We start from the raw sequence: 57,671 nt of genomic DNA, 5'->3' as shown, positions 1-57,671 counted from the left end.
ATGTCGGCGGCCGTTGGGTCCTGCTTGTCATCGTAATACGCTTTCTTATACTCCGACAGGAACGAGGCCCGCAAGGGCAGATACGTTCCGCCGAACGGGATCGTACCCCGGTCGGTCGGGCTGTTCGGATCGAGCGTGCGGGTTGCCTGCCGGTAGAAGTAGAACGGCAGACGCGGGTCTTTATTCAGCAGCATCTCGCCCATCAGCTGATGGTTGATATAGGTCGGGTCACCTGTACCGGTATACGGACCACGGAACCAGGGATGGCGATCATCCTGCGGAGAGATCTGGGTTGAATAGCGGTAAATAAAATCCTGCGCTGCGGTAGTAATATACCCACCCGCATCGAAAGCCGCTTTCAGTTCGGCATTGCCGTTGGTACGGCCTTTACGCGAATTCAGCAGCAGCCGAAGCTTGACGGTTCTCGCCAGTCGTGTCCAGGTAACGGCACTACCACTGCCGATGAAGTCACCTGACACGGCTACGGCCTGCGGCTTGGCAAACTCGGCCACCGCCTGATCGCATAGTTTCAGCAGGTCTTCGTAGATTGTGGCGTCTTTGTCGAACGGTACCGACTTATCTACGGCCGGATTGTTTCCTTTCCAGGCCTGGGAGTACGGAATGTCCCCAAACATATCCACCATATTGCCCACGGCATAGGCCTTTAATGTCAGGGCAATACCCCGGTATACCGGGTTTTTGCCGTCTTCTGTAGCCTTCAGCAGTTCTTCTACGTTCTGCATATCGCGGTAGAACGCGTTCCAGGTACCGTTATACGAGTTATTGCTGAGGTCATAACTATCGGCACTGCTCATCATACCGGCAAAACCGGAAGCATTATTAATAATGCCCACCGCCGAGTTTACAGCTGCCAGCTCGGCCGTGGGTACCAATAGCCGCAACGAAGCCTGCGCCGGACGGTTTGGATCAGTATTGATATCCAGGTCTGTCATCTGGCAGGAACTCACCAGCAGGACGCATCCGGCTATCAGCATTCTTTTTATTGAAATTGTATGTTTCTTACTCATTGGAAATATCAGTTAAATAGATGGGCTCTGGATTAGAACGAAGCGGTCAGGTTCAGACCAAAACGACGCGTAGACGGAGCAGCGCCCAGATCGAAACCCTGAATGTTGAGGTCCGGGTAGCTGGCCAGCACTTCGGGGTCGAAGTTCAGACCCGGCAGCATGTTGGGTGCTTTGAACCACAAGTTCCGGCCAGAAGCCGATGCCCGCAGGGAGCCAAACACTTTCAGGTACTTTTGCAGAAAAGATCTGGGCACGTTGTACCCTAGTGTTATTTCCCGCAAACGAATCACGGTAGCGTCGTATACGTTGGTTTCGTCGGCACCGTAGGCACCAAATCCGTTGGAGAAGTGGTACTGGAAGGCACTCATCGGAATGGTGTTCCGTACCGGCTTGCCATCATCACCCAGGATCGGCTTATAGGTAGCCGGATCACCGTACACACCTGGGATCACCCGCATGGCTTCGCGGTCTTCCGAGTTCTTTAACTGACCGCGCAGCAGCAGCGAGGCCGCCGTAGCCGAGAAGATCTTGCCTCCCTGCCGGTAATCCATCAGGGCCGACAGCGCAAAGCCTTTCCACGAGAATGTATTGGTCCAGCCGAGGGTAAAGTCCGGGGCCGGGTTCCCCAGCAGTTGCGACTGCGGCAGGGTAAACGGTAAGCCTGAGTTCGGGTTAATCAGCAGCTTACCCTGATCGTCGCGGGCATTGACGGTTCCGAAGATCATACCGTAGGGGTTACCCACCCGGTGCATTGTACCCAGCGACGACAGACCCGTACCGCCCAGGAAGATTTCATTGGACGGGCCGGCATCAACTACATTAGAGCGCAGGCGGGTAAAGGCAGCCGTTGATGACCACTCGAAGCCGTTCGGTAACCGGATCGGAATAATGGTCAAGCCTACTTCAATCCCTTTGTTGTCGATACGACCGGCGTTGGTAATTTCATTAAAGAAACCCGTTGACGCTGGAATCCGGCGCGGCACAATGAGGTTGGTCGACTGACGGTTGAACCAGGCCAGATCCAGATTGATCCGGTTGTTAAAGAACTGCAGTTCTGTACCGATCTCTGTTTCGGTGGTAAACTCCGGCTTCAGGTTCGCATTGTTTAGTGTCGACGGCAGCGTAGCAATTGAGAACGCCGTAGCGTTTACAAAGGTACGACCCAGGTTATAAGCCGTAAATACCGAGTACGGATCGGCATCACGGCCAACGGTAGCGTAGTTGGCCCGGATCTTACCGGAGTTCAGGATATTCTTCGGTATGTTGATCGCATCCGTGAAGACGAACGAGCCCGATACGGCCGGATAGTAGTAGCTGTTGTTCGCTTTCGGCAGCGTCGACGAGTGGTCGTTCCGAATGCTGGCAGTGATGAAGGCGTAGTTGTTGTACGACAGGGTCAATTCGCCGAAGATACCGTACAGCCGGCGCTTCTCATTGTATTCGCCCGCGTTCTGGCTCAGGGTGGCACCCACGGTCGTTACGTTCGGGTCGATGATCTGATCGCCGAACAGGTTGGCTTGCGTATATTTCCGCTCGTTAGCGTTAAAGCCCACCATTAGTTTCGTGGCGAAGCGCTCCCCGAAATCTTTCGATGCTGTTGCCAGGAAGGTCAGGTCCGTTTCGGTTTTCGACAGTTCCGTGCGGGAGGCATTACCCAGCGGAAAGGTAGTACCACCGGGGCGAACACTGTTCCGGCGGGTTTCGCTGTAGGTGTTTACCCCGCCACGCGCCACCAGGTTCAGCCAGGGCGTTACATCGTAGGTCAGCGCCATATTACCGAACACCCGGTTTACATTGGAGGTGTACAGGTTGTACTTCGCAATCCAGAGCGGGTTGTCCAGCGCCCGGTAAAAGACGTTGGAACCATCAACAGGGTTTTCGAAGGGATACCCTGGCAGGTTGTAGTTACGCGGCAGATAGAAAAGACGGTCAAAAATAGACCCGCTGGAGCCGGAGCTGTAATCGGTAAAGTAAGAAGCACCTGACTGTGGGCTCTGCTGCGTGGTATTTACGTAGTTCACATTACCTGAAATACCCAGGCCATTGGCCAGGGTGGCGTTACCGCCAAAGTTCAGGGAGGTCCGCTGGGTATTGGAGTTCGGAATGATACCGTCGTTGCGCATCCGCGACACACCGGCGTTGATCGAGGTCTTATCGCCGGTTGAGCTGATGTTAACCCCGTTTTCGATCACCTTACCCTCCTTGAAGAAGCCACCGATGATGTCGTAGGGAACCAGCGGCTCCGGAATAGCCTTTCCATTTGCGTCCAGAAACTGCGGGAATACTGATTTATACCGCGCTTCGGTATATGGTACGCCAACAATCGGATGAGGAACAGTACCTTCCGGATAGCCGTCTACGATGTTTTTGGTGTATCGGTTGAAACCCAGCGCTGCGTTTACACGATCCACTTCCGACGGGAATACGGTACCCCAGTTTCCGATGAAACCACCATTATAAGTCTGGTTTGAACCCTGAGTATAGGTATTCTGATAGTCCGGGATGGTTGAGATTTTTTCGGTAGAGTAAGACCCATTGTAGGTTACTTCCAGCCCTTTCTTGGCCGATTTACTACCGGATTTGGTCGTGATCACAATTACACCGTTGGCCGCCCGTGAACCGTAGAGAGCAGAAGCAGCCGCCCCTTTCAACACGGTCATCGACTCAATGTTGTTGGGGTCGATGTCGTAAGCCCGGTTGGAGATAACACTGTTGTTGTTGAAGTTAGAACCGGCGCTGTTGGAGGAGTTGTCGAACGGAATACCATCTACGACAAACAGCGGCTGGTTATTACCGGTAAAGGAGTTGTTCCCCCGGATGTTGATCTTGGTTGCCTGACCCGGTGCCCCACCACCGGCAATAATATTAACCCCGGCTACTTTACCGGCTAAGGCCCGCAGGGGGTCGGGCTCGGACCGTTGCTGGAGCAGATCACCTTTAACGTTCGTGATGGCATAGGCCAGTGCCTTCCGGTCGCGCTGAATACCTACAGCCGTCACCACAACTTCGGAGAGCTGCCGGGTGTCGGCCGCCAGCTTCACATCAATAACCGAGCGGTTACCAATTTCTACTTCCTGTGAGGCCATCCCCACAAAACTGTACACCAGTTTGCCGCCGTTGGCCGGTACGTCAATAGAGTAATTACCGCTGGCGTCGGTATTGGCTCCTTTCGTAGTCCCTTTAATGACCACAGACACACCTGGCATTGCGCTTCCGTCCTCAGCCAGTGTTACCCTGCCGGTAACTTTGCGCTCTTGGGCCCATGCAGTCGCCCAGATTGAGCACAGCAAGAGCATGCTCAACAGTAGATTTTTCCTCATTTACGTTTAGTTTTAGGTTAAGAAAACTAATTTCTTACCACAAACATAAACAGAAGAAAAAACTATACAAAAAATTGGTACATTTTTTAATCAGCCAATGATTATTCTGCCGTTTGCGTTTTAACCCATTTTTAATTCTAATTAACCCCTATAAACTACTAGTTATTTATCCGCAAATCCACAAATTAGTAACTAAAGGTGACTTCAAATTTTAAACTTTTCCAAGAAACAGCGACAGCCAAAGCAGAATAGTTGCTTTCCTCTAGCGTAATAGAAGGGTTTAATAGGACTAATCTTTTATTATACAAACCCCTACAAAAGCCGCAGCCCCAAAATGATTACTGCCTGCTTACACTTCCGCCACGGCTCCGGTCAGGCGCACCTCCAGTTTCCGCGTATACTGATACCCAATCCGGAAGATCTCTCTGGCCCGGCGCACATCGAACACATCAAAATTGGCAAGTTCAGGTGGTTCGATCAGCACATTGCATTTGGCAAAACGATCTTTTGTTTTGCTCTGAATGCCCAATATCAGACTCCGCTCGATAACGCCCCGCATCGACGTTATCGGCTTCCGCAGCTGAAAGGGGTTGCAGTGGGAGCCGATGATAAAATCAACCTTGTTCTCCAGTGCTTCGACCGGCAGGTTATTCAATACTCCTCCATCTACATACTGCCGTTTGTTCATGTAAAATGGCTCAAAAAAACCGGGCAGGCAGCACGAAGCCAGTACGGGCCGAATCAGTTCGCCCTGATCAAAGATTTCCAGATCGCCTTCATTGAGGTCGACGGCGGCCACGTGCAACGGAATTTTTAAACCCTCAAAAGAATCGTGGGGCAGGTACTTTTTGTACAATTCGATAGCGGTATCCATCCGGAGCAGTCCCATCCGGCTCCAGGCCGGCCGCAGGTGCCGGAAAAACGAAGAGGTTTCCACAATTTTCAGGATCTCATCCGGCGAATAGCCGTTGGCGAACAAAGCACCAGCAATGGCTCCGGCGCTGGTCCCCGAAATACGGTCAATCTGAATACCCTGCTCCTGCAACGCTTTAATTACGCCCAGATGCGCAATTCCACGGGCTCCTCCGCCCGACAACACTAATCCAACTTTCATAACTCCCTTTCAAAATAAGCGTTCTCCAGCCTTTTGGCCTGTACCAAGTTACTGCCTCTAAAACGAATTAATGAGTGGATAAGTTATAGGGATGCCGGTAAGCACATTGGATTCAGCTAGAGCAGGTCAGCCAGTCGCCCTTTTTCCCTGATCCGGATTCCTTTTTCGGTCGGCATCACCGTAGCGGCTTCGACAACCGGGTCATGCTCAAACACCAGAATCCAGTTTTCTTCCACGGCCCGCTCCAGTACCCAGTTTTTTTCTTCCATCGTTTCCAGCGGCCGGATGTCGTAACTCATAATGTAGGGCATCGGAAGGTGCGCCGACGATGGAATCAGGTCTGCCATAAACACAACCGTCCGATTGCCGATACGGAACTTGGGCAGCGTCATCTTCTCCGTATGGCCGTTGACGAACAGGAGATCGGCGCCCGGAAACGAAAAGCCGCCCTGATCGACGTAGTTCAGTTGGCCGCTATCGTGCAGGGGCAGGATGTTTTCCTTCAGAAACGAGGCTTTCTCGCGGGGGTTGGGCATTACGGCCCAGTTCCAGTGCTGGCTGTGGGTCCAGTAGGTAGCCTTCGGGAAGACCGGCTCCAGGCGGGTGCGCGTAGCATCGTAGCGAACGGCCCCGCCCACATGATCAAAGTGCAGGTGCGTCAGCAATACGTCGGTAATATCGGCTTCGGAGTAGCCGGCTTTCCGGATAGAGCCCAGCAGGCTGGCGTCGCCGTGGAGGTCGTAATGGCCGAAAAACTTTTCGTCCTGCTTGTCGCCGATGCCTGTATCGACCAGCATCAGGCGCTTGCCGGCTTCAACCAGCAGGCAGCGCATAGCCCAGGTGCAGCGGTTCTGCTCGTCGGCCGGGTTGAGCTTATTCCAGAGCGGTTTGGGCACCACGCCGAACATGGCACCGCCGTCTAATTTGAATAATCCGGTATCAATAGTTTGTAGTTGCACAGAGGAGTTGAGTTTAAGAAAATAAGAAATTCCCGCTCGTCCGGCAGGCCGGCGGACGAGCCTCAGAAAAGCAGTTCGTCATTTATCTCGACGGGCAAATATACCGTAAAAGTGGTTCCCTGGTCAGGTTGACTCCGGACAGTTATCCAGCCGCCATGATTTTCGACAATGCGCTTGCAGAGGGCCAGCCCTACGCCGGTACCTGTGTATTTAGTGACGCCATGCAGCCGCTGAAACATCTGAAAAATACGTTCGCTATGCCGCTGATCAAAACCGATACCGTCATCACTTACCTCCACACAGACGTACTGCTGGTGGGCATTCAGCGCCTTTAGATCGGGTAGGTCACGCCCCGAAACAACTGTCCCGCTGATGATTACCTGCGGAGGCTGATCTGGTTTATGAAATTTAAGAGCATTGCTGAGCAAATTGACAAACAACTGCGTCAACTGGGTCAGGCTTCCGCCCACCAACGGCAGCGGAGCCACCTGAATACGGGCCTGCTTTTCCTGGATGATTAGTTCGAGATCGTTCAGGATCTCCGCAAACAGCAGGTTCAGATCAACGGCTGCTGCCGATTTGGGCTGGGTATTCAGCCGGGAATACGCCAGCAGATCTTTGACCAGGGTTTGCATGCGTCCACTAGCCTTTTGCATCCGGCCAATAAGGTCATTGCCGGCTTCGCCAAGTACCGACCCAAATTGCTTCTGCAGGACATCGCCAAAGGCATGAATTTTCCGGAGGGGTTCCTGGAGGTCATGCGAGGCTACATACGCAAACTGCTGGAGGTAGTCGTTGGAGCGCCGGAGTTGCTGCACCATAAATTCGAGCTTCTGCCGGGTCTGGCGGGCTTCGGTTATGTCCACAAACGTTACCACGAAGCCATCACCCTGCTTTACGGCCGACACGGCAATCCAGAAATCCAGCCCGTCGCCCTTATAGTACACCTCCGTGCGGTCAGGAACACCGGTTTCGACAACCTGCACATACATATCGTACAGTCCCAATTCCTTGTTGCCGGGAAACAGTTCCATCATCGTATGCCCCGCCAGGTCGCTGATAGTTCGTCCGATCAGCGTTTCGGCTGCTTTGTTGAGCGACAGAAAGCCAAAATCGACAATCTTCCCGTCGGTATTCCGGATGGCGTTGTGCGAAACGATACCGTTGATGGCTCCATCGAGCAGAGCCTGCTGATAGGCATGTTGCTGCTGCTGCTGTTGAATCGTGGTATTGAGTTTGTCCTGGAGCGTGTGAAGACCGGCAATCCGGTCGGTAATGTCGTGAAGCGTGACGAGCAGGCAGGTATCCGTTCGGGCAGCGGTAAGTTCCAGCCAGTGCCCGGTAGTCTCGTGCGGGTGATGATAAAACAGATCCAGCCGGCTGGTACCGTTTCTGTGCCATACCCGCTGCCAGTCCTGAGCCAGCGTATCAGCCGCATCGGGGAGCAGGCTACGGAGCCGCTGGTCCGGCAAACTTTCTATGGGTATGCCTAACAGATGTCCGGCCACTGGCGTAGCCTCAACACACCGAAAGTCGTGCGGCTCCGCACCCGGCACCGGCTCCCAGCGCATCAGGCCAAACGACAATTGATTGTCAGAAAGATCAAAGGAAAAAGAGATCACTGTACGGTAAATGCCTACGCTTTTGTAACTGGATTACCGTAGCAAGATAAGCAATTAGGCAAAACGCTGTTAAGCCTGACTCACAAAATTGGTCCTATGTGCCTTTATGTCCGGCGCTTACTCACAGCCTCCATCAGTCCACGCATATACCCCAGGGCGTACAACGTGCCGATCGTGCTGTAGCCTGGATTTTGGTTACTGTCGCCGTACATGGTTGGCACGTGGTCGGGGCGTATTGGACCGGTGAAGCCCGTATCGTAATACGCTCTCATGGCCTGGTACATATCAATGATTCCTTCGTCGTGGAAGGTCTCCTCAAAACTGAACTTCCCGCCCCGCACATTGCGGAAGTGGACAAAATGAATGGCCTTGCGCTTCCCGAAGTACTGAATCAGCTTTGGAATATCCTGCCCCATCAGCGCAAAATTTCCCTGGCACATGGTAATGCCGTTATTGGGGCTGGGGTAGATGTCCAGCAAGCGCTTAAACGAGTCGACGGTGTTCATGATGCGGGCAATACCCCGGAGGCTGTCGACCTGCGGATCGTCGGGGTGCATAGCCAGCTTAATGCCCGCTTTTTCCGCTTCCGGCACCACCGCTTTCAGAAAATACGCCAGGTTCGTCCACAGGGTCTCTTTGGAGACTTCGCCGTACTGCGTCAGCGGTAAACCTTTGGCCGCTTCGTAATCAAAAGCCGTCACCAGCGCCCCTCCCCGACCGGGCCGATCGTTCTGCGTCCGAAACCAGCCGATCACCGGCATCCAGTTATAGCAGATCGTATCAATGCCCACCTTCGCCAGGTTGTGCATCAGGGTAATGAAGTTGGCGATCTCCTCATCCCGGCCGGCCAGCCCCAGTTTGGTTTTCTCACCCAGCGCGGGTGGTCCTTCAATCACCCGGAGTTTAAGGCCTACTTTCTCCCAGGCTTCTTTTATGGCAGCTACCGCCTGATACTCCCAGGGCTTCACATCTTTCAGGCCTGCCATGCCGGGGCTGATGCCGCCGACGGCTCCCAGCACATCCATCTGTTTGGTCAGGGCTATTTTCTGCTCGTTCATCCCGCTGAAATACGCTTCGCAGAGTTGCATCCCGGCATCTCTGACGGCCGATGTGACAGTTGCCGGAGAGGCATTGGCGAGCGAGCTATTTGCCTCAGCAAGGCCACTGACCGAGAGAGCGGCCAATGAAGCTGAGGTTCTGATAAATTTTCTTCGTGACGTTTCCATAGGGTCAAGGATTGGGATTATTTGGCGCCCGTCCGCGTCTGTGACGCGGACCTCGCCCATCTGGCGTCACAGACGCAGACGAGCAGCGTAGTCGACACAATTGCGGACGAACAGTGGTAAGTTAGCCATAATCCTGACTTTCTAAAACAGGAGCGTTATTATACACCCCCTACCGGATTATGCGTCCACTGTTGACCTTATTCTTGTTGACTCTCGCCTATTTCCCGCGTCTCTACGCCCAGCCCGACTCGCTGGCACCGGCGCGGGAGTGCACCGTCCGTTCCGGATTGCCTAATTTCTTTCAGAAGCTCAAAAGTGGTCGACCGGTAACGATAGCCTACTTCGGCGGCAGCATCACCGAGGCCGGTAACGGCTGGCGGGAGCAATCGCTGAAAGGGTTGCAGGCAGCCTACCCGAAATCGGTCATCACGCACATCAATGCCGCCATCGGCGGGACCGGCTCTGATCTGGGCGCGTTCCGGCTGCGGCAACATGTGCTGGCACACGCGCCCGACCTGGTGCTGGTCGAGTTTGCCGTCAACGACAACGGCAAACAGCCGGCGTTGATTCATCGGACCCTGGAAGGCATTGTCCGGCAGATCTGGCGGCAGTTTCCCCGCACCGATATTGCCTTTGTGTACACGCTAACGGGCGCTATGGCTCCGGTGCTGGAACAAGGTAAACTGCCGGTATCGGCCACCGCTATGGAGAAAGTAGCCGAGTATTATGGCATTCCGTCTATCCATATGGGACTGGAGGTAGTGAAACTGGCACAGAACGGCAGTCTGGTTTACCGGGGCAAACCCGAAGAATACCCGAACAAGCTGGTCTTCTCAACCGATAATGTACACCCCTACCCGGCTACCGGCCACCGGCTCTACGCCGAAGCTTTTGCCCGCGCCATGCAGTTGCTACAGACCCAGAGCCGTCCACATACCCACCGGCTGGCCAAACCGCTAACTGCCGGGAACTGGGAACGAGCCGCCATGGCGTCCATCCGGGAGGTCCCCCGCAGCATCGAATGGCAGGAAATTACCCCAACTACCGATACCGTTGCCCGGCAGTTGCAAAACCGGTTTGCATACCTGGTGAAAGCCGGCCGGCCGGGCGCGAAACTGATAATCCGGTTCAAAGGCACCCAACTGGGCCTGTACGATGTCATGGGCCCCGGCTGCGGACAGTACGAGGTTAACATTGATGGGCAGCCCGCCCGAATCTACCCCCGCTTCGATGAATACTGCACCTACTACCGGTCCAATTATTTTCTGCTGCCTGAACTCCCGGACGGTATACATACCGTTGAATTGACTTTATCTAATGAACCCCTCGACAAAGCAGCCATTCTGCAAAAGCGGGGCAGCACCATCAATGACCCGCGCCGGTATGCCGAAAATGCCGGCTACGCCAGTCAGGTGTTGTTGATTGGCGAATTGGTTGATTAGTTAACTGGATTACCTCTGAGGATTACAAAACATCATGAAAAAGAACATCTGTTTGTCGCTGCTGCTTTGTGTGCTGGCAGTGACCACCTTTGCACAGTCAAACCGTTTCGGCAAACTGCTGAAAGAAACGCCGGGTATGGTCTCGTACACCATGCGGGCCAGTTTTGCCAAAGATGTGCCCGGCACGCTGGATAAAATAAAAGCGCTGGGTATTACCAACATGGAAATGTCGAGCCTGTTCGGTAAGACGGCCGCCGAGATGCGGAAGTATCTCGATGAGCGGGGTATGCGTTGCTCCAGTTACGGCGTCCGATACAATGCGTTGAAAGACAACATGGACTCCGTTATTCGAGATGCCAAAACCTTAGGCGCTGAGTTTGTACGGTTGTCGGGCGTACCGTATAAAGGAACCTTTACGCTGGAGGATGCGAAGCGGACCGTCGATGATTTTAACCAGTTTGGCCGGAAGCTGAAAGCAAACGGCCTGACGTTCGTGTATCACAACCACGGCTTTGAGTTCCAGCCTTACCAGAACGGCACCCTCTTCGACTACATCGTACAGAATACCAATCCCGACGATGTGAGCTACGAGATGGATATACTCTGGGTATTCCACCCCGGCCACGACCCCGAAACGCTGTTGAAAAAATATCCGAAACGCTTTAAGCTGATGCACGTGAAAGACCTGAAAAAAGGCATTAAAGGCGATTTCTCCGGCTCTACGCCACCAGAGAACGATGTCACGCTGGGCACCGGCCAGCTCAACCTGCCGGCCATTCTGAAAGCCGCTCAAAAGACAGCCATTAAGTACTATTACATTGAGGATGAAAGTCCAATCGTGGAACAGCAGGTACCGCTGAGCATCGCTTACCTGAAAAGTCTGTAAAAGCAGGTTCTTCACGACAGTAGCCTATGCACGCTCTCCGAACCCCGCTCCTGTTACTCATTGGCTGGACGTTATCCATGCTGCCGGTTTTCGCACAGGCGCAACGGCAGCATGCCCCCGTCAAACGCCGGCCGAATGTGCTGCTGATTGCGTCCGATGACCTCAACAACCACATCGGCAGCTACGGCCATCCGCTGGTCAGAACGCCCAACCTCGATCGGCTGGCCAAACGGGGTGTGCGCTTTAATCAGGCTTACTGCCAGTTTCCCTGGTGCAGCCCCAGCCGGAGTTCGATGCTGACGGGTCTGCGGCCGGATTCGGTGAAGATCTATGATTTGCAAAAGCATTTTCGGGAAACAGTGCCCAACGTAGTCACCCTGCCGCAGTTGTTTAAACAGCACGGCTATTTCACCGCCCGGGTTGGTAAGATCTATCACTATTCGGTGCCGGGTGGCATTGGCACCAGCGGTCTGGACGATACCTTGTCTTGGCATACAGTGCGCAACCCGAAAGGCCGGGACAAAGCCGAAGAACATCTGCTGATCAACCTGACACCCAACATCGGACTGGGCTCTGCCCTCGCCTGGCTGGCCGCCGACGGCACCGACGAGGAACAGACCGACGGCATGGTGGCTACCGAAGCCGTGAAGCTGCTGGCGCAGGCCCGGCAGGAGCCCGACCGGCCGTTTTTTCTGGCGGTCGGTTTCTTCCGGCCCCACTGCCCGTATATCGCGCCTAAAAAGTATTTCGACCTCTACCCGCCCGACAAGATTCCGTTGCCGCCCCGTGACCCCGACATGAGCGATGTACCCCAGGACGCCTACATGCCGGGTTTTAACTGGTCGTTTCCCGACTCCACCAAACGAAAAATTCTACAGGCCTACTACGCCAGCATCACCTTCATGGATGCTCAACTGGGCCGCGTACTCGACGCTCTGGAAAAATCCGGCGAAGCCAGCAATACGATCATTGCCTTCTGGAGCGACCACGGTTACCTGCTCAGTGAACACGATCAGTGGGAGAAAAACAGCCTGTTTGAAGAATCGGCCCGAATGCCGCTGCTCATAGCCGCCCCCGGCGAGCGGGGGAACGGGAAAGCGAGTCCGCGTATCGTAGAGCTGCTGGACGTCTACCCCACGCTGGTCGACTGGTGCGGCTTGCCCGCGCCCGGTCACCTGATGGGCCGGAGCCTGCTGCCCTTGCTGCGCAACCCGCAGGCCACCTGGAACCACCCCGCCATCACGCAGATCAACCGCAAAGGCGGCACCATGGGGTACAGCCTCCGCACTGAACGCTACCGCTACACTGTCTGGCAAAACGGGCAGGGTCTGGAGGAACTCTACGACCACCAGACCGACCCCAGGGAATACACCAATCTGGCCAACAATCCGGATTACAAGGCAAAAAAAGGCGAACTCAGGCAGGAACTGTATAAACTGAACCCTTCGCTGTTGAAGCCACAAATCAGCCGGAAGTGAAGCTTATGCGACTCAACACTATTATTGCTATACTCCTTTTCGCTGCGTCAACTTTGGTGCAGGCCCAGTCGGAGGTGCATCCAGACAACCGCTATGCCGAAGCCGAGGTACTGCAAACCAAAGCCAACGGGTTCAAGGGTATCTGGTACATGAACCAGCCTTCCAACGACGAGTACGTGTACAAGTACAGCGGAGGGCTGGCTACCTACCCGGCCAACCATCGCCCGTTTGCCATTTACGCCAAAGAGGTGGATAAGACGTTTTTCTGCTTCGGCGGCACCGATGAGGCTAACGCTACCCTGTACCACAACGTCTCTTACTTTGACCACAAAACCAAACAGGTAGCCAACCCCACCCTCCTCCTCGACAAGCATACCATCGACGCCCACGACAACCCCGTTATCTCGCTGGATGATAACGGGTACATCTGGATTTTTTCGACCTCCCACGGCACCACCCGCCCCTCCTACATTCACCGCAGCCAAAAGCCGTATGACATTTCTCGATTTGAGACGATAAGCGCCACCGAACGGGTAAACGGCCAAGAGAAGCCCTTCACTAACTTCTCCTACTTCCAGGTGTACTACCTCAAAGGCAAAGGCTTTCTGACGCTGTTTACCAAATACAACCCGCAGGGCAACCGGGTAATCGGCTACAACACCAGCAAAGACGGCATCCGCTGGCACGAGTGGACGGTACTGGCCCACATCGGCGAAGGGCACTACCAGATCAGCGCTGAAGCGAACGGTAAAGTCGGCGTAGCGTTTGATTTTCACCCGAAGGGAAAGGGCCTCAACTACCGCACTAACCTGCATTATCTGGAGACCACCGACTTCGGCCAGAGCTGGCATACCGCCACGGGCAAAACCGTTCAGCTACCACTGACCGAAATCAATAACCCGGCTGTAGTCAAAGATTATGTGAGCGAAAAGATGAACTGCTACCTGCTGGACATTGACTTCGACACCAGCGGCAGACCGGCCATTCTGGTCATTTCCAGCAAAGGCTACGAAGCCGGACCCGGCAACAACCCCCGGCACTGGCGACTGTTTCAGTTTCGTAACAATAAATGGACAGACCATATCGTCACCACCTCCGACAGCAATTATGACATGGGCTCTATCTTCCCTGAGTCCGGCAACGTCATTAAAGTCATAGGCCCAACGCAGGATGGACCACAGGCCTATAATCCCGGTGGCGAGGTCGCCATGTGGACCAGCCGCGACGGGGGTACTACCTGGGCAATGGAAAAACAGATCACCCGCAGCAGCGAACGCAACCACAGCTACGTCCGCCGACCCAAAAATGCCCACCCCGACTTCTACGGTCTCTGGGCCGACGGAAACGGCCGTAAGCCGTCGGAATCGTACCTGTATTTCACGAATCAGAAAGGCGAGCTGTACCAGTTGCCACGGAATGCCACGGAAAAGTTAATTACCCCGCGACTACTCCACTAATCCTCTTCACGCATCATTTAGAAGCGATCCCGCTTGCCCGAACGTTTTTTCCTGGTCGCTGGGTAATGTCATCGCCCAGGTCTTCGCGGGCTTCTTCCGCCAGGCGCTGCAGTTCGGTTACCATCGCCGGGAACACATCTTTTACATCGTAGCGCTCGCCAGGATCACGACCCAGGTTGTACAGCGCCAGCGGGAAAGGGTGGTTCTCAGGAGCCTTGCCCGGCATACCGTTGGTGCCGGGCAACTGCCCTTCGTATGAGCGCCCTTCGTGGGGAAGCACCAGCTTCCAGTCCCCTTTCCGGACGGCTTCCAGGCTATTGCGCCGGTAATAGTAGTAGAACTGTTCACGCGGAGCAGCGCTTTCGTCTCCTTTGAGCAAAGCCTCAAAACTCACGCCATCAATCTTTTGCGTGGGTTGTCTGGCTCCGCAGAGAGAAGCTACGGTTGGTAGAATATCGAGGGTCGATAAGAGCTTATTACTGACCCGGCCGACCGGTACTTTTCCAGGCCAGCGGATGATGCATGGTACCCGGTGCCCTCCGTCGAATGTGGTGCCTTTGCCTTCCCGAAAGCCGCCGGTAGATCCGGCATGGTCCCCGTAGTTGAGCCACGGCCCGTTGTCGCTGGTGAAGATGACCAGGGTGTTTTTGTCAAGGCCCTGCTTTTTTACTTCGTCCAGGATCTGACCCACCGACCAGTCCAGTTCCTCTATAACATCCCCAAACAGCCCTCTTGCCGTTTTGCCCCTGAACCGGGTCGAAGCAGCCAGCGGGACATGCGGCAGGGGATGCGGAACGTAGAGAAAAAAAGGCTCTTTTTTATGTTTCCGGATAAACTGAACCGTCCGATGGGTCAGGCTGCTGGTCAGTTCACTGACATCCTCCAGCGTATTGACCGCTTTAACGGGCTTATCGCCTTCAATGAGTTGCAGGGGTGGGTAGTTAGCACTGGCCTGAGCCGGATGCAGGGGCCACATATCGTGGGAATAGGGAACGCCATAGTACTCGTCAAAGCCATGCTGGCGGGGCAGAAACTGCGGCTGACTGCCCAGGTGCCACTTACCAAAAATCCCCGTAGCGTAGCCCTGCTCTTTCAGCAGTTCGGCCAGCGTTTCCTCCGAAGAGTTCAACCCGATGGGCGAGTTCGGGCCAAGTGCGCCATACAGCCCGATGCGGTTTGGGTAGCAGCCCGTAAGCAGCGCAGCCCGGGATGCGGTGCATACCGCCTGTGCTACCAGGAAGTTGGTAAACCGGGTACCCTCAGCGGCCATTTTATCCAGGTGAGGGGTCTGGTAGCCCAGCGCACCATAGCAGGACAAATCACCGTATCCCATATCATCCATAAAAAACAAAATAACGTTGGGATGTCCGGCCTTATCAGGCACCGGCAGTGCCAGGAAGCTGGTGAGTACGATGGCTACCAGTAAAGCAACGACAAGTCTTTTCATGCTGTATGGAACAAGACAGGTACGCTGCCTCGTGATGGTTAGGTTAAAACGGTTTGCTCACCTTTGTTAAGCAAATCAAGGCCGGAATTTACTTTCCCGGCCCGTCAGTTCCTGCTGCGGGATGGGCCACTCCAATTGTAGTTCACTTCCGGACCGGCATGTTTGCCTTCACGTTTTTCTGCCAGCCTTTCAACAGAGCCGCCAGTATCTGCTTTTTTTGGGCATAGATGCAGCCAGGTTTTTCATTTCGCCCAGGTCGTGCCGCAGTTGTAGCGTTCCATTTCGCCGGTTTCGAGCTTTCGGTAAGTTTGCAGGCACCCAGCTTTGGCTATCCATTTCACCAATACGCACACCGCCCTCGTAGATATGGCCATTCCATTTGCGCAGCGGCTCCAGCTATTAGTCAGTTTTTATTGCCGGTCAAACTGTCTATAAAGACAGGCACTAAGCTTTATTGGAAGGGACATCCAGATGGTATAGCTGCATAGACTATATTCCTGTATTTGATATCTTTAGCGCATGAAATTTCCTACTCACGCCGAAACCGTGTTTTCGCGCCGTCAGTGGCTCTGTGGTACCGCATCTTTTCCGGGAAGTTTAGCCTTGCTGTCGGTCGATAAAGGAGGGCAGCGACGGTTGAGCGACGCCCCGTACTTATGCAGACTTTCGGCGGGTTGCCGACCAGGTGATCCGGCACCAGCGCCCCGATGGTCTCTGGAACTGCTTTATGCACCAGCCCGAAACCGGCCCTGAGACCTCCGGCACGGCGGGTATTGCGGCTGCCCTCGCCATCGGCCATAACTGGGGCCGGCTACCCCAATCGTACGAAAAAGTGGTGCATACAGCCTGGAACGGGCTAAAGTCGCATCTAACGCCGGACGGTTATCTGCGCGGCACGGCTCAGGCCAACAAAGGTGGCGAAGACCTACAGCGTAACGGTTTCCGCGTCATTTCGCCGTACACCCTTGGATTCCTGGGTCAGATCCAGGCCGCCATGCCGGGATTGTACACTACCTTACAGATTATCTAATATGATCGGCTTTAGCGTTTATCCACCTCAAAGGCAATCAGCACATTGCCCGGCATGGCACCGAAGAAGGCATAGCCTGAATTGACATACAGGCGGTTGCCATCGGCTACGGGGCCGGGGCCGTCGATCGCGCCCCCCTTACCGGGTAGGCCGTTGAGGGTTGTGAACTCACGAACAGTATCAAAATCCCAGATAATGGCACCGTCGTCGGCGCGGTACCCCCGGATGTGGCCGTCCAGTCCGCCGGCAAAGACTACATCCCGCACCAGTGTCGGCGCGGCCGAATTGGCGACAAGGCAGCCTTTCACCTCACCACAGGGCGGTGCGGGTGTATGCCATACAATCTTTCCGGTGGCTACGTCGAGGGCGAAGAGTCCCGGCCTGGGCTTCGTCGCCGGGTCACGGGGGTCAATAAAACCGGGGTGGTCGGAATTGGCTGCGTACAGGTACTGCCCGTCGGTGGCCATACCCCAGTGAATGCCGCCGTACATACCGCCTTTGCCCACCCGCGTTTGCCAGATAAGGGTACCGGTATCTGGGTTGAGTGCATGGATTACCCCCGACTTCTGACCGGCCAGCAGCATATCTCCTCCCTTCGTATTTCTGACGAGTATGGGCGCCATGCCAAAATCGAGATCCGGTCCTACTTTTTCGGGGCAGTTCGGTCCGCCGGGGCAGGCCAGATTCCAGGTGTCCTGGTGCGTCGCCTGGAAGCTCCAGACCACTTTACCCGTCCGGATGTCCAGGGCCTGAATGGCGTCGCTGGTAGCCGTAGCCGGGTAGGTATAATTTTCGCCGGTGCCGATGTACACCAGCCCCCGCCGGGCATCGATAGTCGGGCTGCTCCATACCGGTGCCCCGGAAGGGCCGTAGAATGGTTGACCGTTCGATTTTTTCCCTTGTTCGGTAGCCTCCTCCGGAACAACCCGGTGCCGCCAGCGTATGTCGCCGTTGGTGGCACTGAGGGCAACAACCTCCCCGGACGATGTGCAGCAGGGATACTTGGGGTCACGGGACAGCGATACCTCCCGCGACGTAAGCGGGACAATAACCACATTGTCGTAGACAACAACGGAGCCGGTATTGGCCGATTGCGCCTGGATACCGGCGCGTTTTTTCCAAAGCAGACTGCCGGTTCTGACGTCCAGGGCATACACATTCGTAACCTGGTCAGCAAAATAAGCCCGTAGCGCCGATCCACGCTGCTCGACAAAGATGGCCCCCCGGATGGCCGCATCGGCAACAAACTGCCAGCCTACTTTTCCGGTTTCCTTCTGAATGGCGAATACATCGCCGAATTGACTACCGACAATCAGCCAATCGCTAACCACGGCCGGCTTACTGCGGATCTGCGAAGACTCCGGAAATGCAAACACCCATTTGACCTTCAGCGAACCGGCATTATCCTTTGTAATGCCTGCCTGTCTGACAAACCCCGTCCCTTCCAGATTGCCACCCCACCCCGACGCAACGGCTACTTTCTTAGGCAGGGAGAAGGGCACGAGGGCATCAGTCGGTAAACGAGTCTCTTGGTAAGGTCGTTTCGTGATCCATTCAGCAACGGCCCTGCGCTGCTCATCGGAGAGCGTGGCCGCCTGGGACTGCATCTTTCCGGTTTTCAGGGTCGCAAAAATGCTCCGGGGCGTCATAGCCGACAGTACCAGCAGGCCCGGTGCAGCCGCGCCAGGGGCATCGTGGCACCATTGGCAGGTGGCTGCGTAAACGGCCTCTCCCATGGCTTTGGCGGCCACCGCCGATTTGTCGGTGAGCAGGGCCGTGGGGGATTGCTGCCCAATCGCAAAATGACTCAGCAGAAAGAAAGCAATACAGAGTAGATGGCGGGAATAGGATCGTTGCATGATTTTGTGTACTTCAGAACCCTGGTTCAACCGAAAGTCAACCCGTCTATTTTGATGCCTGCTGATTGGCCACCGACAGGATATATCCCTGCACATCCTGCACATCCTGTTCGCTCAGGCGACTACCGAAATCGGGCATTCCACTAGCCACCAGTAACCCTTTCCGGACAATAGCCGCAAAGTTTTCGTGGATACTTACCGGCGACCTGCCCAGATCGGGCAAGGCCCCGCCCCCGGCTCCAACAGTACCATGACAGCGCCCGCAGTACTGCATGTATAACAGACTACCATGCTCGATTTGCGTTTTTGTTGCCGGGACGGAAAAGGTAGTCAGCGAACGCTCGGGCGTGGCCGGGAAGACGGGCATAGGCCGGGACTCACCCAGGGCAAAGGTGTATACCGTGCCAGGATTCAACGATGGTGTGTATTTGGCCCCCAACCCCATCACACTACCCCAGCCTACGGCGATTGAGACGTATTGCTTGCCGGCCACCTGATAGGTAACCGGCGGAGCCAGAATACCCGTACCCAGATTTCTCTGCCAAAGTACCTGACCGGTTTGGGCGTCGTAGGCCCGAAAATCGCCCGTGGCCGTACCCTGAAACACCAGACCAGTCGCCGTCGTCAGTAAACCGCCGTTCCACGGAACCGGATGGTCGACGTGCCAGGCTTCGCGCTGGGTAACGGGATTCCAGGCCAGTAGCCTGCCCATCGGCTTGATGGTGGCGGCTTCTGGTTCCGGGCGGGACGGACGACTGGGGTCATAGCCAATGCCCGTATTCCAGCCAATGCCGCTGCCGATACCGCTCGGCTTGTTCATCACCCAGTTTGGATCATGACCATATTGCAGGGACAGGCTCTGCACCGGAATATATACCAGGCCTGTTTTAAGATTATACGCCATCGGGTGCCAGTTATGCCCACCCAAAGGCGACGGAAACACCTGCGCATTGTGTTTAGTGTAGCGACTGAAGTCCGTCTCGACGGGTCGCCCCGTGGTGGAATCGATGTGCGTAGCCCAGTTGACGAAGGTATATGGCTTGGCTGAGATAAACTGCCCGTTGGTTCGGTCAATGACGTAAAAGAAGCCATTCTTGGGAGCCTGCATAATCACTTTTCGGCGTTTGCCGTTCAGTGTCAGATCGGCCAGAATCAGGTGCTGCGTAGCCGTGTAATCCCAGGATTCACCGGGTGTGGTCTGGTAATGCCAGACGAGTTGGCCGGTTTCGGGGTTGAGAGCGAGGATGGACGAAATGTACAGGTTATCACCTCCACCGGGGCTCCGGTGCTGCCGGTTCCAGGGTGAGCCATTGCCCGTACCCACATAAAGCAGGTTTAAATCCGGGTCGTAGGCCATGGCGTCCCAGGCGGTACCTCCCCCGCCGTATTTCCACCATTGGCCCGTCCAGGTTTTGGCTGCTTTCGCCATCGCGTCCGATTCAAACGGCAGCGACGGATCGCCGGGAACCGTATAGGTACGCCAAACCTGTCGGCCCGTTATGGCATCGTAGGCCGATACGTACCCGCGAACCCCGTACTCGGCCCCACCATTACCGATAATTACCTTACCGGTCACCACACGCGGGGCTCCGGTTATGGTGTATGCTTTTGTTGCATCGGTGGTCTGCACCGACCAGAGGGGACGCCCTGTGCGGGCATTCAGCGCGATCAATCGTCCGTCAAGCGTACCCACATACACCCGGTCTCTGTACAAGGCCACGCCCCGGTTCACGACATCGCAACAGGCTTTTTCACCGAAGGCACCCGACACCTTGGGGTCATATTCCCAGCGTAGCTTTCCGGTGAGGGCATCCAGCGCAAATACGCGGCTCCAGGGGCCGGTTACGTACATCACGCCATCGGATACCAACGGGGTAGCCTCTATGCCTCGCGTTGTTCCCAGATTCGTGGCCCAGGCCAGGCCCACTTGCTTTATATTCTCCGGTGTGATCTGATCGAGCCGGCTGTAGCGGTCTTCCGCGTAATTGCCGCCGTAGGTCAGCCAGTCTCCGGGCTGCATTTGGGCGTTGCGCAACCGGGTATCGTCAATGGATTGACCAGGCTTATCAGCCAGGAGGGCCATACAGCCCAGAACGAGCAGGAGGAATAGCTTTTTCATGGATTAGGCGGGCGTCAGTTCTATACCTCAGAAAGTTACGCAAAATATGTATTCACCAGCGACGGAACGTTATTAGCCTCCGCAGGCAGGATAGCGCCTGCCTGCGGGGCTAACTGGATGATTACTTTTTGGCGGTCTGCGGAGGGGCCACCGTCCAGCCTAAACCGATAAGCGGAGACAGTCCGTCATAGTACATTCGCTCCTGAACGATTTTGCCGTTATCCACCTTCACGGTGAGTTGTACGGGTACAGTTACCGGCTTGCCTTCGCTGACAGACAGCGCGGAGTAATCGAACCAGAGCATAACCCAGTCTCCTTTCAGCGGACCTTCTTTCACCCGAGTCGCTAAAGAAGCATAGACAGTTATTTTACGATCCTGCTGCATCTTGTAACGTTCACTCCAGATACCCAGCCACTGGTCTACATTGGCCGAATCCCGCGCACCGGGGCCGTAACTCCTGTAATTAGCTGCCAACTGCCGGCGGGCCTGATCGGTGTTGCCGGCTGTTATGTCTTTGGCATATTGCGTGACCAGGGCAATATCCCGATCGGCATTGGGATTCAGCATAACAATATCACTCTGGCGGGACGCTTTTGGAGTTTGGGCGAATGAAAAACAAGTCAGCAGACAGGTTGCCAGAAGGGCGAATGGAAAAATTCGGTTTTTCATGATTTTGGAGAGGTTTAACTTGTTTGAACTAATACAAACCTCGCCCTTATCCCGTGAACAGACGGTTGATTTCCGGCCAATTGCTGTCACTTTTCGGCCACAGGTCGGCTTTTGAACGCTGACCGTTAGACGTTGGATGTTAGAAGGCAGACCGGCCCCCTAAAAACAGCCGGCTATCTACAGATGCGGTCGGCTCTCCTCCCCTTGAAAAAAAGGGCTGTGGGTGAGGTAACCCCCCAGCCCCTACTCCCCCACAGCACTCAAATACTCCGTCGGCGTTTGCTGATACACCTCCTTGAAAGCCCTGGTAAAGTATGACGGATTCTCGAAGCCAACCATATAGGCCGTCTCAGAAACGGGATGCCCCTGCCGCAGCAAGTCGATGGCCCGCCGGAGCCGGTAGGTGCGGATCAGCCGCGCCGGACTGATGCCCGCCAGCATCGTGAGCTTACGGGTCAGCGTCCGGATACTCATGGCAACCTCGTCGGCCATGGATTCGGCCCGGAAGGTGGAATCGTCCAGGTGGGCTTCGATGCTTTGGTTTAGTTTGGCTATGAATGCATTTTGCGCCGTCGCCGGCGGTATCTCTGCTGCTCCGTTGGTTGGGTCCAGGCTACCGAACTGCCGCTCGAAGTACTCCCGCAGTTTCTGCTGCCGGCTGATGAGGTTTCGCAGGCGCAGACGCAGTTCGTCCAGGTCGAAGGGCTTGGTCAGGTACTCGTCGGCTCCTTCAGCCAGGCCCTCCCGGCGGCTGGTTGCGGCCGACCGGGCGGTGAGCAGCACCACGCAGATGTGGTCGGTGGTGGGGTTGTTTTTAAGGTGGCGCGTCAGTTGGAAGCCGTCCAGTTGGGGCATCATCACGTCGCTGATCACTACATCCGGCAACTCGCGCTGGGCAATGTCCAGCGCGTCGCGCCCGTTGGTGGCCGTCAGCACCCGGTATTGCCCCGCCAGCGATTCGGCAATAAACGCCAGCAGTTCGGCATTGTCTTCCACCAGCAGGATCATCGGTTTGGCCGCATCAGCTTCATCGGCTTCGGCTTGCTCGCGGGTAAACAGCCACGGCTCTGCATCGGCCGAAACCCGTTGCTGCTCCTCTACGCGTTCTTCCTCCGGTAAAGGCCGAACGGGCAATTCTACCGTAAAGGTCGTGCCAACGGCCGGGGTACTCTCCACCGACAGCAGACCGCCCAGTTGCCGGGTCAGCTCATTGGCCAGGGCCAACCCAATACCAGAGCCTTCGTACGACCGGGTCAGCGACGTATCAACCTGGTAAAAGCGGTCGAATATATGGGGCAGGTGTTCGGCCGGAATACCGATGCCGGTATCACTGATGGTCAGCGTAGCGCGTTCCTCCTGCACCTGACAGCTAACCGATACCCGACCACCGGCAGAGGTAAACTTGATGGCGTTCGACAGCAGGTTTTTCAGGATCTTCTCCCACTTATCGCCATCGAAAAGTGCCTCATTGCCGGCGGTGTCAGCCGAGAACAGCAGCGCCAGTTTCTTCTGTTCGGCAATGACGCGGAAGGAATCCACCACCTGCTCTACAAACATCACCACATCGCCCCGCGATTCGATAATGGGCAGGCTACCGGCTTCCAGTTTAGCGAGGTCCAGCAACTGGTTGATCAGGTGCAGCAACTGCCGGCCGTTCCGGCGGATGGTCAGCAGGCTGTGCCGGGTGCGATCGTCGTGCTGCGGATTTTGCAGCAGCGTATCCACCGGGGCCAGAATCAGGGACAAGGGAGTCCGGAACTCGTGGGTGATATTGTCGAAGAAGCGGGCTTTCAGCTCCGCCACGGCCCTGGCGTGGACCGACTCCCGGAGTTGGCTTACGTGCCGGGCCGTTTTGTCGATGGTTACCTCCAGATCCTGGAAGTCGATCGGCTTCGTCACAAAATCAAAAGCTCCCCGGTTCATGGCGACCCGAATGTTGTTCAGGTCACCGTAGGCCGAGACTATCACGGCCCGGCTCAGCGGCAGCAGGTCGGGTAGTTGGGTCAGCAGGACTAGTCCGCTGATGTCGGGCATGTTAATATCAAGCAGCAGCACATCAATGTCGGCATCTTCCCGGATGGCATCTAACGCCTGCCGGCCGCTGGCAGCAAATCGAAATAGATATTCTCCCGCCCGGATCTTATGCCGGAAGCGCTGCTGCATGAGCGGCTGGAGGGGCAGCTCATCGTCGATAACCAGGATTTTGGTGCTCATAGCGGGGACGGCTGATCATCAACGACAAATTCGGTTAATTTCTCCTTCAGCAGTTTAAAGTCGATGGGCTTCGTCAGAAAATCGTCGGCCCCGTAGCGGCTGGCCTGCTGCCGGTTGTTCTGGTCGCCGTAGGCCGTAATCATCACCACGGCGGGCGGCCGGTGCGGGTGAGCCTCCCGAATCCGGCGCAGCAGTTCCAGCCCGCTCATGCCGGGCATGTTGATGTCAGAGAGAATGAGCACCACCCCGGAGCCGGGCATCACGGTGAGGGCCTCCTCGCCCGAGCGGGCAAAGGTCAGGTGTACGTCTCCGCTGCTGATTTCGCGCCGGAACCGCGCTTCAAACAGCGGCTTCATCTGGGCTTCGTCGTCGACTACTAAAATCTTCATGAGCTTTATTTTAGTTAATTAAGCGGTAACTGAATGATAAATTCGGTGCCTGCCCCTTTTGAAAGTAGAGGTAGTAGGCTATTTTTGTTAGTAGTATAATTTAACACGATGAATGTTTCCGAAGCATTTGGTGAAGTAGCCGGTCTGATTGCCGAAATGGCTCCCGAAAAAGTTGTTGCCCTCAAAGCCCCTCCCCAGATGTCGGAGCGCGTTGAGGAGTTGGTAGCACACAAGAAAGCAGGCAATATCACGACGGAAGAAACGGTCGAACTGGAACGGTTGCTAGCGCTCGACCTGTTCATTGGACTTACCAAAGCCCGTGCCCGAATCATATTGGCTTCATGAGGCAGTCCATTCCTGACCGGGATAAACTCCTGGTAGCCCAGCGAGCCAATTATCGGTGCGAATATTGTCGTATTCATTCGGATGACTTGTTTCTGTCCTTCCAGATCGATCACATTATTCCCCTTAAACATGGCGGCACCAATACCATCAACAATTTAGCATATGCTTGCCCGCACTGTAATCAGCACAAAGGCTCAGATTTTGCAACACTGCTAAACGATTTTACTGATATAGTTCTCCTTTACAATCCAAGAACAGACCTTTGGACAACTCACTTTGAGGTTGTTGATGGGAAAATCGTCGCGAAAACACGAACGGGACAAGCCAGCATCAAAATTTTCCAATTTAATCAGCCAGATTTAGTCATACTCAGACGCCTGTTAGGTTTGGCCGGTCGTTATCCATAAGGAACTGGCAAGCGTACTTGAAATACCGTTCCCTCACCCTCGCGGCTCTCCACCTGCATCTCTCCGCCATGGCCCTTCGTTATAATATCATAGCTCAGACTCAGTCCCAATCCTGTACCCTGCCCCGTGGGTTTGGTGGTGAAGAAGGGCTGAAATACCTTGCCGCGAATGCTGTCGGGTATGCCCATCCCGTTGTCCTTTACCCGCAACTCCACCCGGCCCTGCTCCACGTGGGTGCTGACGGTAACCTGCGGCTCAAATCCGTTCGCCTGCTGCTGTTGCTTCTGCCGCACGGCATAAAAGGCATTGTTGTACAGATTCAGCAGCACCCGGCCTATCTCCTGCGGGGCTACTGTCACCGGCTTCAAGTTGTCGTCAAATTGGGTACAGAGCTGTACCTGAAACTCGGGATCCTGCGCCCGCATGCCGTGATAAGCTAACTTCAGGTATTCGTCAGCCAACTCGTTGAGGTTGGTGGGCCGTCGCTCGCCGGTGCTGCTGCGGCTATGCTCCAGCATCGATCGCACGATACCGGCGGCCCGTTTGCCGTTCTCGACAATGTAGCCCATATTTTCCCGCAACTCAGTCGACAGGTCTGCCGCGTTGGTCACCTCACCTTTTTGTAAACTCTCCTGCAGTTCGTCCGCCATCTCCACGCTCACCTCAGCGAAGTTGTTGACGAAGTTGAGCGGGTTCTGGATCTCGTGGGCGATGCCGGCTGTCAGCTCACCCAGTGAGGCCATCTTTTCTTTCTGGATGAGTTGAGCTTGTGTAGTCTTCAATTCTGCAAAGGCAGTTTCTACCTGCTGCTTGGCCTCCTCCAGGCGGGTGAAGTCCTGGTAGCGGGCGTAAGCCGTCGAGAAGGCTTCGGCCAGCGCCTGCACCAGTCCGATCTCCTGAGGGTTCAACGGAGCCACGTTACCCACGTACAACATGCCCTGGAGGAAAGGCACAAAGTGCAGCGACAACTGCTTGGGCGGAGTGGCACTCATATAACTATCGCCGGACTGAATCAGCCCCTGACTGGCCAGGCTCTGGCCCCAGGCCAGGAACTGAGTTTCATCCCAGTGGTCGATGAAGATCTGCCGCTGGTGCCAGTGGGCTACTACGTCAGCCGTGATGCCGGGTGTGTGGTAGGGCAAGTCAAAGGCGGCAATCGCCTGGCCATCGGGCGTGGAGAGGTAAGTGTGAACTTTTTCAGCTTCATCATCCATAATGAACACCCCACAGCGGATGAACGGCACCTTCAGAATTGTTAGCTCCTGCCAGACAAGAGGTGTGATGCGCTGAAGATCATTGGTGGTGCGCATGGAGGCAATTTCGGCGCGAACACGATCGAGGGAAGCCTGGCGAATGGCCTTACGTTCGTTAGCCTCGGAGAGTTGAAGTTCTTTGTAGCGCCGGTAGGTCAGGTTCAGAATAGCGCTAAACCGGCGATACAGTTTTTTCTCTTCTTCCTGCATGGGTTCATGCGTCCAGGTGAATACCCCGCCATCGTCGAAGAAAACAAAATACCCGTATTGGACCGCATCGTCCGGAAAGTCCGGCATGTTAACGTGGGGTCGTATATGCTCATAGTACTGCTTGATTTCATTACCCCGGAGGACTGGATAGTACTCCTCCTTTTGATCTAACCAATGATCAAATACCTCTACCAGCAAAGGATGGTCCTTACAGGTTAATTCGAGTACCTCAAACGCTTCACCTCGATCCGTGGTACTTATCGACAAGATCTCGGCGATTCGTTGAGCCTTATTTACAATCAGACCAACCCCATAGCGCTTAGGCGTCAGCCCAAGTCCACTTAGCTCACTATAGAAGATACTAATGGTGGCGTTCAGGTCATCTGAACTCCGCATCGCCATGGCTTTAGCACGCACCCGCTCCAGCGATGCTTCAATTTGGGATTCGCGGGCCTGGGCTTCGGCTTTTTGCAGATCAAGGAAGCGCGTGTAGGTGAGGCCAAAGACAGCCGCAAAGCGCTCCAGAATACTCAGCAGTTCCGGCGAGATAGGTTCCAGCGACATTATGTCGAGCCAGCCCTGCGAAAAATAAGCCAGATTATGCACCCGGCGTCCGTTGAAGTGATGTTCATTGACCGGTACGCCCAACTCTTCACGGGCATAGCGAATCCATTCGTTCAGGTCTTCTCCCTGCAAGTCAATCACCTGTGATTTTTGGCCCGACTTCCAGCAATCATACATTTTACTTACGGTAGTTCGCTCGTCCAATCGGGCATATACGGCATTTTGAAATTGACGGCCAATCTGGTCGGTAGGCCAAACCTCAGCCACTCCATTCGGCTCGTCGAAAACACCGATGCTGAACCGGTCGGGTATGCCGCCCAGTTGCTGAATCTGCTGGTACAGCAGGGTCGCCACTTCCGCCAGTTCAGTACTTTTGTACATGGCCATGGTCCGGCTGCGGACTCGTTCCAGCGCAGCTTCAATAACCAGCTCCCGGTTTTTTGCTTCCAGTTCAGCGGTGCGCTCAGCTACCTTATCTTCCAGCGTTTCGGCATATTGAACCAGTTTGGCTCTCGACTGCCGCAGCGACTGCGTCATCTGATTGAACTGCTGGGTTAACTCACCCACTTCATCATTGACCTCTACGGGAACCACCGTGGAGAGGTCACCCTGATTTACCCGCTGTACGCCCTGCTGCAGTTGCACCAGCGGCCGTAGCAGGTTAACCCTAAAAAATAAGGGTAATAGCCAGACGGCCAGCAGCGTTGTCAGCGGAATCAGGATAGTCACACCCAGCAGCACCGGTTGGAGGTAATCATCGGCGTTGGGTAATTGACGTAGTAATGGCTCAAAGGCAATTGGCATCAGGCCCAGCAGGATCAGCAGAACGCATAGCACCACGCCCACCACTTTAGCGCGAAAAGCCGTACGTTCCTCCGCATAATTCAGGTAGATGATAGTCGCGTAAGTAGTGGCACTTAAAATTAGCGTGTGATGTACATAATTATGCACATACACCGGGAGCAATATGCCGATTTCTCTCCCCCATAACCCCAGATTTCCATTGATCCAGACAATGAGCATCAAGACCGCCCACAGGCTGAATCCCTTATATAGTCGTAGCTTACGTATACGTTGCCAGGTGTCCTGTTCCGTTTGCTTTACAAACCTGATCTTACGCTCCAATAGGCCAATCACCCACACATAACCAATGGGATAAGCAACCCACGATGAATAGAGTTGGCCATTCGGAATTATGAACAAACTGAGTAAAAACAGCATCAGGAAGCCGGAGAAAGCCCAAGGGAGTTCGCGTCGGAAGGGGTTGCTGCCAATCTGATAAACATTCCACAAATGGACTAGAAAAATGACCAGTAAATACCCCCGTCGCCCTATGTCGATAGTTGCCTGTAAGTCGGATTTTGCTGTTAGGTTATTGAAGGTAGTGACGACGTAATAGACCAGCAGCACCCCGAGATAAACAATAAAGAGCCAGGTATCACGACCTTTGTTTGTAAGACGTGCTACATAGGCCAGCATCACCAAAGTCAGCATAGTCTCGGCCAGCGAAGCGGTAAAATCGAAGGACAAAGCATACCAGGAGCTATTCATCGGAATCCCGCTTTAAAGTTTATATCGTGACGACAACTGTTGTTCCCTGCCCTTCCTGGCTTTCCATAGTCATCTCCCCATTATGACCTTTAGTGACAATATCATAGCTCAGTGACAAGCCTAAGCCTGTCCCCTGACCGGTCGGTTTGGTGGTGAAAAACGGCTGAAAGACCTTGTCACAAATGCTGTCGGGTATACCCACACCGTTATCCTTCACTCGTAGCTCCACATGCCCGTTCACCTGCTGCGTGCAGACCATCACTTGTGGCTGGTAATCCATTTGTTGGCCTTGCTTCTGCCTTACAGCGTAAAAAGCATTGTTGTAGAGGTTGAGCAGCACCCGCCCCATGTCCTGCGGAGCTATCGTCACCGGCTTCAACTCCCCATCGAACTGTGTACAGAGCTGCACCTGAAAGTCGGGGTCCTGTGCCCGCATGCCGTGGTAGGCCAGCTTCAAGTATTCGTCGGCTAACTCGTTGAGGTTAGTAGGCCGGCGCTCGCCGGTGCTGCTGCGGCTATGCTCCAGCATAGAACGCACGATAGAGGCCGCCCGTTTGCCGTTCTCTACGATGTAGCCCATGTTTTCCCGCAGTTCAGTTGACAGGTCTGCTACGTTCGTCACATCGCCTTGCTGAAGACTCTCCTGAAGTTCATCAGCCATTTCCACGCTCACCTCAGCGAAGTTGTTGACAAAGTTCAGGGGGTTTTGAATTTCGTGGGCGATGCCGGCGGTGAGTTCACCTAGGCTGGCCATTTTCTCTTTCTGGATCAGTTGTGCTTGCGTGGTTTTGAGTGTATCGAGAGAATGCTGGAGTTGGGCCGTTCGTTCGGTTACCTTCTGTTCAAGGGTTTCGTTTTGCTGGGTCAGCATGAGTTGTTTTTCCTGCTCCTGGGCTACTGTTTTGGCGGAAAGCTGCTCCACCTCCAGCAGTTTGGCTTCCAGCGAGTGGCTGGTCCGCGCAAAATCCCGTGCCAGATACAAGGTAATTGACAAAGGCAAACTCAATACTCCTAAATTGGAAAAAAGATACTCCAGTATAACCCGTTGCCATGGATCTGTATTAAGAGCGGTATTCAATACATAACCTGTCACAAAAACAACGTAGGCAACACCACCCCAGGCTACTGTCCAGGAACTCCTGCTGCCCCGCATAGCCGATAACAGCGAAATCCGGGTAGATTCCATGTTGGTTAGTAGAGAATAGATTATGCCTAGTGATGCCTGGGTTTTTATGAGGTCTCCCAGAAGTGGTGTGACTGTCAATCCAACACCAACAACCATGAGAACCCAATACAACAGACCTCTTCGGCAGCGAAGCAGTTTAAAAACGGCGATTAGCAGAACAGCGTTGTAAGCAACAAACAGAGAGCTGAGTACTAGTTGGGTATGTACCCGCGCTGACAGATCATGAATATAGTGGAAGCTAGATGCATTAAGCGGATAAAAAACAGCTGTCAGCAAGCAAAAAAAACCAAAATAGAGGTTTGCCTTTTCTTTGCGGTAGGAGAAATAGAAAACCAGATGCAAAAAGCTCAGTATCAAAAACAAACCACCTTTGAAATAATCAATAGGCGTTATATCCACATAACCAAGGCTGACCGAATCGTTTCGGCTCATGCGCCCGTCTTGGTTTAATTGAATTTTGAGTACCGGGTTCAGGGGAGTGAGGTAGGGATAATCAGGAAGATTTGGCTCTACTGCAAACCGTACCGCCAAAACCTGTTCCTCCAGATTGTCGAAGACCACATGGGCTAACTGACTGGCGGCAATTGGTTCGCCAGAGGGATTATAGCCGTCTACTGTTTCCGGCTGGCTACTAACCACCCCAAATCGGCAAATAAGCCGCCCGTTCAGATAGATTTCGGAAGCTCCCTGCTGATTAATCATCAACTCCTGCATGCGGTTCTTTAAAGAGACTGGTATCAGGATATGCAGTCGAAACCAGCCGATACCAGCCTGCCTCACCTGCGGCAAATCCGTCAGGCCTCTGGTTGGATCGATAGCCGCCCAATTCCGATCATTGAGATTTGGAGCAGCCCAATCAACAGCATCCCCGGCATGCCATCTCCAGCCTTGGTTTAGGATTAAACCCTGCCGGGGAATACTATTAATCCGGAAGGCAGGCGAACCCGTATCCTGACCCCAAATCGACAGAGGCAGTATCAGTAGGCTCGTCAGTAACAGTAACGTTCTCATCGTTTCCCCTCGTTATGAGCACTGAGGCAGGCACACAACTAGTGTTGCATACTTACCTTCCTGGCTCTCTATAGCCATCTCTCCCCCATGCCCTTTGGTGATAATATCATAGCTCAGACTCAGCCCTAAGCCCGTACCCTGCCCCGTCGGTTTAGTGGTAAAGAAAGGCTGGAAAACCTTATCGCGGATGCTCTCGGGTATGCCAGTGCCGTTGTCCTTCACCCGCAGTTCAAGCAGTCCATTCACCTGCCGGGTACTCACCCACACTGTCGGCTGATAGTCGCTTTCGGCTTCCTCACCTGTCCCAGCCACCATCTTTGGGATCTGCCGCTGCTTTTGCCGAACGGCATAGAATGCATTGTTGTACAGGTTGAGCAGCACCCGCCCCATGTCCTGCGGAGCTATCGTCACCGGCTTCAACTCCCCATCGAACTGTGTACAGAGCTGCACCTGAAAGTCGGGGTCCTGTGCCCGCATGCCGTGGTAGGCCAGCTTCAAGTATTCGTCGGCTAACTCGTTGAGATTAGTGGGCCGGCGTTCCCCGGTGCTGCTGCGGCTATGCTCCAGCATAGAACGCACTATGGCCGCTGCCCGCTGGCCGTTCTCTGCGATGTAGCTCATGTTCTCCTTTAGCTCCGCCGACAGATCTCTGATGGACGATATATCTTCTTTGTCAACACTCTCCAGGAGTTCGTCGGCCATCTCGACAGAGACCTCGGCGAAGTTGTTAACGAAGTTGAGCGGATTTTGGATCTCGTGGGCAATACCGGCCGTCAGTTCACCCAACGAGGCCATTTTCTCTTTCTGAATGAGTTGCTGCTGGGTACTCTTCAGTTCCTGAAGGGTTTGTTCCAGGTTATCCCGTTGAGCCTCGATCTCTTCCTTCTGGTGCTGAATCTGTTCGGTACGCAGCGCTACCTTCTGCTCCAGCAGGCGGTTTTCACGGCGTAAGGCACGTGACCGGTATTGGATAAATGCCCAAAGCCCCGCGACAAACCCTACTACGTACAGGCTGTACGCCCACCAGGTCCGCCACCAGGGAGGACGAATAGCAATATACAGCGTTGTGCCTTTTTCATTCCATACCCCATCATTGTTGGAGGCCTTTACCCGAAACACATAGTCGCCGGGCCTGAGCTCGGTGTAGCTGATAAACCGGCGAGTGCCGCTGAAGACCCAATCTTTATCCACACCCTCCAGCTTATACGCGTACTGGTTCTTCTCCGGGGCGTTGTAGTTAAGGGCTACAAACTCGAAAGACAGGTAGTTATCTGTATAGGGTAGTTCCAGATGATCCGAAAGAATGGGCCGGGGCTTATCAAGCACCTTTAGGCCAGTGATATAAACCGGCGGGACGGCGGTGTTATGGCGAATACTATCCGGGTTAAACATGACATACCCGTTTAACGTGCCGAACAGCAGCTTATCTTGATACTTCTGGTGTGCCCCCAAAGTAAACTCGTCGTCCGGCAGTCCATCGTGTATACCATATGTATGGAAGGTCCTGGTCTTGGGGTTAAAGCGACAAAGCCCTTTGTCGGTACCAATCCATAGATTACCCCGGTCGTCTCCCGTCAGACTAGCGATGTGATTACTGGGCAGCCCGTCATGCGTGCTAATGAAGGTAATGCGGCCAGTCTGAGGGTCCAGTCGGTGTACCCCACCCTGGTTAGTGCCTACCCAAATGATGCCTGCTGCATCCTCGTACAGGGCTCTCGTGTCCTTATCGTTCAGATACCCAGATTTAAAGGTTGGACTCGCTTCGTAACAGTAGAACTTGCCGGTCTGCTGATTTAGCCGGGCCAATCCTCCGCCTGTAGTGGCCACCCAGATCTCATTTTCCCGGCTGATCATCAAATCATAGATATTGGCATCTTTGAGGCCGCCGGGCTGGCCTGGCTTGTAGAGGTAATAAGAAAAGCTCTGGCTGGCAGGGCTGAACGATCCTATACCTCCCTTATCTCCGGCGGCACCAACACTAAACCATATTTTACCATTGGAGTCCTCCACCATCCTGCATTGTTTGACCGGCTCCTGAGTAGGGAAATGCCTGAACTGACCCGTAGTGCGGTTATACAGGTGCAGACCATCAGGGGTAGCTGCCCATACCTGCCCCTGCCGGTCTTCAAGAAGGCCCCTAACGAGGTTAGCGGCCAGATTGCTGGTATCGGTGGGGTTGATCCAAATCTTCTTCAGGGGTTTGCCTATAGCATCGGCATGGTAGAATCCTTTGGTTCTGCCTACCTGGGCATTTCCGGATGTGGCCAGCCAGAGCGCACCGGTATGATCGGCCAGTAAACTGGTGACCCGGTTGTCCGGCAACTGAACAGAAGGCGGTGTAGGTTTTACCTGATACGCCTGAAAGGCTTTCCGGTGTGCCGTCACTCTATAGACTCCGTTGTAGGTGCTGATCCAAAGGTTACCGGTTTGATCAAACAACATTCCGGTAAACGTCATCTGTCCAAGCTCACCTGTACGCACTGGATCGGGAGCCACGTTGATAGCCTCACCTGTAGTAGGATCGATCCGGAGCACCTTATCCTCGGTAAGGGCCCAAAGAAAACCAGAGGTATCCTCACCGATGAACCCGTAATTAACCTCTTTTCCTACCACTCCTTTCACCAGAAAAGGCGTAAATCGCAGGGAGTCATCTTTGGTGTCAGCCCGAAATAGGCCCTCTCCCTTCGTACCTATCCATAAAATGCCCTTGTGGTCGATATATCCTCGAACGGTTTTTGGCGATGGCAATGGAAAAAAGCGGTACTTTCCGGTAGTTGGATCTAAACAGGCTACTTTCCCATCCCGGCTTCCCGCCCAGATTCTGCCTTGGGGATCGCTTCCTACCTGCCTCAGGAGATCGGATGCAGGAAACAACTTATATTGTTTAGTATCAGGATTAAACCGGGCTAGGCCCTGATTTGATGTCCATATATGGCCCTGCTTATCGGCGTAAACAGAAGATAAAACATTCCACACCACGGTAGAGGTAGGCCTGATGGGGTAAGCAATGACCTCGCCCGTTCGTTTATCCACCTGGTGTAGACCGCCACCAAGAGTGGCTACCCACAGGCGTCCCTTGAGGTCCTCAGTAATGGCGGTGATGATGTTGTGCCTCAGGGTACGGGTAGGGTTACGCGGGTCTGGTTTAAAACCGGTAAACTGATATCCATCATACCGGACAAGGCCGTTAATGGTGCCAAACCACATAAACCCCTCCCGGTCCTGATAAAGACTCCAGACGGATCGCTGCGGCAGTCCCTGCTCTGTGGAAATATGCTCGAAACGAAACTCCGGCTGAGCCTGACTCTCTACGCAGCTACAGACTAGTAGCAAGGTCAGACTTAGGAGCAGAAGCGGTGATAAGGTCTTCATAGAGCGTAAATAGAGTTTAGACAAAACCGAGGACTATTTCTCACCATTGCGAATCAGGGGTTAAATCGTGACGACACATGTCGTTCCCTGCCCCTCCTGACTTTCTATAATCATTTCTCCCCCATGTCCTTTAGTCACAATGTCGTAGCTCAGACTTAAACCTAAGCCCGTGCCTTGCCCTGTTGGCTTTGTGGTAAAAAAGGGTTGAAAGACCTTGCCGCGAATACTGTCGGGTATCCCCACCCCGTTATCCTTCACCCGTAGTTCAACATGACCGTTCACCTGCTGCGTGCAGACCATCACCTGTGGCTGGTAATCCACTTGTTGGCTCTGCTTCTGCCGCACGGCATAGAAAGCGTTGTTGTACAAATTGAGCAGCACCCGGCCCATATCCTGCGGGGCTACTATCACTGGCTGTATCTCCTCATCAAACTGGGTACAAAGCTGCACCTGAAAATCGGGGTCCTTCGCCCGCATGCCATGGTAAGCCAGCTTGAGGTATTCGTCGGCGAGTTCGTTGAGGTTGGTGGGTCTTCGCTCGCCGGTGCTGCTGCGACTATGTTCCAGCATCGAGCGAACGATGGCCGCTGCCCGCTGGCCGTTCTCGACAATGTAGGTCATGTTCTCCCGCAATTCGGTTGACAGGTCTGCCGCATTGGTCACCTCACCTTTTTGCAAACTCTGCTGAAGTTCATCGGCCATTTCGACGGAGACCTCGGCGAAGTTGTTGACGAAGTTCAACGGGTTCTGGATCTCGTGGGCGATGCCGGCGGTGAGTTCACCTAGGCTGGCCATTTTCTCTTTCTGGATCAGTTGTGCTTGCGTGGTTTTGAGCGTATCAAGAGAATGCTGGAGTTGGGCCGTTCGTTCGGTTACCTTCTGTTCAAGGGTTTCGTTTTGCTGGGTCAGCATGAGTTGTTTTTCCTGTTCCTGAGCCAGCGTCTGGGCCGAAAGCTGTTTCACCGCTGCCAACTGAGCCGCTAAACTTTTGCTGGTAAACGCGAACTCGGTGGCGAGGTAAACGGAAAGAGACAGAGGAATGCATAGGGTACCGAACGTCTCGAAAGTATTACTATAGATGTCAGTTGTAGAGAATGGAACCAGGGTAGCAAATATGGGTGTAAACATACTCAGGTACCGTAGGCTAAGCCCAGTGAGTGAACACACCATGCCGACTAACAGGATTGTTGCTCCCCGATGCTTTTGCCGGACGGCCACCACCGTGACGCGCAGGGCTTCGGTGGTCATTACAATGGTTGACCCTATTTCAATCCAGAGCACGCCGTTCTGATAGTCCACCCAGTAGATAACAGCGAGCAACCCGCAGGCAACAAGACTGACCCGGTAATAAACTGACCTGGGAAATGCGTAAGCAGTATAAAGGGCCGTGACCAAAAAAACATAACCAACCGGATAAAGTAAGGCTCTGACCAAACCGAAATACGTTATCGTCGCTGTATCGGTAAGCAGCCCATTTGACCATAATCCCAATCCCAGCCAATGCTGAAAAAAGACCAGCGATGAAATGGCAAAAAACAGATTGGCTCGTTGGCGAGGATAATAAATAAAGAGAAAGAAGTGTAGCAGAGCCAGGATCAGAAAGACCCCTGCCTTCGAGTAGACGTAAATATTGGTGATGTTACGATACAAGAAATAACGATAGAGCCGGCTGACGGTAGTCGCCGATACCACATACAATTGATTCGGTGCATTCGCAAATCGATTGTACGGTAGATTGGGCTGGCAAGCAATCCGTACCGCCAGCACATACGCTGATTCTCGGGTTCCGGGTAAGCTAATCTGCTGGAAGTAGGCATGACTGGCTTTTACCTGATTTGGTGTTGGTGAGAGCTTACCGTACCGTTTACCAAGACAGCCATTGATGTACAGCTCAGAAGCAGCAGTCTGGCGGACAACCAGGGTTAACGTTTCTTGTTGAATGAGGAGACTATCAGCCTTAATATGCAATCGGAGCCAACCTATACCGGCTTTTCTTACCTGGGGTAACTCGATAATGTCTTTTGCAGGGTCAATGGTTTCCCATGCACTATCATCAAAATCTGGCCTGGCCCAGTCGGGATTATCACCGGCCTGCCACTTCCATCCCTGATTAAGGAGGATGCCTTGTGGGGGCAGACTGTCGATGCGCAAAACAGGCTGTGCCTGACCCGCCGAAATCGTCAGCCAGCAGATAAGCATATAAGGAATTATCCGGCGCATAAGGAACAGTCAGGCAATGAGAACAGAATGCGTAGCCACTACTGCCAGGTAAACTTCGACAAAAGGGCTGAATCCGGCTGTCACATTTCAGCCATAAACTAGTGATTTTCGGCCAATCAAATGGTATAGCTTTGTGTAAGCGGTTAAAGAGAAACCAGTAGGCGAACGATCAACCCGGTGAACTTCTCTGCCACAACAAGTCCAGCTATAAATTCTTCACTTCTGTCCACGGAACTGCCGTCAAATGATCGTTGATGAACTCGTTCTGAATACCCCCATGAATGAGTATACCCATACTGGCCGGCTGGTACTTTTGCCAGTAGGTTAGTCCACGCAACATACTATTTTCGATTGTCCGTCCTGCCTTGATCTCCATAGCCACCGTTTCGTCACCACGTTCACAAATCAGATCCACCTCGTTACCCGCACTGTCGCGGAAATAGTACATCCCTTCCACCTGGGCTTCGTTGAACCTATTTTTTCGGATTTCGGCGACTACCCAGTTTTCAAAAACGGCACCATAGCCACTGTATTTTTGAAGCGCGGCTTCGGTTCGGATACCCAGCAGAAAGCACAGCAAGCCTGTATCATAAAAGTAAAGCTTTGGGCTTTTGATAATTCGTTTGTTCAGGTTGTTGTACCAGGGGTGTAACTGGAAGATCAGATAACTGGCTTCCAGCAAGCCTAACCAGGCCAGAATGGTCTTGGTGTCGACACCCGTTTTTTTAGCCAGATCGTCACGGTTCATTAATTGCCCGGCGTAAGTAGCGCACAGATACACAAATCGGTTGAAAGCGGCCAGATTTGTTATGTTTCGGAGCAGCCGTACATCGCGTTGTACGTAGGTCTGCACATAACTGCCAAGCCAGGTGTGGGCATTCAGGTGCTCATGCCATATTTCGGGATAGCCACCGGTCAGAATGTGTTTACGAACATTGTCATGGGCTAAACGGGCCTGTACCAATTCTGCGTAGCTTAATGGGAGCAACGACAAATACCCTGCCCGTCCTGCCAGTGATTGAGCTACCTGTTCCTGCAACAAAAAGTTGTTGGAACCCGTCAGAATGAACTGTCCCCGCGCTGAGTCAGCATCCAGTCTTCCCTGCAAATACCGGAAAATCAATGGGCTACGCTGTACTTCGTCGAGGATTGCTCCCTGTGTGAACTGGTTTAAAAAACCTTCCGGGTTTTGTTCGGCTTCGTATTCGGTACCTGGATTCTCGAAGCTCACATAGGGTTTATCGGAACACAACAGTCGGCTCAGCGTAGTTTTACCACTCTGGCGTGGGCCGGTCAGACAAACAGCCCTGAACTGAGTAAGGGCCCGTTGGGCTTCGGGCATAATCATCCGCTCAATCATTGAATTCCATTTTTACAAATTTTTGTAAATATAGAGTCCAATTCCATTTTTGCAAATTAAGACCAGTTAACCCGGTATTTTTACTGTAAACGTCGAACCCGCGCCCACCTCACTCTCCAGGGCCATCTCTCCCCCATGTCCCTTTGTGACGATGTCATAGCTCAGGCTCAGCCCTAAGCCGGTCCCTTGACCGGTCGGTTTGGTGGTAAAGAACGGCTGATAGATTTTGCTGATAATCTCCTCCGGTATGCCGGTGCCGTTGTCCTTTACGCGTAGTTCGAAATATCCATTCACCTGCTGAGTACTCACCCACACTATCGGTTGATAGTCGCTTTCGGCTTCCTCACCTGTCCCAGCCACCATCTTTGGGATCTGCCGTTGTTTCTGCCGCACGGCATAGAACGCATTGTTGTACAGGTTAAGCAGTACTCGGCCCATGTCCTGGGGAGCCAACGTCACCGGCTTCAGCTCGTCGTCAAACTGGGTACAGAGCCGCACCTGAAAATCCGGGTCCTGCGCCCGCATGCCGTGGTAAGCCAGTTTGAGGTATTCGTCGGCTAGTTCATTGAGGTTAGTAGGTCTTCGCTCGCCACTGCTGCTGCGGGAATGTTCTAGCATGGAGCGCACAATGGCCGCTGCCCGTTTGCCGTTGTCCACAATGTAACTCATGTTTTCCTTCAATTCTGCCGACAAGTCGGTCACGGCAGCCAGGTCTCCCACCTCGACACTCTGCTGAAGTTCATCGGCCATCTCCACACTCACCTCGGCGAAGTTGTTGACAAAGTTCAGCGGATTCTGGATCTCATGAGCAATGCCGGCCGTGAGTTCGCCCAGCGAGGCCATCTTCTCTTTCTGAATGAGTTGGTTTTGGGTGGCTTTAAGCGTGTCGAGCGATTGTTGGAGTTGAGTGGTTCGTTCGGTCACTTTTTGCTCCAGCGTTTCATTCTGCTGCGCGAGTAACTGCTGCTTTTCCTGCTCCTGTACCAGTGTTTTGGCCGAAAGATCCTCCACCTCCTGGAGCTTCAGACTCAACTGGCGATAAGCCCAGGCAAACTCCAACGATAGAAACAGGGACATGGCAACAGGAATAGACAGATAGGCCACATTCATAAATAAGTGAGTGTATACCCGATAAGGCCCCTGAGGCACGTATCCCATATAAGTCAAAGTTCCTAAAGACCTTGAAATGACGTATATAAGCGCCCCGGTTGCAATGAACCAGGCTCCCTGTTTCTTTTTTAGGACTGCTACTAAGGCAACTCTGGCTGAATCTATATGAATAGCGATTGGTAAAAACCAGATAGATACTTCGTAAATAAAAAAGGGCAGTGGCGTGTAAACCAGACAGACGGTGATTACCAGCCAAAAAATCAACCCTTTTGGGATGTTAAATAGAGCGTAAATAGCGGCCAACGAGCAAAGCAATGGAAGCCCGTATAGCGAGAGAACGGTGGCTAACAGATAGAATCTAAGGTCAACAGACGTAGTTAGAAGAGCGATAACATATAGAATTCGGGTGAAAAGCATTGACGCAGCAAACAGCAGAAAGTACAGGTTTGCTTTTCGCTTTGGGGCGTGCCAGTATAGCCCCAGGTGAAGAATGGTTAGCAACAGGAAAAAACCTAATTTTATAAAATCAGCTAACAGCGGTTCGAGCTTACTGGCAAAGAAACTAGCTGTTTCCTGATTGGTTTTATTGAGCCTGATAATAAGCAGGGGATTAGTTCTCTCACCGTACCTAAACTGAGGAAGGCTTTTTTTGAACGAAAATCGCACGGCAAGCACCTGTTCTGTTCCGGTTGACAGCGGTAACGCCATCGGCTGCCCCAACGGGTTATACGTTTGAACCTTGTCCTGATCTGAGCTTACCTGACCAAAGCGATAAATCTGCTTTCCGTTCAGGTAAATTTCAGAGGCTCCCATCTGGCTGACCATCACCACCAAAGGTTCATTCGCCAGCGCCTGGACAACGCTTAACCGTAGCCGAAACCATCCCAACCCGCTTTCCTTAACTTCTGGCAAATCGTAAAAATCTTTAGTAGGGTCAATGCTTTCCCAACTACTGTCGTCAAATTCCGGCGTTGCCCAGGCGGGGTTATCGCCGGCCTGCCACTTCCAGCCTTTGTCCAGCAGAATGCCTTTTGCTGGTAGGCTGTCGATGCGCAAAACAGGCTGTGCCTGACCCGCCGAAATCGTCAGCCAGCAGATGAGCAGAAGAGGAATTATCCGGCGCATAATGAACAGTCAGACGATGAGAACACAACGAGCAGCCACTACTGCCAGGTAAACTTCGACTAAAACGCAGTAACAGGCTGTCACTTTTCTGCCATAAACTAGTGATTTTCGGCCAGATAAGCGCCAGGTTAAACGCTGTTGACGTTTGTACTATGAAATTACTCGTTAGCCTGTTTGAGCACAGAATTAAGGAGAGACTCGGAAACCCAGAATTTTGTCTGTTCGGTCAGGTCGACAAGCACGGGGCGTATCGCTGGAATTAAACCTTCCTCTTTCGCAGCAAGCAGAATACCGAGCGTTCCAATAACGGGAATTCCCAGTTCCTGCGCAATTCGGCGGCCGGCATGATCGTCCATCAGCACCACATCCGCGCTAATTTCCTGAGCAAGAGTAAGTGCTTCGGCTTCACCAGCGTCCATATCAACTAACAGGTGCTCAACCGTTTGAGACCTCTGGACTGGGTGTATGGCCAGCCAGTGCGGGTGGGCAGATGATAACCAGTTAGCCAGGACATCGTCTGCCATCAACTCATCATACACTTTCTGCGGAATTATAACCTTTCCATACAAGGCCGGCAACAGCGCAAGCAGGCGTATTTTGTAGAAGGCATTCAGAATGGAGGTATCACTAATAACAATCATGATACCGAGCGACCAAAACGGAGAGCACCTTGTTTTTCCAGTGTGGCAACATCCTGACGCAAGTCTTCTTCCGTGTAATTAGGCCATAAACCGCGTTGCCCTAATTCTTCTTCAAAAGCAATACGATGGAGGTTGGTCAGTCGCCGGGCCTGTGCCATGGTTAACTTACCTGTGGCGTAAAGCTGAACGGCCAGTTCAAGCCGGAGTTGATCATCAGATAAACCTGTTCTGGTAATTATTTCATCGTTCAATTCAAGCAGCATAGCCGTCTGTTTGTTGGTGTAAGCTAATATAGTAAGAATGCCGATAAACTCCCTAACGTTTCGCTATTGCTTCAATCCCTGGCGGGTCACCTAATAATAACACCTCGCTTCTCTGCTTAAAGAGGCAACTGAACAACGAAGCTGGTGCCTTCACCTTCCCGACTCTCCACCTGCATCTCTCCACCATGCCCTTTGGTGACAATATCGTAGCTCAGGCTCAGACCTAAGCCGGTACCCTGACCCGTCGGCTTGGTGGTAAAGAACGGCTGGTAAATCTTATTCACTATCTCCGGCGGTATGCCCGTGCCGTTGTCTTTTACCCGTAGCTCCACGCTGTCGCCCTCCGTATGTGTGCTGACACTCACCAACGGCTGATACGCCCCTCCGGCCGACCCCTCTCCCGGCCCAACCCGTCGGACCGCGCCTGCCTTTTCCCGCACAGCATAGAAGGCGTTGTTGTACAGATTCAGTAACACCCGGCCAATATCCTGCGGAGCCACCGTGACCGGTTTTAGCTCACCCTCAAACTCGGTACAAAGCTGTACCTCAAAATCAGGGTCTTTGGCCCGCATCCCGTGGTAAGCCAGCTTGAGGTATTCGTCGGCCAGTTCGTTGAGGTCCGTAGGCCGGCGCTCCCCGGTGCTGCTTCGGGAGTGTTCCAGCATCGAGCGCACGATGGAAGCAGCCCGCTGGCCATTTTCGACAATGTAGCCCATATTCTCCCGCAGTTCGGCGGTAAAGCCATGCACAGCAGCTATATCTCCGCGCTGCACACTTTCATCCAACTCCTGTGTCATCTCGATAGAGACTTCGGCGAAGTTATTGACGAAGTTCAGAGGGTTCTGAATCTCATGGGCAATGCCAGCAGTTAGCTCACCCAGTGAGGCCATTTTCTCTTTTTGGATGAGTTGGCTTTGGATGGCTTTGAGGGTGTCGAGGGATTGCTTTAACTCCTGGGTACGTTCGGCTACTTTATTTTCCAGTGTTTCAGCGTACTGCGTCAGTTCTGCTTTCGACTGCCGCAGTGACTCGGTCATCTGGTTGAAGTTCTGTGTTAGGAAGCCGATCTCATCCCGAACCTCAACAGGCACTTCTACTGTCAGGTTACCCTCATTGACCTGTTGTACTCCGGATAATACGGCCTCCAGAGGACGGAGCAGGTTGCGACGAAAGAAAAGGGGAAAGACAAGTACGATCAGCAGGGATGCCAGTGGAATTAGCAGAACCAACATAAACAGAGGCTGCTGGCTGTTGCGGTAGTTTTCACCTACACCATACAGGAGGAACCCTAACAAGCCAAGCAGTATCATCGTCAGACATAGAAACAGGCCTATCACTTTAGCCAGAAAGGAGTTAGTCTCACTGGTAAAGTTCATGTGAATAATAGCCACTGAGGTAGTCTGGACTAAGAGTAACACGAAAAAAACGAAGTGCCACCAGATAGGCAGGTCTGGCAGAAAATGGGCACTAGAAATATGCAGCCAGGTCACAAACAGCAGCAGACTCCAACCCGCCAAATGCCAGTACAGCCGACTTTCGCGAGGTAAAGAATACGGATTCCATCTGAGCAATATAGTAGATGGTGATAGTGTTAAACCCGGTAATGCAGCCCTGGCTGCCCAAAGGGATTTACGTAAATACAGGATAACTACCCAGGCATAAATAAAAATCTGAATACAGTCATTAATCAGTTCTCTTCCCTGGTCCCATCGGCGCGTAGCAAGCAGGGCAGAGATGAGCAATAAGGAACCAACTAAAAGCACCCATGGCATCTCACGCTTAAAGGGATTAGTTCGATAGGCGTAACCAAACCATAGGTGATAAATAGCGATAAGGACAAGCAGAAAATTTTGGCTCAGAAGTATGCTCCCATACCAAGGTACATGAAACGAATAGCGGGCGAAAAAAACAATATAGAATAAAGTCAGGATGATAAACATGCAGGTCATTAACCACCCATCTTTAGACTTATTGGGAGTTCTCAATAAGTAAAACGTTTGAACAGAACACAACGCGAGCTCTGCCATGACAGCTACCGAACCTGGATGAAGAATAAGCCATTTCATAATGTAGTCAATGATGCAAGCTGGTAAAGCTATACGGTGAAAGCGCAGTAATTATCGCTCTACTCCACTGTTACTCAAAAGCTACTACTTACCCAATATACGCAAAGTCACTTCGTGTAACCAACGGTTATTAAACCACCCGTCACTAATTACTGGTGGAGACCCGGCCGCGCTCTTCTTCGGAGCCGGTAGCCCGGCGGTTGGCTCCTTTGACCGTCTGGCTGCCGAAACTGCGGCTGTAGGTCAGGCGTACGGTGCGGGGTTCAGTGCGGTACCCGTAACCCCCGGTGGCTCCTCCGCTGACGTAAGCATCCATGGCCCGGCGGTTGGTCCAAAACAGATCACTGACCGACAAAGCCAGCGAACTCCGCTTATCGATGAATTTTTTCTGGATGCCCACGTTGACGCTGCCAAACGGATGAACCCTGGCGAGCCCCCACAGCATCGCCGACTGATAGTATAGGCTTAATTCACCCGTAAAGCCTTTGGGCAGTTTGACCGAATGAATCTGGTTGACGCTGCCATAGCGATTGTCGTATGCAACCGACCGGCCATTAATCTCGGTACTCGCCATCTGCCAAATGCCAATCAGGTTAGTCTGTACCTGCCACCAGTTGGTGAGCACCAGCGGGAAACTGAACGAAGCCGATGCGGTATGGAACGAGCGTACATTTTCGGGGGTGGTAAGCGACCGGTTGAGCGTCGAGTCGAAACGGACGCGGAATCGGTCCAGCGCGTTGCGGTCATGGCTGTAGCGAACGGTCAGCAGCCAACTGCTCCGGAACCGGTACGTAGCCTGCCCGATGTCGGTGAGCGTAGGTAGCAGCGCCGGATTGCCCGTTACAAATGTCTGCGGGTCCACAAAAATCACCCAGGGGGCCAGCAGAGTGTAATCTGGCCGCTGTATCCGGCGACTGTACGACAGTTGAAGGCTGGACGTCTTGTTTAAGTCGTGCGACAGAAACACGCTCGGAAACAGGTTGCCGTAGTTCCGGGTGACCAGGCTGGGGTTTTCCCGCGTACTGACATACGTACGGGTATGTTCATAACGCAGCCCGGCCTGAAGCTTTGTTTTAGCCGATAAGCTCTGGTTGAGCATGCCATAAACGGCACGGATGTCGTCGCTGAGTGCATAGTTCTGGCTAAAGGCGGGGTCAACCTGCCAGTCAGCGCCAATAAGCCGGTTGATTAACACTTCGTTGGTCAGGCGCGTGCGGGTGCTCTTGGCCCCCAGCTCCAGTTTGGCTTTTGGGCCGAGCGGCTGGCTGTAGTCGGCTTTCAGCACCCACATCCGAATGGGGGTCAGCTTGCTGCTGTTGATGGCCTCCTGCCGTTGCTCGTTCGTCAGCAGGTTATTGAACTGGCTGCGGTAATCGTGCGGATTGGTGTTGAAGTACTGAAGCCGGTCGGCATCCAGGCTCAGCGTGCGGTCTTTGCCGAAGCTATGGCGCAGATTCAGGTTGACCATTCTCTGCGTCCAGCGGTTCACTTCCCGGTCCTCAAATTGATTCTTCTCGGTGAGCAACGAACCTTGCTGAAGGGTAACGCGGCTGTCTTTTTGAGTAGACATCTGGTTGAAAAAACCCGTTACCAATCCACCAACCGTGGTTCGGGCCGACAGCGTATAGTCCACCCCCAGCCGGCCGTTAGCGTTCTGCATCAGCGGTTTGTGCCGGACCAACGACCCATACAGATTCTCGACGCCGTTAAGGGTAAACCGACGGTCGGCCCAGAAATCGTGCTGCTGCTGATCGTACAGCCCTGAGACATCGCCAAAGAGGCTAAGACGCCCGCTACGGTGGTTGAGATTCACCGAACCGGCCGATTTTTCGTGAAAACCATAGCCGGCCGTCAGGTTGTACGAGCCGTTGGTCCCTATCGACACATCTTTTTTGAGGATGATGTTGATGATGCCCGCGTCGCCCTCTGCATCGTATCTAGCTGAAGGACTGGTGATGAGTTCGACCCGTTCAATATTACTGGCGTTCATGCCGGCCAGTTGCTGGATAACGGCATCGAGCGGCAGGCGGCTGATCTTACCGTTGATCATCACCGTTACCCCCGACTTACCAATGAGCGAAAGTGCATTCTGCTGGCGGTTGACCATCACGCCCGGTGAGCGTTCGAGCACATCGAGTGCCGTACTGCCGGCCGCCGATACCATACTACCGACATTAACGACCAGTTTATCCAGGTGCTGCTCAAACAAGGGCTTTTTGGCGGCTACTGTTACTTCGGCCAGTTGTTTGGCTTCGGGAGCCAGCACCAACGCCGGTACCTCATACGGTGTAGCGTCGGACAGGACAACCGGAGTGGAATAAGCTTTTTGATACCCCAGCATCGAAACAGCTACCCGGTACGTACCCTGGCGCACGTTATCGATGGTGAAGTGGCCTGTTTCGGTCGTGACCGCGCCCTTTACCAACGAGGAGTCTTTGCCGCTGAGCAGCAGCACGGACGCAAACGGTACAGCTTTGCCGTTGTTTTCCTGGACGGTTCCGCGAATGGATTGGCCGAAAACGGTCAGGACAGATAATGATAAGCAGAAGAGGAAGGTTATTAAGCGTTTCATGGCAGCGAGAAGTTTGTCTGAAATCGTTGAGACAAACTTCGCCGGCTCCGTAGAGAAAGGCTTTTACTTTTCGGCCATAAAACAGTGATTTTCGGCCAGATGAGGGAACGGTCGGAGCATTGGCGGTCAATATCAGCCCACATAGGGGGTGCCTGGCCGCTTAACCGACCCCCTTGCTCGTCCGCGATTGCATCGCGAGACGGGCGAGAATCGCGTCTGTGACGCGAGTACCGCTATCTACTACTTTACCTATCAATTTTCACAATAGGTGTTGTTCCAAGTCTTGCCTCCTACATGTGCTCGTAATGACTGGTAAAAACCTTCATCAACTGACAATTTGTACTTTAACGGCACTGGATCAATGGTTACCTTTTTACATTGCCGAAGCACCAAACCTGAAAGGGCAACTATACAGCATGTTTACTGCGTTAAGAAGGCACTAATGATGTCGGTAATTTCCTGTTTTTGCCCTGCTATAGCTCTATCCCATGCGGTTCCTATCAATCCTAAGGGTATCGGTACGAACCGTAACCGGCTGTATTGCACGTTGCCCGACCGTTATATCTTTCGTTGGGCAATCCTTTCGGCTACAACTGATTATCAGCAGACTACTAAATAGAAAAGCGAAAAAGGCGTACTTGGATTTAAAGACGGTCATATCGTTCGCAAAATTAGAAAACGGCATCGGCCGGCAGGAACAATTTTCTGAAACCTTTCCTACCTTAGCTACCCAAACAGCCGGCACGTGCCGGCTGCTAAACCCCAATCCATCATGTATACGAACGCTAAACCCATCAAACGCGCCGTGTTAGGTAGCATGGCCGTAGCTTCATTGTCCTTATTAGCCGCTCCTGCCTTTGCTTACACCGCTGGCAACAACCAGTCAACGCAGCAGGAGCAGGCAAAAGGTGAAAAGGTAGCCAATGTAAGCATCAAAGGCATGACCTGTAACGTGTGCGAGAATAAGGTGAAAGAAGGTGTCTCAAAAGTGAAAGGCGTCTCCGACGTAAAGGTATCGCACGAGCAGGGTACGGCCGTGGTCAAGTACGACCCGAAGAAAACGTCGCTGCCTGAAATCCAGAAAGCCATAGCGGCTTCAGGCTTTGAAGTTGTATCGACAAAAGTGAACTAAGTACAGGAGGTCGGAGCCGAATGCCGGCTCCGACCTCCTCAGGTTTCAGCCACGCCAAACGACCGCTCGGGAGCCTGAGCCTCCTGCTGCATAAATTCGTTTGGCGTCATCCGGGTAAACTCCTTAAAGTCACGAACCAGGTGCTGGTAATCGTAATAATCTAGGTCTACGGCGACAGTTAACCAGTCTTTATCCGGATGGGCATTTCTGATCCGGATGGCATTCCCGAATCGGGCAGTTCGGGCGTATAGTTTAGGGCTGATACCCTCCCGCTCCACAAACTGGCGGTAAAACTGCCGCTGACTCAGACAAGCCTGGTCGGCTAGCCAGTCGAGGGATACGCCCGCCGGACTTTGAAGAATGACCTGACTCACCCAGACAATAGGCCGGAACCGTTTCTTTGCTCTCCGCACCAGATACAGCAGGAAATCTTCAACTACCGTAATCATTTCAGTATATTGTCCGCAGTAGCTCAGCCGCTCATTGACCCGGCAGATTTCCGTAGAGAATATAGCTTCGGCATCGACAAAGGTATTGGTCAGTTCGTGCGACGGAATGCCCGTCAGCCGGAACAGCGCACCGGGCTGAAACTGTACCTGAAAGATCAGGATGTAGCTGCGGTAGGCAGTACGGCGGCTGAATCCAGGTCAGGGCTTTGTCGACACCGGCCTGGTCCATGCACCGGAGCAACTCGTCGATGGTAATGCTGTTGCCGCCCGTCGGTTTGGGCGATATATGGGTATCCGCGTCAATAATCATGGTACTAGCCGGCAAGAGTGTAACAGTTCGGGATCAGGGTTAAACGGTATCAGGTGAGCCAGTCTCGGATTCAGCCAGCAAACCGACCGGCGGTTGCGGGTTACCGGAAAATCGGCCGGCTTGGCTCCCCTGGTATCTGCAAAGCGGTCTGCGCGGCCCACTCGCCCTGTTCGCGGGCTACTTTAGTCTGACCGTATACCGCAATGGGCATTATAAAATCATCGCCGGCCACGACCGGCCGACGCAGGGTCCGGGCAACAAACGCTTTCGCTTCGTCATTCTGCCAGCCCCGGATGCTGCCGTTGGCGGTTGGATAATAGCGTCGCATGGTTTCCAGCGTCTCCCGAATCGGCACCACTTCCAGCATCCCGGTCACATTGGCCACCGGCAGGCCGTACCCCTCCGCCGACCAGTTAACGCCACAGAACACCACCGGGGTCGCCGTATGCTTCAGGTACGGTACCACCACCTCGCGCACGGCATCGTCGTCGGACGCCAGCACCAGATCCGGCGGCCGGCGTTTCAGCGTTTCCGCCACTCGGCGGGCGTTCACCTGCATCTGTTCGGGATGGCGCCTGGTATCCATAAACACCACCTGAAGGTCCACACCCCCGGCATGTGCCAGCGTCTGCCGGCCATCACCGAATCGCTGGAACCGTAGCCCTCGTGGTAGGAGTTGATGTACAGCACCCGTTTCTGCCTCTGGGCCAACGAACAGCCCAGCAGTAGAGCCGCAGCCAGATCATCAGACCCAGCAACAAGAAAATACCCGCAATAACAATCAGTAAGGCGTTCCAGGGGTTATTTAGCAAAAAACGTAGTAACAGACCCGGCCGGCGCATCGTACAGCAGCGTTCCTTCACTGGTCAGGCTGTAGTCGCCCACGGGCTGGTATTGCTCATAGGCGACGTTCTGGTAGCGGTTGGCCTTCTCGGTGGTGCGGAACGCGGCAAACCGGCGGGCATTGGTGCCTTTGACGGCCACCACGATTTTCCGGTTGTACGCCGACGGATATTGGTCACCACAAAGGCATCGGGATGCCGGGTACCGTTGGCGGCAAAGGCAATGATGGGCATTTCGGAATCCATGGAACTGGTGCGGGCCACGGCCATGCCGGGTTGTCCGGCGCGGGTCAACACCGGCGACCTGACCATTGCCAACGGCCACCGCCTTACCCGGGATTTGCTGCAACTGGACACCCCACCCGACGCCATTTTTGCCATTTGTGATTCAGCCGCCTTCGGAGCCATGCAGGCTATCAAAAGCCGGGGCCTCTGCATACCCAACGACATGGCGCTGGCCGGCTTCACCGACGAGCCCGTAGCCGCCCTTGTCGAACCGGCACTGGCCACCGTAGCGCAGCCCACCTTTGCCATCGGGCAGATTGCCGCCCAGCTGTTTCTGGCCCAGATCCGGGGTGGAGCGAGTTACCAGCCGACGACTCAGGTGCTGAAGACCCGGCTGGTTATCCGGGAGTCGTCGCAGAAAAAGAGCAACAGCCGGTAAACTCCGCACGGCAGGCCTAAACACAAGAAAGCGGTGCCAGACCCTGCCGGCACCGCTTTACTACTCTCTACTAGCAGCTAACGCTGCTCTCACCAAACCGTCAAAAAACCAACCCTACAGTTAGTATTGTCTATTGTCGTTCGAGTGCCACCTGGCGGCCGCTAAGCATTGAGAGCGTGCGAACCCTGACCTTCTGCACCAGGGTGTGCCGGTTGTCGGAAATAATGACCCGGTACAGGCCGGTGGGTAACTGATTCATATCCAGCCGGGTCTGCACCGTACGGTATGGACGGCCGATCTGTTTGCCGATCAGCAGTTCGCCCTGTTCGTTTCGCAGCTCAATGGAAACCTGGTGGCTCTGCGGCTTAGTCACCACCACCGCCAGCTTACGATCGTTGTCGGTGGGGTATACCTGGGAGCTGAAAGCCATTTTGTTTTCCGGCTTTTTGGTCCAATTGACAAAGGCCAGCGAAGACATAGCTCCCAGCAGGCAGATAATAAGTGTGAGTTTCATGATCGTTTCTGTGAAAAATAATCCTGATAAGTATGCCGTTACGCCTGCCCAACCCTATGTACAGATCGGCTACCGACATAACTTAATTTATTCAATCGGCCGACAGCAGGAACGGCGTGTCGCCACTCGTAATGATTACCTTGCTGTTGGGCGAGGTCGATAATTTATTGAATGCCTCAATAGACTTGAACTGAATCAGCATTGGCGTCAGGCCTTCGTTAATGATCTTTTGTGAATCGCGTATCCCTTCGGCCTCAATGATCCGGCACTGGGCCTCCTGCCGCTCTTTGTCGAGCACAAACTGCATACGCTGGGCGTCCTGCTCGGCCTCCAGCTTCTCCTCAATGGCTTTGGTCAGACCCAAGGGCAGCACAATACTTTTGAGAAGCACAGATTCAACGGTAAAGCCTCGGTCCTTCAGTTGCGTCATCATCATATCCCGGATGGTGGCAGATCGTTATTGAAAACTACGCCCCAAACGCCGGCTCCTTCATCAGCTATATCCTCTTGCTACCGGCCTATTCGGTGACAACACAAAGTTGAAAAATCCGAATTAGACCCTAATTAGCCGGGGGTTAGAACGGCATTAGAAATCTGTTTTCTGGAGCCGGTGAAACGGAACTACCGGTCCGGACTCGCCTTCAGCCGGATTAGCTCCTGCTCTAACCGGAGCATTTGCCGCTGCGTATCCAGGTGAGCGCCCATCAGCGAATCGTACCGCAAGAGCTGGGTACTGTAGAGCTGGCGCAACTGCCGGTTCTCCGACGAAAACCAGAAAAAACCGATCAGCGACGCCCACCAGCCGAGCAGCGCCAGGCTAAGACCGGTCCAGGGCAGCCAGCGACGCTTCAGCAGCCGGCTGCGCGACCGCTCAGGGCGCAGGGGCCAGCGCGGCAACGGCGTATTGGTGAAGTCAAGCATAAACTGTGACATAACGAGAGCCAGTTAAAGCTAAGTGATGTGATGGATGAAAGACTCCCCACCGGAAGCCCGGCGGGGAGTACTCTTCTTTTTCTCTAATCAGTCATTGCACAAGCTATTATCGGGTGGATAGCCTCACAGACGCCGGATCTCGCGCCGGAACCGCTGAATGAATTCGCGCTCCTTGCGGGAGATGTCGTCGTGTGCGTTGGCTACCCGAATCATGATATTCACAAAGTGTTTCTTGGTGGTCTCATCCAGGCTCTGCGGCTGATTGGTCAAACAACGCATACCAAAATTGTAAGCCTCCAGCATGCTTTCATCGTTTTCCGCCCACACCAGAAAGGCGTAAAGCGCGGCATCGCCGTTGGGCTCCTGAGCCAGCAGTTCTTTCACGGTCTGCATCTCTTCCAGTTGCAGCCTTCCGTCAATCTTGGTCAGGGCGTACAGGACGCTTCCCAGGCCGAAATACAGGTTTGATGCGTTCATCGATCGTCGGTGCGGTTTTGACACTACAAAACTGCACCGGCGGCATTAGACTCGTGTTAGGCCTAAATTAGAAGCAAATTAGAAAGTACGGGGTAGCTCCACAGTCACTGTTGTACCGGCTGTTTCGGTCGATTGAATGGTAATGCGCCCCCGGTGCAGCCGAACAATGCGCTCGGTGAGCGACAGGCCAACGCCGTGTCCGGCTATCTGCCGGGCGTTGCTCCCACGCCGGAACGGCTTGAAAATTTCGGGCAGTTCGTCGGCCGGGATGGGTGGCCCGCCATTATGAAAACGGAGCCGGAGCAGCGAGGTCTCAGATTCGAAAGTGACAGTAACCTGATGGTCGGGGGAGAACTTGCAGCCGTTCTCCATCAGATTCAGCAGGGCGATATGGAGCAGGGGCGCGTTGCCGGTCAGGGTTAGATCGGGAGCCGTATCGCCTAATTCAGGGAGTTCGACCCGGATGGTGTATTCCGGGTGCATCCGCCGGACTTCCGTGCGGGCCTGCCAGATCAGATCGTCGGTCTGCACCGGTCCCAGCCGCACCGCCGATTCGTCCATGCTGACGTTAGCCAGACTTAGCAGCCCGTTGGCCAGCCGGTTCAGGCCGCGCACATCGTCGAGCACCGACCGCACCATAGCCCGCAGTTCCTCCGGATCATCATCGGCCATCAGGGCTACTTCCAGTTGGCCGGTAATGGCCGTCAGCGGAGTACGCAATTCGTGGGAAGCATGGGACACAAACGCCCGCTGGGTCCGGAAGGCATCTTCCAGCCGGTCGAGCATTCGGTTGAACCGCCGGGCCAGCTGGGTAATTTCGTCGGCTGCGTCGCCTTCTTCCACCCGCAGGTTGAGCTGGGCAGCGGTAATTTCGTCGACCCGGTTGATCACGCGCTGCATAGGCTTCAGCGACCGGCCGGCAAAATATCGCCCTGCGCCAAAGACCACCCCCGTCGCCAGCAGCCAGCCGGCGGCCAGAATCAAAGCCAGATTACGTTGTTTTCTGGACCCGTATATGTCAACGGCCGACGCAAACACGACTAAGCGGTTAAGCGGATCGGCAAATAATACCCCGGCGATTTCGCGTTCACCCTCCCGCCAGTAGATTTCCGTTTCCAGCCGGACGCGGTTCAGCACCTCCGGGGTAACGGTCAGGTAATCAGTACCGCTTTCGTAGACGATTCGGTTCTGGTAGTTATAAACGATGATTTCCTCCTGATTCAGCACCGTGATGTTGTTGAGGTCCAGCAGCCGGAACAGTTCCGGGCTGATGGTCTCTTTACCAAAAAGCAGTTTGGCGCAGGTAAGGGCCTCTTCGCGCAGTCGTTCGCGAAATTCGCTCTGCCGGTAGCGTTCGGCAAACCAGAAGATAATAAGGCAGAAAAGCAGCAGCAGTCCCGAGACAATGGCCGTAAACAGCAGGGTCAGCCGGGAGCGGATGGTCATGGGGACGAATTATTTTTCTTTAAGCGTATAGCCCATTCCCACTATGGTATGAATAAGTTTTGGGGCATGTACATCAATCTTTTTGCGAAGGTAGTTGATGTATACATCAATGACGTTCGTGCCGGTATCGAAGTTGATGTCCCAGACGTTTTCGGCAATGTCGAGCCGCGAGAGCACGCGCCCCCGGTTGCGCATCAGGTATTCCAGCAGCAGGTATTCGCGGGCCGTCAGGTCGATTTCCTGGCCGGCCCGGCGGGCCACTTTCTCGTCGAGATCCAGTTCCAGATCGGCCACCCGCAGGATAGTCCGCTTCTCCGACAGCTCGGCCGACCGGCGCAGCAGAACCCTGACCCTGGCCAGCAGTTCCAGAAAATCGAAGGGCTTGACCAGGTAATCGTCGGCCCCAGCCTCAAAACCCGCCAGTTTGTCAGCGGTGGTATCCAGGGCCGTGAGCATCAGAATAGGCAATTGGGGCTTGAGCAGGCGGATACTCTGGCTCACCTCCAGGCCACTGATGTCGGGCAGGTTCAGGTCCAGGATGACCAGGTCGATATGGGTTTCACCCAGCAGCCGGCGGGCGGTGGCCCCGTCGGGCGCAACCAGCGCCTGGTAGGATTGGGTTTCGAGACCCCGTTGCAGCACGGCGGCCACTTTGGCTTCGTCTTCTACGACCAGGATGGTTGCTGTTGACTGAACAGACATACGATCTAAACCTTCGTTATTTGTGGGTACCAGCCCGAAGGTAACCCTTACCGCGTACTTATCAAAGTGCCGCCGGTTGCACCGGGCCGGGTTTACCTCACCGCAATGGTTGGAACCGGTCTGGCTACCTCATTATACGGCATTTTGTAATTCCGTTTCGCGTCGTCTATTGGCGTATGCGGTATGACCAGGCTGCTGGTCAGCACCGGGTTCTGAACGCGATGCTTGTAGTTAGCCGCCATCCGGGGCAGGCGAGCCGGTACAAACTTCCGGCTGGACCACTCGCGGGCGGCAGTCGCTTTGTTCGGGTGTTTGTAATTGTGTATGGAGTAAGTTACGTCATTCCGGCGGTTATCGCTGGTTTGGGCAACGGCGGAGGTTATCGCCAGCATACTCAGGACTATACTAAACAGGTATGTTTTCATGGTGCTATCGTCTTTTGGTAAATCAATCCGGGCGTTGCGCGTTGGCTACCCGACTGACTTTACAAAGATGATACCCCCGTGTTAGGCCGGTATTAGTCCTGAATTAGAACGGCATTAGAAATGGACATGTATGCGTTTCCTGGTTCGTCGAAACAAAACGCCGGGGCCATTTCATAGCCCCGGCGCTTCGCCAACGTATTACTTTACCGGCTTAAATGACCGGTGCCCAGCCTTTGGCGTACTCGCGACTCCAGAACTTCATAGCCTCTTTATCGCGGATGTGGCCGTTCTGCGGGTCAATGTCCAACGACTTATTGGTGCGGTAGGCAATGTTGGCCAGGTGACAAAGCAGGGTACTTTTAGCCCCGTCTTCAATGGTCGATGCCTGCTTCTCCTTACCCCGAATAGCTTCAAAAAAGTTGACCATGTGGCGGGTAGTCATATCCCCTCCACCGCCTAAAGCCGTTCCGGCTTCGGAGCTGCCCGACTTGCTGGTTTTTATTGCTTTGCCGTCGCGGTTGAACAGGGTGTACCCGTCGCGGTCTACGTAAACGGAGCCGTTGGTACCATAAATGATGGTGCCCCGGTCGGTACCGTAGGTTTTGTGGCCGTTGCGGCTCTTGCCGTCCCACTTGATGATCTTGTTGCCGGGGAACCGGTAGGTGGCATCCATGGTGTCGTACACCAGCCAGCCATCTTCCGGGAAGTGCCGCTTGGCAGCCTCCACGGCTACGTGCTCCGGATAATCGACCTGTAAGGCCCAGCGGGCTACGTCCAGTTCGTGAGTGGCGTTGTTACCGGCTTCGGCGGTGCCGTAATCCCAGCCGTACCAGTGCCAGTTATAGTCCCAGGTATCGTGGGTGTACTCCCGGCGCGGGGCCGGTCCCTGAAACAATTCCCAGTCGAGGCCGTCGGGCACGGCTGTCTTCTTCTGCACCGGCACTTCGCCCCGGTTGTTGGCATAAAACGCAACGGCCTTGAACGGTGTACCGATGACTCCGTTATGAATCTGGTTGATGATGTCGATCGACTCCAGAGCCGAGCGCTGCTGATTGCCCATCTGAATCACCTTGCCGTACTTTTTCTGACACTCCATCAGAATTTCGCCTTCGCGGGGATTGTGGCTGCAGGGCTTCTCCACGTACACATGCTTGCCGGCCTGCACCGCCAGCCAGGTACCCGGCGCGTGCCAGTGGTCGGGGGTGGCGTTGATGAGCACATCCACATTTTTATCGGCGATCACCTTCCGGATGTCATTCTCCAGTTTGGGCTGATAGGTAATGTGTTTGGAAAACCGCTGGGCACCCGATTCGCGCTGCTTCTTCATGACGTCGCACAAATACACCAGTTCAACATTGCTGGTTTTCAAGCCAATCGGCTCATAGTAAGCCCCCAGCCGCCGACCCAGGCCCGCAATGGCCACATTCAGCCGCTCGTTGGCACCAATGATTTTGGCGTAGCTTTTTGCCGACAGGCCGGGAGCCAGCCCGCCAATAGTCAGGCCGGCGGTACCCAGGGCAGCTTTCTTAATAAATTCTCGTCTGGAGTTCTCCATGATATCAGCAAGTAAAGGTTCTCAAGGTCTCTTCCTCATAAAAGACGAACCCCTGAAATCTTTACCTGTTTCCAGTTAAATCAAAACTCCGCCAACGGCCAACTTAAACACCATACTCTTCCATTTTACGGACCAGCGTATTGATAGAACCGTAGCCCAATGCACGCTGTGCCTTCGCTTTGTTGCCGTTATAATAATGTAATGTCCGTACGATTAAGCTCCGCTCGTGGTGGGACCAGAGGAATGAGGTCGACCCGTCGTTTACATCGGGGGATGTAAGCCAGCCTGGCAAATCAGCGAAGGACACCTGGTCGGTGCAGAAAACGTACAGCGACTCAATTAGATTTTCCAGTTCCCGAACATTACCGGGAAAGAGGTAATTCTCCAGCAGTGCCCAAACCGTTTTATCAAGGGTCAAAGGCTTTTTCCGCCGAAACACCTTTGCTTTAGCCTTCAGCAGAAATGTAATGAGGGCTCGTTTTTCGTCAACACCCTGCTCAGCCAGTGTGGGTAAGGTAAGTTCAACGACAGATAATCGGTAAAACAAATCCCAGCGGAATAATCCGTCCCGGCAACGCTGCCTCAGATTTTGGTGAGTAGCGGCAATTACCCGAACGTCAACTTTGCGGCTGGAGGTCTCTCCCACCCGGCTAATCTCACGCTCCTGTAGTACTCGTAGCAGAGACTGCTGCATAAAAGGTGAAATATCGCCGATTTCATCCAGGAAGAGCGTTCCACCTTTAGCCGCTTCAAATAAACCTACCGCATTCTCGGTAGCCCCCGTGAATGCCCCTTTTCGATGGCCGAATAAGCGAGATTCCAATAAGGAGTCAGTGAGTGATGAGCAGTTGACTGCAATAAAAGGCTGGTTCCGTCGCACCGACTGGTCGTGTAAGGAGCGTGCAAGACGCTCCTTTCCCGTTCCACTGGCCCCCTGAATTAAGCACCGAACATCATCCGTTTGCGCTACTTTGAAGGCGCGGTCGTAAATAGACTTCAAAGAATCTGTCAGCAGAAAATCCGGTTGCGCTGGGCGACCTACCTGCTTTTCCTTAATGATGGCAGCAATGGGTACCGTTGATTGCTGCACAACCGACTCCTTCAGTTTAGGCTTACCGTCTGCCGATAGTTTAGCGGCTGTAGTCTGAAACAGGCGAATTGATAAACCCAGCGTGCTTTGGGCCAGGTACCAGGCAACCTGCATAGCGGGTGTACCGGGAGAGATAAATACATCAACCTCCTCATCCGCCAGTTCAATTAGCAGAGGTTCTATTCTGACTCGTATTTCATCCACATTAATTACATCACTGACAGCCATGAGCCGGCTTTCTATCCGTCTGCCGGGAAACAGCCGTAACAACTGATTTACCAGGACGTTTAGAGCGGTATCATCCTCACCGGAAGCCGATAAAATAATGTGCTTATCATGTTGATAAAAATACCGATGGAACTCGATAGTAGGTCCGGTCTCTGCAACCTCTCCATCTTTAAAGTCGTTATTTTTCGCGTACCAGGACAGAAGAATTCTCATATCAGTTTTGAAATAATATTTTCATTATTTGACAAGCTTACATTCATTTTTCAGTACTTTCAAGCACTTCTCTTAATGGCATGAAAATAGCAGCGCATTCTCCTAAAATACCTGTTAAGGCATGTCAGAACTTTACAGACAATATTACAAGAGGGCTATTGATGCGCATAAAGCCGGTCTTAAATTAGTGCTGGGCGGGACGGGACTTGGCAAAACGAGCAGCTTTGCCCGGCTGCTTACCCAGGAGCAGCACCCCGCCGGCACCAAATTTGTCTATGTAGCTAACCGGCGGCAGTTGCTCGACGAAATGCAAAGCCAGTTTAAGCCGGGGCAACTACCGATTTTCTACCAAAAACAGGACAAAGACCAACTCAGGGCAGTGCTGACCGACGGTACGTTAGCCGATTTCTGGCATCTCCCGGCAACTAAAAACCTAATTAATGAATGGAACCGGGTCGGGATGATACCCATTCATCATGGCGGAATAGGTCAGCGTATCACCCAATACGGACGCTTGACCCAGCAAAACTGGCTGGCCGATGAAGGGGTAATAGACCTGGAAGAAAAAACAAGAGAAATTTTCGCACCCCTTAAAAATCTGTTTACGTTCGCTAAACAACTGGCTACCCAGAAGCCGCTACCCAACCAGGCCATCACGCCCAAAGAAGCCACCGATCTGGCGAGTCTGCCTTTTTGGCGTACACTTTTCCCCTACGTTGCCTTTCAGGAAGAAGCCGGAACCTGTTTGTTTCTGGTTACACTCCATAAGGCGTTCCGGGGCTTCTATGACGGACGCCGTCTAATTCATCTGGGAAACTGGTCAGCACCCGAGCGGGAACGGTACATCTTCGTGTTCGACGAATTTGACTTCCTGGAATCTGATTTACTGGGGCTCTTAAGCGAAGACCTGGGCATGAGCGACCCCTTTGGGCTGGTAGAGACATTCTACGAGCGAATGTCGATGCCTAAGATGAGTTATAAAGATTACTTAGCCAGGGAACCCCGATGGCAACCTGTTCGGGAGGAAATCGATAAAATTTTAGCTCGAATTAAGAGTTTAGACGAGCAGGGTATCCCATTCCCCGCTATCAACCATTTCGTTACGGCTGACGATGAGCTACGGCACCGGGCTATTTTTCAATCGAACTTCTCGCTCTTTAACGCTCCGGTTTATC

Annotated in this window: 44 protein-coding genes and 1 pseudogene (2 of these 45 cut by a window edge); 11 read left to right on the top strand and 34 right to left on the bottom strand. The window is 53.7% G+C overall.

Annotated elements, in window-relative coordinates; all coding sequences use genetic code 11:
• The 6 genes from ABD931_RS05385 to ABD931_RS05360 all read right to left on the bottom strand — a co-directional run.
• Window positions 1-995, bottom strand: the 5' portion of a protein-coding gene (locus ABD931_RS05385) for a SusD/RagB family nutrient-binding outer membrane lipoprotein (protein ID WP_345264722.1). The gene continues 697 nt to the left of window position 1, outside the view; the window shows 995 of its 1,692 coding nt (coding positions 1-995); its start codon is at window positions 993-995; its stop codon lies beyond the left edge, outside the window.
• 65 nt (window positions 996-1,060) lie between these two features.
• Window positions 1,061-4,324, bottom strand: coding sequence for a SusC/RagA family TonB-linked outer membrane protein (locus ABD931_RS05380; RefSeq protein ID WP_345265967.1), 3,264 nt, complete (start codon window positions 4,322-4,324; stop codon window positions 1,061-1,063).
• Between the two features lie 373 nt (window positions 4,325-4,697).
• Window positions 4,698-5,462 carry a patatin-like phospholipase family protein gene (locus ABD931_RS05375; protein ID WP_345264720.1) on the bottom strand — a complete coding sequence of 255 codons (765 nt, stop codon included), beginning with the start codon at window positions 5,460-5,462 and terminating at the stop codon, window positions 4,698-4,700.
• 116 nt (window positions 5,463-5,578) lie between these two features.
• A complete protein-coding gene (locus ABD931_RS05370; RefSeq protein WP_345264718.1) occupies window positions 5,579-6,421 on the bottom strand; it encodes an MBL fold metallo-hydrolase in 843 nt (280 codons plus the stop codon).
• A 62-nt stretch (window positions 6,422-6,483) separates the two neighbouring features.
• Window positions 6,484-8,043, bottom strand: a complete 1,560-nt coding sequence (locus tag ABD931_RS05365) for a sensor histidine kinase (protein ID WP_345264716.1) — start codon at window positions 8,041-8,043, stop codon at window positions 6,484-6,486.
• A 104-nt stretch (window positions 8,044-8,147) separates the two neighbouring features.
• On the bottom strand, window positions 8,148-9,269 hold the full coding sequence (locus ABD931_RS05360; protein ID WP_345264714.1) for a mannonate dehydratase: 1,122 nt from the start codon (window positions 9,267-9,269) through the stop codon (window positions 8,148-8,150).
• Window positions 9,270-9,448: 179 nt separating this feature from the next.
• Between ABD931_RS05360 and ABD931_RS05355 the strand changes: the two genes are divergently transcribed.
• Genes ABD931_RS05355 through ABD931_RS05340 form a run of 4 tightly spaced genes read left to right on the top strand, consistent with a single transcriptional unit; the run spans window position 9,449 to window position 14,532 of the window.
• Window positions 9,449-10,711 (top strand): SGNH/GDSL hydrolase family protein, encoded by a 1,263-nt coding sequence (locus ABD931_RS05355; RefSeq protein ID WP_345264711.1) that lies wholly within the window; start codon window positions 9,449-9,451, stop codon window positions 10,709-10,711.
• 34 nt (window positions 10,712-10,745) lie between these two features.
• A complete protein-coding gene (locus tag ABD931_RS05350; RefSeq protein ID WP_345264709.1) occupies window positions 10,746-11,597 on the top strand; it encodes a sugar phosphate isomerase/epimerase family protein in 852 nt (283 codons plus the stop codon).
• A gap of 26 nt (window positions 11,598-11,623) precedes the next feature.
• A complete protein-coding gene (locus tag ABD931_RS05345) occupies window positions 11,624-13,075 on the top strand; it encodes a sulfatase (protein ID WP_345264707.1) in 1,452 nt (483 codons plus the stop codon).
• Window positions 13,076-13,080: 5 nt separating this feature from the next.
• Entirely contained in the window at window positions 13,081-14,532 is a 1,452-nt protein-coding gene (locus tag ABD931_RS05340; RefSeq protein ID WP_345264705.1) for a BNR-4 repeat-containing protein, read from the top strand.
• A 13-nt stretch (window positions 14,533-14,545) separates the two neighbouring features.
• Here ABD931_RS05340 and ABD931_RS05335 read toward each other — a convergent pair whose 3' ends face one another.
• Window positions 14,546-15,979 carry a sulfatase family protein gene (locus tag ABD931_RS05335; RefSeq protein ID WP_345264703.1) on the bottom strand — a complete coding sequence of 478 codons (1,434 nt, stop codon included), beginning with the start codon at window positions 15,977-15,979 and terminating at the stop codon, window positions 14,546-14,548.
• A gap of 673 nt (window positions 15,980-16,652) precedes the next feature.
• Here ABD931_RS05335 and ABD931_RS05330 point away from each other — a divergent pair.
• Window positions 16,653-17,009, top strand: a pseudogene (locus ABD931_RS05330) (glycoside hydrolase family 88 protein); the annotation flags it as partial.
• 11 nt (window positions 17,010-17,020) lie between these two features.
• Here the strand turns inward: ABD931_RS05330 and ABD931_RS05325 are convergent.
• The 5 genes from ABD931_RS05325 to ABD931_RS05305 all read right to left on the bottom strand — a co-directional run bounded on the left by ABD931_RS05325 (window position 17,021) and on the right by ABD931_RS05305 (window position 24,260).
• The gene (locus ABD931_RS05325) at window positions 17,021-18,868 is read right to left on the bottom strand and encodes an outer membrane protein assembly factor BamB family protein (protein WP_345264701.1); all 1,848 of its coding nucleotides are present in this window, start codon (window positions 18,866-18,868) and stop codon (window positions 17,021-17,023) included.
• Between the two features lie 46 nt (window positions 18,869-18,914).
• A complete protein-coding gene (locus ABD931_RS05320) occupies window positions 18,915-20,987 on the bottom strand; it encodes a PQQ-dependent dehydrogenase, methanol/ethanol family (protein WP_345264699.1) in 2,073 nt (690 codons plus the stop codon).
• Window positions 20,988-21,108: 121 nt separating this feature from the next.
• Complete coding sequence (locus ABD931_RS05315; protein ID WP_345264697.1) at window positions 21,109-21,657, bottom strand: nuclear transport factor 2 family protein; 549 nt, start codon at window positions 21,655-21,657, stop codon at window positions 21,109-21,111.
• 243 nt (window positions 21,658-21,900) lie between these two features.
• Complete coding sequence (locus ABD931_RS05310; RefSeq protein WP_345264695.1) at window positions 21,901-23,871, bottom strand: hybrid sensor histidine kinase/response regulator transcription factor; 1,971 nt, start codon at window positions 23,869-23,871, stop codon at window positions 21,901-21,903.
• Window positions 23,868-24,260: a response regulator gene (locus ABD931_RS05305; protein WP_345264693.1), complete on the bottom strand. Its 393-nt coding sequence runs from the start codon at window positions 24,258-24,260 to the stop codon at window positions 23,868-23,870. Before ABD931_RS05305 ends, ABD931_RS05310 begins: the two co-directional genes overlap by 4 nt.
• Window positions 24,261-24,368: 108 nt before the next feature.
• Between ABD931_RS05305 and ABD931_RS05300 the strand changes: the two genes are divergently transcribed.
• Both ABD931_RS05300 and ABD931_RS05295 read left to right on the top strand, forming a co-directional pair.
• On the top strand, window positions 24,369-24,605 hold the full coding sequence (locus ABD931_RS05300) for a hypothetical protein (protein ID WP_345264691.1): 237 nt from the start codon (window positions 24,369-24,371) through the stop codon (window positions 24,603-24,605).
• A complete protein-coding gene (locus tag ABD931_RS05295; protein WP_345264689.1) occupies window positions 24,602-25,012 on the top strand; it encodes an HNH endonuclease in 411 nt (136 codons plus the stop codon). Before ABD931_RS05300 ends, ABD931_RS05295 begins: the two co-directional genes overlap by 4 nt.
• Here ABD931_RS05295 and ABD931_RS05290 read toward each other — a convergent pair.
• From ABD931_RS05290 to ABD931_RS05245, 10 genes are all read right to left on the bottom strand, one after another.
• On the bottom strand, window positions 25,003-28,590 hold the full coding sequence (locus tag ABD931_RS05290) for a HAMP domain-containing sensor histidine kinase (RefSeq protein WP_345264687.1): 3,588 nt from the start codon (window positions 28,588-28,590) through the stop codon (window positions 25,003-25,005). The two genes, ABD931_RS05295 and ABD931_RS05290, sit on opposite strands and share 10 nt — an antisense overlap.
• 19 nt (window positions 28,591-28,609) lie before the next feature.
• Entirely contained in the window at window positions 28,610-30,787 is a 2,178-nt protein-coding gene (locus ABD931_RS05285) for an ATP-binding protein (protein ID WP_345264685.1), read from the bottom strand.
• A gap of 12 nt (window positions 30,788-30,799) precedes the next feature.
• Window positions 30,800-34,159: a sensor histidine kinase gene (locus ABD931_RS05280; protein ID WP_345264683.1), complete on the bottom strand. Its 3,360-nt coding sequence runs from the start codon at window positions 34,157-34,159 to the stop codon at window positions 30,800-30,802.
• Between the two features lie 60 nt (window positions 34,160-34,219).
• Complete coding sequence (locus ABD931_RS05275; RefSeq protein ID WP_345264681.1) at window positions 34,220-36,379, bottom strand: sensor histidine kinase; 2,160 nt, start codon at window positions 36,377-36,379, stop codon at window positions 34,220-34,222.
• A gap of 205 nt (window positions 36,380-36,584) precedes the next feature.
• The gene (locus ABD931_RS05270; RefSeq protein WP_345264679.1) at window positions 36,585-37,739 is read right to left on the bottom strand and encodes an ATP-binding protein; all 1,155 of its coding nucleotides are present in this window, start codon (window positions 37,737-37,739) and stop codon (window positions 36,585-36,587) included.
• A 66-nt stretch (window positions 37,740-37,805) separates the two neighbouring features.
• On the bottom strand, window positions 37,806-39,974 hold the full coding sequence (locus ABD931_RS05265) for an ATP-binding protein (protein WP_345264677.1): 2,169 nt from the start codon (window positions 39,972-39,974) through the stop codon (window positions 37,806-37,808).
• A gap of 158 nt (window positions 39,975-40,132) precedes the next feature.
• Complete coding sequence (locus tag ABD931_RS05260) at window positions 40,133-40,615, bottom strand: PIN domain-containing protein (RefSeq protein ID WP_345264675.1); 483 nt, start codon at window positions 40,613-40,615, stop codon at window positions 40,133-40,135.
• Window positions 40,612-40,878 (bottom strand): UPF0175 family protein, encoded by a 267-nt coding sequence (locus tag ABD931_RS05255; protein WP_345264673.1) that lies wholly within the window; start codon window positions 40,876-40,878, stop codon window positions 40,612-40,614. The genes ABD931_RS05260 and ABD931_RS05255 overlap by 4 nt, the downstream gene beginning before the upstream one ends.
• A gap of 116 nt (window positions 40,879-40,994) precedes the next feature.
• Entirely contained in the window at window positions 40,995-42,254 is a 1,260-nt protein-coding gene (locus ABD931_RS05250; protein WP_345264671.1) for a sensor histidine kinase, read from the bottom strand.
• Between the two features lie 835 nt (window positions 42,255-43,089).
• The gene (locus ABD931_RS05245) at window positions 43,090-45,516 is read right to left on the bottom strand and encodes a TonB-dependent receptor (RefSeq protein WP_345264669.1); all 2,427 of its coding nucleotides are present in this window, start codon (window positions 45,514-45,516) and stop codon (window positions 43,090-43,092) included.
• 772 nt (window positions 45,517-46,288) lie between these two features.
• Between ABD931_RS05245 and ABD931_RS05240 the strand changes: the two genes are divergently transcribed.
• Window positions 46,289-46,648: a heavy-metal-associated domain-containing protein gene (locus tag ABD931_RS05240; RefSeq protein ID WP_345264667.1), complete on the top strand. Its 360-nt coding sequence runs from the start codon at window positions 46,289-46,291 to the stop codon at window positions 46,646-46,648.
• A gap of 38 nt (window positions 46,649-46,686) precedes the next feature.
• Here the strand turns inward: ABD931_RS05240 and ABD931_RS05235 are convergent, their stop codons facing one another.
• A complete protein-coding gene (locus ABD931_RS05235) occupies window positions 46,687-47,097 on the bottom strand; it encodes a helix-turn-helix domain-containing protein (RefSeq protein WP_345264665.1) in 411 nt (136 codons plus the stop codon).
• 9 nt (window positions 47,098-47,106) lie between these two features.
• Here ABD931_RS05235 and ABD931_RS05230 point away from each other — a divergent pair, with 9 nt between their 5' ends.
• Window positions 47,107-47,352 carry a hypothetical protein gene (locus ABD931_RS05230; protein ID WP_345264663.1) on the top strand — a complete coding sequence of 82 codons (246 nt, stop codon included), beginning with the start codon at window positions 47,107-47,109 and terminating at the stop codon, window positions 47,350-47,352.
• Between the two features lie 155 nt (window positions 47,353-47,507).
• Here the strand turns inward: ABD931_RS05230 and ABD931_RS05225 are convergent, their stop codons facing one another.
• Entirely contained in the window at window positions 47,508-47,993 is a 486-nt protein-coding gene (locus ABD931_RS05225; protein WP_345264661.1) for a hypothetical protein, read from the bottom strand.
• Between the two features lie 215 nt (window positions 47,994-48,208).
• A complete protein-coding gene (locus ABD931_RS05220) occupies window positions 48,209-48,394 on the bottom strand; it encodes a hypothetical protein (RefSeq protein ID WP_345264659.1) in 186 nt (61 codons plus the stop codon).
• Window positions 48,395-48,472: 78 nt separating this feature from the next.
• Between ABD931_RS05220 and ABD931_RS05215 the strand changes: the two genes are divergently transcribed.
• On the top strand, window positions 48,473-48,913 hold the full coding sequence (locus ABD931_RS05215) for a substrate-binding domain-containing protein (RefSeq protein ID WP_345264657.1): 441 nt from the start codon (window positions 48,473-48,475) through the stop codon (window positions 48,911-48,913).
• A gap of 130 nt (window positions 48,914-49,043) precedes the next feature.
• On the opposite strand, the gene ABD931_RS05210 is transcribed toward ABD931_RS05215, so the two are convergent.
• The 9 genes from ABD931_RS05210 to ABD931_RS05170 form a co-directional block, all read right to left on the bottom strand.
• Window positions 49,044-49,427 (bottom strand): T9SS type A sorting domain-containing protein, encoded by a 384-nt coding sequence (locus ABD931_RS05210; protein ID WP_345264655.1) that lies wholly within the window; start codon window positions 49,425-49,427, stop codon window positions 49,044-49,046.
• 91 nt (window positions 49,428-49,518) lie between these two features.
• Window positions 49,519-49,863, bottom strand: coding sequence for an SPFH domain-containing protein (locus tag ABD931_RS05205; RefSeq protein ID WP_345264653.1), 345 nt, complete (start codon window positions 49,861-49,863; stop codon window positions 49,519-49,521).
• 185 nt (window positions 49,864-50,048) lie between these two features.
• Window positions 50,049-50,360, bottom strand: coding sequence for a hypothetical protein (locus ABD931_RS05200; RefSeq protein WP_345264651.1), 312 nt, complete (start codon window positions 50,358-50,360; stop codon window positions 50,049-50,051).
• A gap of 123 nt (window positions 50,361-50,483) precedes the next feature.
• Window positions 50,484-50,837 carry a tellurite resistance TerB family protein gene (locus ABD931_RS05195; protein ID WP_345264649.1) on the bottom strand — a complete coding sequence of 118 codons (354 nt, stop codon included), beginning with the start codon at window positions 50,835-50,837 and terminating at the stop codon, window positions 50,484-50,486.
• Window positions 50,838-50,915: 78 nt separating this feature from the next.
• A complete protein-coding gene (locus tag ABD931_RS05190) occupies window positions 50,916-52,283 on the bottom strand; it encodes a HAMP domain-containing sensor histidine kinase (protein ID WP_345264647.1) in 1,368 nt (455 codons plus the stop codon).
• Between the two features lie 9 nt (window positions 52,284-52,292).
• On the bottom strand, window positions 52,293-52,985 hold the full coding sequence (locus tag ABD931_RS05185) for a response regulator transcription factor (protein WP_345264645.1): 693 nt from the start codon (window positions 52,983-52,985) through the stop codon (window positions 52,293-52,295).
• A gap of 92 nt (window positions 52,986-53,077) precedes the next feature.
• Entirely contained in the window at window positions 53,078-53,410 is a 333-nt protein-coding gene (locus tag ABD931_RS05180; RefSeq protein ID WP_345264643.1) for a hypothetical protein, read from the bottom strand.
• Window positions 53,411-53,621: 211 nt separating this feature from the next.
• A complete protein-coding gene (locus ABD931_RS05175; protein ID WP_345264641.1) occupies window positions 53,622-54,965 on the bottom strand; it encodes a Gfo/Idh/MocA family oxidoreductase in 1,344 nt (447 codons plus the stop codon).
• 103 nt (window positions 54,966-55,068) lie between these two features.
• Entirely contained in the window at window positions 55,069-56,496 is a 1,428-nt protein-coding gene (locus ABD931_RS05170; RefSeq protein WP_345264639.1) for a sigma 54-interacting transcriptional regulator, read from the bottom strand.
• Between the two features lie 121 nt (window positions 56,497-56,617).
• Here ABD931_RS05170 and ABD931_RS05165 point away from each other — a divergent pair, with 121 nt between their 5' ends.
• On the top strand, window positions 56,618-57,671 hold the 5' portion of the coding sequence (locus tag ABD931_RS05165) for a hypothetical protein (RefSeq protein WP_345264637.1). 2,519 nt of this gene lie beyond the right edge of the window; 1,054 of the gene's 3,573 nt are visible here — the first part of the coding sequence; it begins with the start codon at window positions 56,618-56,620; its stop codon lies off the right edge, out of view.

Origin of the sequence: Nibrella viscosa, assembly GCF_039541875.1 — a bacterium.
In the GTDB taxonomy this organism is placed as follows: Bacteria; Bacteroidota; Bacteroidia; order Cytophagales; family Spirosomataceae; genus Nibrella; species Nibrella viscosa.
This window is presented reverse-complemented; position numbering and strand designations above follow the sequence as displayed.

Bases quoted from the DNA above. Each gene is read 5' to 3' on its own strand.
- ABD931_RS05225 (WP_345264661.1), bottom strand. From the start codon at position 47,993: ATGGATACCAGGCGCCATCCCGAACAGATGCAGGTGAACGCCCGCCGA.
- ABD931_RS05305 (WP_345264693.1), bottom strand. From the start codon at position 24,260: ATGAAGATTTTAGTAGTCGACGACGAAGCCCAGATGAAGCCGCTGTTT.
- ABD931_RS05295 (WP_345264689.1), top strand. From the start codon at position 24,602: ATGAGGCAGTCCATTCCTGACCGGGATAAACTCCTGGTAGCCCAGCGA.
- ABD931_RS05265 (WP_345264677.1), bottom strand. From the start codon at position 39,974: ATGCGCCGGATAATTCCTCTTCTGCTCATCTGCTGGCTGACGATTTCG.
- ABD931_RS05360 (WP_345264714.1), bottom strand. From the start codon at position 9,269: ATGGAAACGTCACGAAGAAAATTTATCAGAACCTCAGCTTCATTGGCC.
- ABD931_RS05270 (WP_345264679.1), bottom strand. From the start codon at position 37,739: ATGATTGAGCGGATGATTATGCCCGAAGCCCAACGGGCCCTTACTCAG.
- ABD931_RS05250 (WP_345264671.1), bottom strand. From the start codon at position 42,254: ATGAACTTTACCAGTGAGACTAACTCCTTTCTGGCTAAAGTGATAGGC.
- ABD931_RS05190 (WP_345264647.1), bottom strand. From the start codon at position 52,283: ATGACCATCCGCTCCCGGCTGACCCTGCTGTTTACGGCCATTGTCTCG.
- ABD931_RS05315 (WP_345264697.1), bottom strand. From the start codon at position 21,657: ATGAAAAACCGAATTTTTCCATTCGCCCTTCTGGCAACCTGTCTGCTG.
- ABD931_RS05375 (WP_345264720.1), bottom strand. From the start codon at position 5,462: ATGAAAGTTGGATTAGTGTTGTCGGGCGGAGGAGCCCGTGGAATTGCG.
- ABD931_RS05175 (WP_345264641.1), bottom strand. From the start codon at position 54,965: ATGGAGAACTCCAGACGAGAATTTATTAAGAAAGCTGCCCTGGGTACC.
- ABD931_RS05280 (WP_345264683.1), bottom strand. From the start codon at position 34,159: ATGAAGACCTTATCACCGCTTCTGCTCCTAAGTCTGACCTTGCTACTA.
- ABD931_RS05255 (WP_345264673.1), bottom strand. From the start codon at position 40,878: ATGCTGCTTGAATTGAACGATGAAATAATTACCAGAACAGGTTTATCT.
- ABD931_RS05200 (WP_345264651.1), bottom strand. From the start codon at position 50,360: ATGTCACAGTTTATGCTTGACTTCACCAATACGCCGTTGCCGCGCTGG.
- ABD931_RS05285 (WP_345264685.1), bottom strand. From the start codon at position 30,787: ATGAGAACGTTACTGTTACTGACGAGCCTACTGATACTGCCTCTGTCG.
- ABD931_RS05205 (WP_345264653.1), bottom strand. From the start codon at position 49,863: ATGATGATGACGCAACTGAAGGACCGAGGCTTTACCGTTGAATCTGTG.
- ABD931_RS05170 (WP_345264639.1), bottom strand. From the start codon at position 56,496: ATGAGAATTCTTCTGTCCTGGTACGCGAAAAATAACGACTTTAAAGAT.
- ABD931_RS05260 (WP_345264675.1), bottom strand. From the start codon at position 40,615: ATGATTGTTATTAGTGATACCTCCATTCTGAATGCCTTCTACAAAATA.
- ABD931_RS05340 (WP_345264705.1), top strand. From the start codon at position 13,081: ATGCGACTCAACACTATTATTGCTATACTCCTTTTCGCTGCGTCAACT.
- ABD931_RS05275 (WP_345264681.1), bottom strand. From the start codon at position 36,379: ATGCGCCGGATAATTCCTTATATGCTTATCTGCTGGCTGACGATTTCG.
- ABD931_RS05240 (WP_345264667.1), top strand. From the start codon at position 46,289: ATGTATACGAACGCTAAACCCATCAAACGCGCCGTGTTAGGTAGCATG.
- ABD931_RS05300 (WP_345264691.1), top strand. From the start codon at position 24,369: ATGAATGTTTCCGAAGCATTTGGTGAAGTAGCCGGTCTGATTGCCGAA.
- ABD931_RS05215 (WP_345264657.1), top strand. From the start codon at position 48,473: ATGATGGGCATTTCGGAATCCATGGAACTGGTGCGGGCCACGGCCATG.
- ABD931_RS05290 (WP_345264687.1), bottom strand. From the start codon at position 28,590: ATGAATAGCTCCTGGTATGCTTTGTCCTTCGATTTTACCGCTTCGCTG.
- ABD931_RS05195 (WP_345264649.1), bottom strand. From the start codon at position 50,837: ATGAACGCATCAAACCTGTATTTCGGCCTGGGAAGCGTCCTGTACGCC.
- ABD931_RS05380 (WP_345265967.1), bottom strand. From the start codon at position 4,324: ATGCTCTTGCTGTGCTCAATCTGGGCGACTGCATGGGCCCAAGAGCGC.
- ABD931_RS05335 (WP_345264703.1), bottom strand. From the start codon at position 15,979: ATGAAAAGACTTGTCGTTGCTTTACTGGTAGCCATCGTACTCACCAGC.
- ABD931_RS05185 (WP_345264645.1), bottom strand. From the start codon at position 52,985: ATGTCTGTTCAGTCAACAGCAACCATCCTGGTCGTAGAAGACGAAGCC.
- ABD931_RS05345 (WP_345264707.1), top strand. From the start codon at position 11,624: ATGCACGCTCTCCGAACCCCGCTCCTGTTACTCATTGGCTGGACGTTA.
- ABD931_RS05350 (WP_345264709.1), top strand. From the start codon at position 10,746: ATGAAAAAGAACATCTGTTTGTCGCTGCTGCTTTGTGTGCTGGCAGTG.
- ABD931_RS05180 (WP_345264643.1), bottom strand. From the start codon at position 53,410: ATGAAAACATACCTGTTTAGTATAGTCCTGAGTATGCTGGCGATAACC.
- ABD931_RS05310 (WP_345264695.1), bottom strand. From the start codon at position 23,871: ATGAGCACCAAAATCCTGGTTATCGACGATGAGCTGCCCCTCCAGCCG.
- ABD931_RS05235 (WP_345264665.1), bottom strand. From the start codon at position 47,097: ATGATTACGGTAGTTGAAGATTTCCTGCTGTATCTGGTGCGGAGAGCA.
- ABD931_RS05320 (WP_345264699.1), bottom strand. From the start codon at position 20,987: ATGAAAAAGCTATTCCTCCTGCTCGTTCTGGGCTGTATGGCCCTCCTG.
- ABD931_RS05355 (WP_345264711.1), top strand. From the start codon at position 9,449: ATGCGTCCACTGTTGACCTTATTCTTGTTGACTCTCGCCTATTTCCCG.
- ABD931_RS05245 (WP_345264669.1), bottom strand. From the start codon at position 45,516: ATGAAACGCTTAATAACCTTCCTCTTCTGCTTATCATTATCTGTCCTG.
- ABD931_RS05210 (WP_345264655.1), bottom strand. From the start codon at position 49,427: ATGAAACTCACACTTATTATCTGCCTGCTGGGAGCTATGTCTTCGCTG.
- ABD931_RS05325 (WP_345264701.1), bottom strand. From the start codon at position 18,868: ATGCAACGATCCTATTCCCGCCATCTACTCTGTATTGCTTTCTTTCTG.